This window comes from Micromonospora sp. NPDC051227 (genome assembly GCF_044455385.1).
In the GTDB taxonomy this organism is placed as follows: domain Bacteria; phylum Actinomycetota; class Actinomycetes; order Mycobacteriales; family Micromonosporaceae; genus Micromonospora.
Genome location: NZ_JBITET010000013.1, coordinates 115,344 through 173,014, shown reverse-complemented (window position 1 = coordinate 173,014; position 57,671 = coordinate 115,344). Strand labels below are relative to the sequence as shown.

Below are 57,671 nucleotides of genomic sequence, written 5' to 3'. Positions count from 1 at the left end.
ACGGGAAATACCTCCGCCCTGCTGACCCCGCCCACCCGTCCCCATCAAGGCGGGCGGATGGGCGGGTGGGCGCCGGGGTTAGGAGGTCAGGGCTTGGTCTACCAGGGCTTTGGCTTCTTCTTGGATCTTCTTGAGGTGGTCGGCGCCCTGGAAGGACTCGGCGTAGATCTTGTAGACGTCCTCGGTGCCGGACGGACGGGCGGCGAACCAGCCGGACTCGGTGCTGACCTTGAGGCCGCCGATCGCCGCGCCGTTACCGGGAGCGGTGGTCAGCGTCGCGGTGATCGGCTCACCGGCGAGCTCGGTCGCGGTGACCTGCTCCGGGGAGAGCTTGCCGAGCACTGCCTTCTGCTCCCGGGTGGCCGGGGCGTCGATCCGGGCGTACGCGGGCGCGCCGAAACGCTCGGCCAACTCCGCCCAGTGCTCGCTCGGGCTGCGGCCGGTGGTGGCCTGGATCTCGGCGGCGAGCAGGCAGAGCAGCAGGCCGTCCTTGTCGGTGGTCCAGGTCGAACCGTCGCGCCGCAGAAACGATGCCCCGGCGCTCTCCTCGCCACCGAAGCCGACCGCGCCGTCCAGCAGGCCGGGCACGAACCACTTGAAGCCGACCGGCACCTCCAGCAGCGGCCGACCCAGGTCGGCGGCGACCCGGTCGATCATCGACGAGGAGACCAGGGTCTTGCCCACCGCGGCGGCCGGCCCCCACTCGGTGCGGGTGCGGAAGAGGTGACGAATCGCCACCGCCAGGTAGTGGTTGGGGTTCATCAGCCCGGCGTCCGGGGTGACGATGCCGTGCCGGTCGGCGTCGGCGTCGTTGCCCGTGGAGATCTGGTAGTCGGCCCGCGCGGCGATCAGCGACGCCATCGCGTTCGGCGAGGAGCAGTCCATCCGGATCTTGCCGTCGCCGTCCAGGGTCATGAACCGCCAGGTCGGGTCGACAGTCGGGTTGACCACGGTCAGGTCCAGGCGGTGCCGCTCGGCGATCTCGCCCCAGTACGCCACGCTCGCCCCGCCCAGCGGGTCCGCGCCGATGCGGATCCCCGCGTCGCGGATGGCGTCGATGTCGATCGCGGCCGGCAGGTCGTCGACGTAGGTGGCGAGGAAGTCGTACTCCCCGGTGGTGTCGGCGGCCCGAGCCCGCGCGTAGGTGATCCGGCGGACCTCCTTGAGCCCGGCGGCGAGGATGGCGTTGGCCCGGTCCTGGATCCACCGGGTCACGTCGGTGTCGGCCGGCCCGCCGTTGGTGGGGTTGTACTTGAAACCGCCGTCGTCGGGCGGGTTGTGCGACGGGGTGATCACGATGCCGTCGGCGAGCCCGCTGGTGCGCCCCCGGTTGTGGGTGAGGATCGCGTGCGACAGCGCCGGGGTCGGGGTGTAACCGTCGCGGCTGTCCACCAGCACGGTGACCCCGTTGGCGGCGAGCACCTCCAGGGCGTCCACCGCGGCCGGCGCGGAGAGCGCGTGGGTGTCCCGGGCGAGGAAGAGCGGCCCGTCCAGGCCCTGCTCGCGCCGGTAGTCGCAGAGCGCCTGGGTGACCGCGAGGATGTGGTCGGAGTTGAACGCGTTGCGCAGGCTGGAGCCGCGGTGGCCGGAGGTGCCGAAGGAGACCTGCTGGGCCGGGTCCGCGGGATCCGGATGCTCGGCGTAGTAGGCGGTCACCAGGCGCGGCACGTCGACCAGGTCGGCGGGCTCGGCGGGCTGGCCGGCACGGGGGTGGGTCACTGCGGGATCCTCCTCGGGGAGTGCCTGTCGGTCACGGCACGACCTTCTGGCCCTTGCCGATCACCACGATGCCGTTGTCGGAAACGGTGTAGCGCTGCCGGTCCTTCTCCAGGTCGACGCCGATCTCGACGCCCTCCGGGACGAACACGTTCTTGTCCAGGATGGCCCGCCGGACCACCGCGTGCCGGCCGATCTCCACACCCTCCATCAGCACCGAACCCTCGACGTGCGCCCAGGAGTGCACCCGCACCTTCGGCGAGACGATCGAGTTCTCCACCAGCGAGCCGGAGATCACCACACCCGGGGACACCATCGAGCCGACCGCCCGGCCGATCCGCTCACCCCACTGGTGCACGAACTTCGCCGGCGGCCACGGCGGCTGCTCTGTGTAGATCGGCCAGTCGAAGTTGTACATGTTGAAGACGGGATGGACATTGATCAGATCCATGTGCGCGTCGTAGAACGAGTCGAGCGTCCCCACGTCCCGCCAGTAGCCGCGATCACGGTCGGTGCTGCCCGGCACCTCGTTGTCGCGGAAGTCGTAGACGTTGGCCTCGCCGCGTTCGACGAGCATCGGGATGATGCTGCCGCCCATGTCGTGCTTGCTGGACTTGTCTTCGGCGTCGCGCTCGACCGCCTCGCAGAGCGCCCGGGTGGTGAAGACGTAGTTGCCCATCGAGGCGTAGATCTCATCCGGCGCGTCGGGCAGACCGACAGCGTCGGTGGGCTTCTCGCGGAACGCCCGGATCCGCTTGCCGTCCTCGCCGACCTCGATGACGCCGAACTGGTCGGCCATCGACAGCGGCTGGCGGATGCCGGCCACTGTCACCGCCGCGCCGGAGGCGATGTGGTCCTCCACCATCTGCCGCGGGTCCATCCGGTAGATGTGGTCGGCGCCGAAGACGATCACGTAGTCGGGCTGCTCGTCGTTGATCAGGTTGAAGCTCTGGTAGATGGCGTCGGCCGAGCCGGCGAACCACCACGGGCCACGACGCTGCTGCGCCGGCACCGGGGTGACGTAGTTGCCGAGCAGCGTGGACATCCGCCAGGTCTTGGTGATGTGCCGGTCGAGGGAGTGGGACTTGTACTGGGTCAGCACGACGATCTTGAGATAGCCGGCGTTGGCCAGGTTGGAGAGGACGAAGTCGACCATGCGGTACATCCCGCCGAACGGGACGGCCGGCTTGGCCCGATCCTGGGTGAGTGGCATCAGGCGCTTGCCCTCCCCACCCGCCAGGACGATCGCGAGCACCTTGGCAGCCATGCCCCGACGCTATCCACCCGCGTCCCACTTCACCACTCGTACGGGGAGTCTTCTGCACTAGGGTGCGGGGTCATGACGGAACCCACCCCGCCGCGCGTCGATCTGCTCACCCGCGAGTACCCACCGGAGGTCTACGGCGGCGCGGGCGTGCACGTCGAGTACCTGGCTCGGGAGTTGCGCAGCCTCGCCGACGTGCGGGTGCACTGCTTCGGCCTGCCGCGCACCGAGCCGGGCGTCACCGCGTACGCCGAACCGCCGGGCCTGACCGGCGCGAACGCCGCACTGCGCACGATGGGCGTGGACCTGGAGATGGCCGCCGGCGCGGCCGGCACCGACGTGGTGCACAGTCACACCTGGTACGCGAACCTGGCCGGTCACACCGCGAAGCTGCTGCACGGGGTGCCGCACGTGGTGACCGCGCACAGCCTGGAGCCGCTGCGGCCGTGGAAGGCCGAGCAGCTCGGCGGCGGTTACGCGCTCTCCTCCTGGATCGAGCGCACCGCGATGGAGGCCGCCGACGCGGTGATCGCGGTCAGCGGCGGAATGCGCAACGACGTGCTCACCGCGTACCCGCAGATCGACCCCGACCGGGTCCGGGTGGTCTACAACGGCATCGACACCATCCAGTACGCCCCGGATCAGGGCACCGACGTGCTCGACCGGCTCGGCGTCGACCCGTCCCGCCCCAGCGTGGTCTATGTGGGAAGGATCACCCGGCAGAAGGGGCTCCCGTACCTGCTGCGGGCCGCCCGGGAGCTGCCGGCGGACACCCAGCTCGTCCTGCTCGCCGGCGCGCCGGACACCGCGGAGATCGCCGCCGAGGTGGAGGAGTTGGTCGCCGAGCTGCGGGCCAACCGCTCCGGCGTGGTCTGGGTGGCCGAGATGCTGCCCAAGCCGGAGGTGATCCAGGTGCTCACCCACGCGACGGTCTTCGCCTGCCCGTCGGTGTACGAGCCGATGGGCATCGTCAACCTGGAGGCGATGGCCTGCGAGACGGCGGTGGTGGCGACCGCCACCGGTGGCATCCCCGAGGTCGTGGCCGACGGCGAGACCGGTCTGCTGGTGCCCATCGAGCAGGCCACCGACGGGTCTGGGCGACCGCTGGCCCCGGAGAAGTTCGTCGCCGACCTGGCGGCCGCGATCAACACGCTGCTCGCCGACGCGGCGCGCACCGAACGGTTCGGCCTGGCCGGCCGGCGGCGCGCGGTGGAGCATTTCTCCTGGGACGCCATCGCCCGGCAGACCCTGGACGTGTACCGCTCGGTCGGCGCGGCCTGAGGAGCACGGACGAGATGCGGTACGACGAACTCGAAGCGGCGATCCTTGGGTTGGTCGTCGCGGCCGGTGCGGACGAGCTGCGCGTCTTCGGCATTGAGACAGTCACCCGGCTGGTCCGCAGCGAACTGCTCGACAGCGCCGCGGACGACGAGCTGACCGAGGACGCCTGGGCGGCGCTTACCAGCGCCCGCGAGAACGTCCGGACGGCCGGCGCGGCCGAGCTACGCGCTCAGCTCACCCGGATCGACGCGGGCATCCTCGCGGACGACGACCTGAATCAGGGGCTGCTGATCGTCATCACCGCTCTCGAACACTGGACCACCTACCTGGAGGAGGACCGGCGCGGGGAGCTGTACGAGCTGGCCATCCGCTCGGTCGAGGAGGTCGACTTCCAGGTCTCGGCCGACCTGGACGACGTCCTCGCCAGCCCGGAGATGGCCGCCGAGTACGCGCGGATCAGGCACCTGCTCACCACAGGTCTCAGATCGCCGTCCCCGGCGGCGACTTGAGCAACGACGTCGCCTCGGCAGAGTGGCCACCACGCCCGTTGCGCAGCGCGCTGGCGGCGATGCGGATCAGGTCGATGTTGACCCCGGCGGCACCGCTCGGATCGTGCACCTTCAGTTTCACGTCGAGGCTCACCGCTGTCTCACCCCAGCCCTGCGCCTCAAGGTTGAGGTGAGCCACCTTCTGCGACGCGAGATGCGGCAGGTAACCGAGCGGGGCCACCTGGACCTTGTCATCCGCCGACAGGGCGTTGAGCTTGGACTGCTTCTTGGTGTTGGGGTTCTCGACCAGGTTGCGGAAGTCCTCGGTGCCGCCCAGATTGACCTGGTAGGAGCTGACCAGCGTGAGGCCCCGATCGGCGAGCAACCGCAGCAGCGCGTTGTGCAACACCGAGGTGCCGAACTGGCTGGCCAGGTCGTCGCCGAGCAGCGGCAGGCCGGCTGCCTCGAAGCTGCCCAGCAGCTGTGGATCACGGGCGACCGGGTCGGCGGTGGTGTTGATGAAGGCGACACCCGCCTTGTGCGCTGCCGCGGCGTACGCCCGGGCGGTCTCCGGCCGGCCACTCGGTGCCGAGTAGAGCAGGACCTCCGCCCCTGCCAACGCGGCTGCCACCCGCTGCACTTCGCTCGCGTCGATGAGGCCCTTCGTGACCGGCACACCCGCTCTGGGCAGGTCGCAGTTCAGCCGAGGGAAGTTGTTGGGCGCCAGGAAAATCGCCTCGGTCAGGTCCCGACCAATCTTCTCCTCGGAGGTGGCGAAGGCCGCCACGACGTCGATATCCCCCACCCCGAGCCCGTCGATCATCGGCCGGCGGATCCCAACCAGGCTGCCGCTCTGGCGGTAGAGAGCAAGCCCCTGCACCAATGCCGACGTGTTGTTACCGACCCCGACAACCGCGACTCTCGCCCGTTCGATCATGGCGGGAGGCTACGGCACCTCGCCGCGTTCGCCGGTGCGGCGACCCGCTCGGGCCGTACCAGCAACGGCAAATCGGCCGAGGGTCGATCGGCTGAATGCGCAGAAACGCGACGGAGCGGCCGACCCCGGAAAGTGTCGTACACCTGTTCTAGTCTTTGCTCGTGATCGATGCGTTGGAGCAGGCGGAGGCCGCAGTGGCGGCCTGCTTCGACACGTCCGCCTGGGCTGTCAGCGAGCACGATCTCGTGGCAGCCTTGGATGCCACGCACCGCCTGGAGCAGCGCCTGGCAGCGGTCAAGCTGGGTCTCGTGCGCGAGCTGGACGGTCGAGGCACCGCGACGGCGCAGGGCGCCTCCTCGACGGCGGTGTGGCTGCGGGACCGGCTGCGTCTCGGGGTCGGTGCCTCCCGGCGGCTGGTCGAGCTGGCCGCCACCCTCGACGCGGCCCCAGTGGGGGTGCGGGACGCATTGACCGGTGGAGCGGTCGACGTGGAGCAGGTCCGGGTCATCGCCGAGACTGTCGAGACCGTCCACGCCAGCGCCGGCGCGGAGGCCGCCGACAAGGCCGTCGGCGTTCTCGTCGACTGGGCGACGCAGTTTGACGCCACCCTGTTGCGCAAGCTCGGCACCCGGATCCTCGACCACGTCGCCCCGGAGGTCGCCGACGCCGCCGCCGAGGCGGCGCTGCGGGCGCAGGAGTCGCGGGCCGCCCGGGACCGGCACATCACCATCAGCGAGCAGACCGACGGCCGGCTACGCCTCACCGGCATCCTCGACACCGAGGCCGCCGCCGCGTTGCGCAACGCCATCGACCCGCTCACCGCACCCACCGGCCCCGACGACACCCGCACCCCGGGCCAGCGCCGTCACGACGCCCTGGCCGACGTGTGCCGGCTCGCCCTGCGTACCGGTGAGCTACCCGAGAACGGCGGCGACCTGGCCCAGGTCGTCGTCACCACCAGCTACGACGGGTTGGCGCGGCAGTTGGGCACCGGCGCTCTCGACATCGGCCCGCACCTCACCCCCGAGGCCGTGCGCCGCTTGGCCTGCGACGTGGGCATCCTGCCCGCCGTGCTCGGCGGCGCCGGCCAGGTGCTCGACGTCGGCCGGCAACGCCGACTCATCAGCGGTCCGCTGCGCCGCGCCCTGGTGCTGCGCGACCGGGGCTGCGCCTTCCCCGGCTGCGACCGCCCACCGCGCTGGTGCGACGGCCACCACATCCGGCACTGGGCCGATGGCGGCGACACCAGCCTCGACAACGCCGTCCTACTCTGCGGCCACCACCACCGACACGTTCACCACGGCGGCTGGGCCGTCCGGCTCGGCGGCGACGGTTACCCCGAGTTCGTGCCACCCGCCTGGCTCGACCCCGAACAACTCCCCCGCCGCAACCACTACCACCGCCGCATCTAGCCAACGCCGCAGTTGCCCGGTCAGGTGACGTGCAGGGTGGCGGCGAGCTGGGCCAGGCCGACCGGCGCGTCGGCGGACCGCCACACGACCGCGACCAGCTTCCGGACCGTCGGCCGTTCGTGCACCTCACTGCGGGCGGTGCGTTGCGCGTCGAGGACCGCCCGGCCCGCGCGGCGCATGTCACCGGCCAGGGCGTACGCGCGGGCCACATCAAGCAGGTACGCGGCCCGGTGCTCGGGCGGCAGCCACCGCCACTCGCCGCCGGCCACCAGCCGCTCATGCCGGGCCGTCGCCGTGGTGACATCGCCGAGGGTCGCGTCGGCAACCACCTGGGCTACCTCAACCGCTGCCCGACCCGGGCCGCCGTCCCGGGCGATCGTCACGGCCTGCTCGAGGGACTGGCGGGTGAGGCGTTCGTCTCCCCCGCCTGCGGCGGCGAGGGCGGCCTGGATGAGCAGCGTCCCGCGCAGCGCCACGTTGGCCGAGGAGCTACCGTGCGCGCCGATGCGGTCGGCGGCGACGAGCGCGGCGTCCAGGGCGGACCGCCGTCGACCACGGGACCGCAGGGCCTGACTCAGTGACACGGTGGCGATGCCGGCCACCTGCGGATCCTGGGTCGCCAGGGCGACGGTCATTCCACGGTCGGCGGCCAACCAGGCCAACTCCCCCTGGTCGACCTTGACCAGTATCAGCGCGATGAGTGCGTACACCGACACCAGCAGCGCGTCCGTCGCGCCGGGGCGGGCGGCGTTCGCTTCGCGGGCGGCGTCGAGTAGGCCGGGCAGCAGGGCCAGCAACGCCCGGTACCGGGCGTGCCGGTAGCTCTGCTCGGCATGCTCCAGCCGGGCCCGCAACTCCTCGACCAGTGGCGGGCGGTCCGCGCCCGGTAGGTGGTACCGGGCCAGCGCCGTCCGGACCCCGTCCACCCCGGCGGCAACCGGGGTCGGCCGCACCGGCCGGGCGGCCAGCAGGACCTCCACGTCGATGCGCAGCGTCTCGGCGACCTCCCGCAGGTTGGACACCCGCTCCAGCCGGCGTACCCCTCGCTCGACCTTGTCCACCCAACTCTTCGACTTGCCGAGCCGGTCGGCGAACTGCTGCTGCGTCATGTTCCGCCGTACCCGCCACTGTGCGACCCGGCGACCCACCGGCAACTCGTTCACCGCCGGCCCGTCGCCCTCACCGCAGAACCCCAACCACAAACAGCACGAGTACGACCACAGCGATCACGAGTCCGTAGGCGTACTGCCGCCGGGTGAGCGGCGCCCGCTCCGGCCGGGGCGGACCGGGCACCCGATCCCCGTCCGGCTGAGGAGGGCGCGCGCCGGCAATGGGGTACGCGGGCGGCAGCGGCCCATCCGGCAGCCGAGAGGTGGCCCCGCCATGCCGAGACAACCTGTATACGAGCAGGTCATCGATGACGTGATCCGCTCGATCCAGTCCGGCACGCTCCAGCCCGGCGACAAGTTGCCGTCCATCGCCGAACTCGGCGAGCAATACAAAGCCAGCGCCACGCCCATCAGACTGGCCCTGCGGATCTTGGATGAGCGGGGCTGGATCGAGGTGCACCAGGGCAAGGGGGCGTTCGTGGCACCGAACCCGCCCGCCTGACTCCCCGGGCCACCACTCGCGGGTATTGGCTCGACGCCGGCATGGCCGGCTGCCACCATGCTGAGCCATGGCGGACGACGGGGCGAGCACGCCACTTCTCGCGACGTGGGCGGACGTCGATCCGGCGCGGCACCCGTTCGACCCAGTCGAGATGTCGGTGGCGGTCCGGGCGTTGGTTCCTCCCCCACTACCCCGGCCGGCCTTTCGCGACGGCGGATGGGTCGGAGAATCAGAGGCCTTCGCCTGGGTCGACTCCGTCAGCGTGCTCCTGTCCGACCGGTACGGCCAGTGGGCCTACCGCTGGCACTGGGGGCCCGTGGAGAGGGAGCAGCTGGGCTTCGTGACCGACCGCATCCCGACGCCGGCTGAAGCGCCGGCCTTCGTCGCCGACTCACTGCTGGCCTGGCGACGCTGGTTGGAGAGCCTGGCTGAGCGTTTCGACCACATTCTGCCGTCGCTCGACGCTGCGCAGACCGGTGGTGCTGCGGACGTCGTCGCCGCCTGGGAGGCCGCCGTCGCACAGCTGATGACGTTTGTCGCCGCCCCCGTAGTCGACGACGACGGCTGGCAGGAATATTGCAAGATCACCCTGCGATGGTTCCTCACGGCCACCGGCATCCCGCCGGACCGGGCGCAGGCGATGGTCGACGGTGCGCTTGAGCGGTTCGGCTGGTGGCCGCCGCTGACCGCGATGGAGATCAGCGAGGTCGCCGAACGGGTCGCCCGAGACGTGCTCAACCCTGGCGGGATCGCGACGGTCGCCCGAGTCGACAGCTGGCCCGACACCTGGCCACACGGTTGGCCGTCCTGGCGGGCGACGAACACCGGCAAGGGTGCAGGGTCATCCCCCCACCGTGGGCACTCCGCCTGATGTCACCGACCGGCATCACGAAGATCCGCACAACTTCGGGGAAGTTGCCGCGTCGAGGGCGTCGTGAGGCAGCAACTTCCCCGAAAGTGCGCGGATCTCGCCACGCGTCCCCCGGGGCGGGGCGGACCGGCAGGCTTGGCCGCGCGCGAACGGATCTCGCGCAGTAGGTTGGCGGGGTGACTGGACGGTTCCCGATCGAAGACGTCTCCCCCGTCGTCTCGTGCGGGCGATACCCGGCCAAGGCGGTGGTCGACGAACCGGTTCCGGTGTCGGCGCGCGCCTACCGGGAGGGGCACGACGCGCTGGGCTGCAACGTGGTGTGGGCTGGGCCGGACGGCGCGAGCCGGCCGTTCACCCGGATGCGCCCCGGCGAGCCCGGCCAGGACCGCTGGCACGCCACCATCGCACCGGACGCCGTCGGCTCGTGGACCTTCTCCGTCGAGGCGTTCCAGGACCCGTACCTGACCTGGCAGAACGCGGTGACCAAGAAGATCGCCGCCGGGCAGGGGCCGGAGGACCTGGCCAACGACCTGGCCGAGGGCGCGCGGGTGCTCGCCGCCGCCCGGGGTCTCGTGCCGACCGCCGACCGGCCCCGGGTCGCCGACGCGCTCACCGCGCTGGTCGACACCGACCTGCCGCTGGCGCAGCGGGTCGACCCGGCGCTGGGCCTGGCCGACCTGCTCTGGGAGCACCCGGTCCGGGAGCTGGTCACCGTCGGTGACACGTACTCGATCTGGGTCGACCGCAAGCGGGCGCTCTACTCGGCCTGGTACGAGTTCTTTCCCCGCTCCGAAGGGGCGGTAGGCGGGCGGTCCGGCACCTTCGCTACCGCCACCGAGCGGCTGCCGGGGGTGGCCGCGATGGGCTTCGACGTGCTCTACCTGCCGCCGATCCACCCGATCGGCCGGGTCAACCGCAAGGGCCCGAACAACGCGCTCACCGCCGGGCCGACCGACGTGGGCTCGCCGTGGGCGATCGGCGCCGCCGAGGGCGGCCACGACACGATCCACCCCGATCTGGGTACGCCGGCGGACTTCCGGGCCTTCATCCAGGCGGCGGCGGCACAGGGCCTGGAAGTGGCGATGGATCTGGCGTTGCAGTGCGCGCCGGACCACCCGTGGGTCACCGAGCACCCGGAGTGGTTCACCACCCGGGCCGACGGCAGCATCGCGTACGCGGAGAACCCGCCGAAGAAGTACCAGGACATCTACCCGGTCAACTTCGACAACGACCCGGAGGGCATCCGGGCCGAGGTGCTGCGGGTGGTGCTGCACTGGGTCGGTGAGGGCATCCGGATCTTCCGGGTGGACAACCCGCACACCAAGCCGTTCGACTTCTGGCACTGGCTGATCGCCGAGGTGAAGGCGGTCGATGAGGACGTGCTGTTCCTGGCCGAGGCGTTCACCCGGCCGGCCATCATGCACGGCCTCGGCAAGATCGGCTTCACGCAGTCGTATACCTATTTCACCTGGCGCACGACGGCGGCCGAGATGCGGGAGTACTGCGAGGAGCTGATCGAGGCGGCCGACTACATGCGGCCGAACTTCTGGCCGAACACCCCTGACATCCTGCACGAGTCGTTGCAGCACGGCGGCCCGCCGATGTTCAAGATCCGGGCGGTGCTGGCCGCGCTGCTCTCCCCCTCCTGGGGCCTATACGCCGGTTTCGAGCTGTTCGAGCACGTGGCCCGGCCGGGCGCCGAGGAGTACCTGGACAACGAGAAGTACCAGTTGCGCCCCCGCGACTGGGCCGGCGCCGAGGCGCAGGGCCGCTCGCTGGCGCCGTTCCTGGCCACCCTCAACCGGGTACGCCACGACAACCCGGCCCTGCACCAGCTCCGTAACCTGCGCTTCCACGAGATCGACAACCCTGCGCTGCTCTGCTGGTCCAAGCACGACCCGGAGACCGGCAACACGGTCATCGTGATCTGCTCGTTCGACCCGCGCGAGGTGCAGTGGGGCAACACCACCCTCGACATGCCGGCGCTCGGCTTCGACTGGCACGAACGGTTCACCGTGTACGACGAGCTGACCGGCACCAGTTACGACTGGGGTCAGCGCAACGCGGTACGGCTCGACCCGTACCTGCAACCCGCGCACGTGTTGACAGTGCGTCGCCCTACCCCGCCGACCGTGCCGCAGCCGGCGGGCGCCGAGCCGGCCGACCTCACCGTCGCCGAGGTGCCGGACGACCTTTCCGGCGGCACCGCGCCGACGACCCCGGCCACGACCCCGGCCACGAAGACCCCGGCCACGAAGACCCCGGCCACGAAGACTCCGGCCACGACCCCGGCCACGGTGGCGTCCCGGCTGTCCGCCGCCCGTTCGTCCCGTTCCGCGCCGACCGCTCCCGCCCCGAAGGACGCCCGATGGACCAGCTGATCTCCGGCGCGACGCACGACCCGCACGCGCTGCTCGGCGCGCACCCCGCCGACTCCTCGACGACGATCCGCACGATGCGCCGGGGTGCCGGCGACGTCACGCTGCTCGTCGGCGACGAGCGGCACCCGATGAAGCGGGTGCACGACGTGGGCGTCTTCGAGGCGCAGGTCGACGGCACCGTGCTCGACTACCGGGTGGAGGTCGACGGCACCGCCCACGACGACCCGTACCGCTACCCGCCGACCCTCGGTGAGCTGGATCTGCACCTGATCCGCGAGGGCCGGCACGAACGGCTCTGGGAGGCGCTCGGCGCCCGGGTCTTCGACGAGGGTGTGGCGTTCAGCGTCTGGGCGCCCAACGCCCGTGGGGTGCGGGTGGTCGGCGACTTCACCGGCTGGGGCCCCGACGACGGCTGGCCGATGCGGTCGCTCGGCTCCAGCGGGGTGTGGGAGCTGTTCGTCCCCAACGCCCGGGCCGGGGCCCGCTACAAGTACCGGGTGCTGGGCGCCGACGGGCAGTGGCGGGACAAGGCCGACCCCCTCGCGGCGTACGCCGAGGTGCCGCCGGCCACCGCCTCGGTGGTGCACCACTCGACGTACCGGTGGAACGACGCGGACTGGCTGGCCCGGCGGGCCGAACGGCAGCCGCACCAGGAGCCGATGAGCGTCTACGAGGTGCACCTCGGCTCGTGGCGGCCCGGCCTGGGCTACCGCGAGCTGGCGGAACAACTCACCGCGTACGTCACCGAGCTGGGCTTCACGCACGTGGAGTTCCTGCCGGTGATGGAGCACCCGTTCGGCGGCTCCTGGGGCTACCAGGTGACCGGCTACTACGCGCCGACCTCCCGGTTCGGCGACCCGGACGAGTTCCGCCACCTCGTCGACCGGCTGCACGCCGCCGGCATCGGCGTGCTCCTGGACTGGGTGCCCGCGCACTTCCCGAAGGACGAGTGGGCGCTGGCCCGATTCGACGGCACCCCGCTCTACGAGCACCCCGACCCGCGGCGCGGCGAGCACCCCGACTGGGGCACGTACGTCTTCGACTTCGGCCGCAACGAGGTCCGCAACTTCCTGGTCGCCAACGCCCTCTACTGGTGCGACCAGTTCCACGTCGACGGGCTGCGGGTCGACGCGGTCGCCTCGATGCTCTACCTGGACTACTCCCGCAACCACGGCGAGTGGGCCCCGAACAAGTACGGCGGCCGGGAGAACCTGGAGGCCATCGCGCTCATGCAGGAGGTGAACGCGACCGTCTACAAGCACCACGCCGGCGTCGTCATGATCGCCGAGGAGTCGACCGCCTGGCCGGGGGTCACCCGTCCCACCGCCGACGGCGGGCTGGGCTTCGGCTTCAAGTGGAACATGGGCTGGATGCACGACACCCTGCTCTACACCTCGAAGGACCCGATCTACCGCCAGCACCACCACCACCAGCTCACCTTCTCCCTGGCGTACGCCTGGAGCGAGAACTACGTGCTGCCGATCAGCCACGACGAGGTGGTGCACGGCAAGGGCTCACTGGCCGGCAAGATGCCCGGCGACACCTGGCAGCGGCTGGCGAACGTCCGGGCGCTGCTGGCGTACATGTGGGCGCACCCCGGCAAGCAACTGCTCTTCATGGGCTCCGAACTGGCCGACGACCGGGAGTGGAGCGAGGAGCGTGGCCTCGACTGGTACCTGCTGCACGACCCGGCCCGCGCCGGTGTGCAACGGCTCGTCGGTGACCTCAACCGGGTCTACCAGGACACCCCGGCGCTCTGGGCACAGGACACCGAGCCGGCCGGGTTCCGCTGGATCGCCGGCGACGACGTCGCCCACAACACCGTGTCGTTCGTCCGGATCGCCCCGGACGGCTCGACGCTGGTGTGCGTGGCGAACTTCTCCGCCCAGCCGCTGCACGACTACCGGATCGGCCTGCCGGCCGGCGGCACCTGGCAGGAGGTGCTCAACACCGACGCTCACCACTACGGCGGGTCGGGGGTGGGCAACCTGGGTGCGGTACGGGCCGAGGACGTGCCGTGGCACGGGATGGTCGCCTCTGCAGCCCTCCAGATCCCCCCGCTGGGTGTCGTCTGGCTCCGTCAGGGCTGACCCATGCCGCCACCGACACCGGTGATCCGAATGGCCTCCCTGATCCGTCGGACTGCCTCGTCCCGATAGGGAACGGCGTCGCGCACCTGCCAGATGAAGCCCAAGCCCGTAGGGAGGACGGCGCAGAAGGAGACGGTGTCGCCGTACCTGGAACTGATCGTCAAGCGCGCCCCGGATGCAGGGTCTGCCGTCGTCACGTCGGACAGGCTCATCGACTTGGCGCGGACCCAGGCTTCTCCAGGGTTGCGGATTTTCCAGATCCGCGCAGGCGCGAAGAGCAGGCGCCCGGTGGTGAGGATGAGGAGGGCCCCGTAGGCGCTCAACGGCGTCGCACCGATGGGGAGATATCCACGCTGGGTGAACAGGATTCGTTCGTCCGGCGCCAACCGTGGCTGTACGTACCTCAATATCCCCCGCTTCCCGCTCCATCTGTCGGATGGAACCGTAGCGCAGCGCGGCACCCTCGGCCGCCCGGCGGCCAGACCAGCCCGCATGATGTGCGGCATGGACATCCGAGCAACTTCCCGGATGTTGCTGCCTCCGACGTGCGGGAGACACCAACAACCCTGATGTCGCGCGGATCTTGGCGACGAGCAAGCCTCGGCGGAGGCCAGCCGGCCGGGCGGTCAGACCAGGCCGGCGTCGCGCAGCAGCTGCCACAGGCCGGCGCCGTCCGGGGCAGACAGCCACTTCTGCCCCACCGGTCCCGCCGACGACGCGCCGGCTGGGGCGGGCAGGGTGCCGGCCAGCACCGACTGGGTCGGGGAGAGCCGGCGGATCGCGACCCCGGCGACGTTCTCCGGGTGGGCGGCGGCGAACTCCCGGTAGATCTCCTGGTCGTGCTGCCCGTCGTCGCCCACCAACAGCCACTTCACGTCGGGAAACTCCTTGGCCATCCGGGCCAGGGTGACCCGCTTGTGCTCCCGCCCGCTGCGGAACCACCGGTCGGCTGTCGGCCCCCAGTCGGTCAACAGCAGCGGCCCGGCCGGGTAGAGGTGCCGGGACAGGAACCGGGTCAGCGTCGGTGCCACGTTCCAGGCGCCCGTGGAGAGATAGAAGACCGGGGCGCCGGGGTGCGCGGTGACCAGCCGCTCGTAGAGCACGGCCATGCCGGGCACGGCGTTGCGGGCGTGCTCGTCGAGCACGAACGTGTTCCATGCGGCGAGCAGCGGCCGGGGCAGCGCGGTCACCATCACCGTGTCGTCGATGTCGGAGATGATGCCGAACTTGACCTCCGGGTCGAGGATGCGCACCGGGGCGTCGACCGGTTCGGCGTCCGGGACACTGAGCCGGACCGCACCCCACCCCGGCGGCAGGTCCGCCTCGACCAGCATGTCAACGAAGCCGCTGCGGTCAGCCTGCGTCTCGTGCCGCACCCCGCCGGCCTCGATGGTCACGGTGACGTGCTTGGCGGGCAGCGTGGTGAAGCTGCGCCAGCCGCGGACCTTGTCCAGCCGACCCCGCTGGCGGGTGTCCGGACGGCCCAGCAGCACGCGACACATCACCCGCACCCAGCCCGGCGCGCCGTAGCCGGTGTACGCGACGATGTTGACCCGCCAGCCGGTGCGCCGCAGCCGACGCTCGACGAGCTGGTGCACGGCGTCCTCGATCCGCGCAGCCCGGTGCAGGTTCGGAACGGCCAGTTGGCCGGCGGGAGTGGGTGGCACGCGCCAACCCTGCCACACGTCGACAGCCACGGCCACGCGAGCCGACCCCGGCCGCGCCGATCCGGCCCAGCCACCGTCGAGCGATCCAGCCCCGGCTACGTGGATCCGCCTCGGCGGCCCGGCCGAACGTGAAACACTCCGGTCGGGACGACGACGGGGGCGTTGGTCGTGTCGCATCCAGAGCAGCACCGCGGGCGATGGCGTCCGCGACTCGACCGGCCGGCGCTCGTCGCGCTGCTGTTCGGGCTCGTCGGTGTCGTCTACCGGCTGATTCTGACGCTCTTCACGGTGCCGGTGTCGAACAGCGACGAGGCGACCTTCGGCCTCGCCGCGCTGCACATCGGGCAGGGCCGGGAACGCCCGGTCTTCCTCTACGGCCAGCACTACATGGGGATGTTGGAGTCGTACCTGGCCGCTCCCCTGGTGGCGGTGTTCGGGCCGAGCTGGCCGGTGCTGCGGCTGCCGATGCTCGCGCTCTACGCGGTCTTCCTCTACCTGATCCACCGGTTGACCCGCCGGCTCGGCACCCCGTGGTTCGCCGCCTTCGTGGTGGGCCTGCTCGCGCTCGGGCCGGAGCGAGTGGTGCGCGACCAGCTCACCGTCGTCGGTGGGCGGCCCGAGGTGAAACCGGCGGTGCTGCTGATGCTGCTGGTCACCGTGGGGTTGGCGGCCGGCACGGTCCACCGCCGACGGCTCGCGATCGGCCTGTTCGGGCTGCTCGTCGGGCTGTCCGTCTGGTCGGACTGGCTGATCCTGCCGTACCTCGCGGTGGCGGGGCTGGCCCTGGTCTGGGCGGTACGGCGGGAACTGCTCGGCTGGTCCGGCCTGCTGCTGGTGGCGGGGGTGGTCGTCGGCGTGGCCCCGATGATCGTGGACAACCTGCGGGCCGGGCCCGGTGAGGACTCGCTGTCGGTGTTCCGGGAGGTCAGCACCAAGACCGGGCCGCAGCCGCCGTGGTCCGACCGGGTCCGGGGTGGTCTGCTGGAGGGGGTGCCACTGGCGCACGGGCTCTGCCCGGTGGACGGCTGCGGACGCTGGCAACAGTGGTTCGGCGTGCTGTACCCGGTGCTGCTGCTGGCCGGCGCGGCACTCGCGGTGCTCGCGTACCGTCGCGCCGCCGGGGCGCCACGTGGGGAGCGGGTCGGACGCGGGACCGGAGGGCTGCGTGGGGAGCGGGTCGGGCCCGTCGTACAGCTCGCGCTGGTCGCCGGCGCGGCGCTGACAGTGCTGTCGTACGTGCGCAGCCCGCTCGCCGCTACCAGCCCGCTGGACAACGCCCGGTACCTGTCGGTGCTGCAACTGTCGCTGCCGGCGGTGCTCTGGCCGCTCTGGGTGGCGGCGCTGACCGCCTGGCGGGGCACCAGCAGCGTGCTGGGGCGGTTCACCGGCGCGCTGTCCGCCGCCGTGCTGGCCGCGCTGACCGTGAGCACGCTGGTGGTCACCGTGCTGTTCGCGGCCACCGGCACCGCGGCGTCGCGGACCGAGGAGCGCCAGGCCCGGGAGTTGGCCGCCGCGCTGCGCGCCGACGGACCCCACGAGGTGTACGGGGACTACTGGACCTGCAACCGGTTGATCTTCAACACGGATGAGTCGGTGGTCTGCGGGGTGCTCGACGGGAACCTGTCGCCGGGGCAGAACCGCTACCGGCCGTACTGGCGGCAGGTGGGGCGGGCCGAGCGGCCGGGCTACGTGGTGGAGGTCGACTCACCGATGGACCGGCGGTTGCGCCGGTTGCTCGCCGACCGGGCCGACGCCGCGCCGGTGCGGGAGGTCGGCGGCTATCGCGTGTACCACCCCGACACCCCGGTGCGGCCCTGGCGGTAGGGGCTGGTCGTACGCTGGCCGGGCCGGCGCGTGGGGCGCCGCCGTTTCGCCCGTCGAGGAGACCCATGCTCATCCTGTTGCCGCCTTCGGAGGGGAAGGCCGACGTCGGCACCGGGCGGCGCTGGGCCCCGGACCGGCTCTCGCTGCCCGAGCTGAACCCGGCCCGCGAGCGGGTGCTGGACGCCCTGGTGGCGCTGAGCGCCGGGCCGGACGAGGAGGCCGCGCGGGCGGCGCTCGGCCTCAGCGAGGGCCAGCGGGGCGAGCTGCGGCGCAACGTCCGACTGCGGGAGGCGGCCACCGCGCCGGCCGAGCGGCTCTACACCGGGGTGCTCTACGAGGCGTTGGACCTGGCCTCGTTGCCGGCCACGGCGCAACGGGCGGCCCGCCGGTCGATCCTGATCAGCTCCGGGCTGTGGGGCGTGGTCCGACTGGCCGACCGGATCCCGCCGTACCGCTGCCCGATCGGTGCCCGCCTGCCCGACGTCGGGGCGCTGTCGACGTACTGGCGCAGGGAGCTGACGCCGGCGGTGGACGGCGCCGCCGGGCGCGGCCCGGTGCTGGACCTGCGCTCCGGCGCGTACGCCGCCACCTGGACCCCGCGCGGTGAGCTGGCCGAGCGCACTGTCACCGTGCGGGTTCTGCACGAGCGGGAGGTCGACGGCGTGCCGGTCCGCTCGGTGGTCAGCCACTTCAACAAGGCCACCAAGGGGCGGCTGGTCCGGGACCTCCTCGTCGCCGGCGCCCGGCCGCGTACCGCCGCGGAGCTGGTGGGCACCCTGCGGGAGTTGAAGCACACGGTGCTGGAGCAGGGGACCGCCGCGGGCCGGGTGCGGCAGGTGGATCTGGTCGTCACCGACCTGTAGCGGCCCTCAGCCGCAAGATTTGCTCAAGGCTGGGCCGGAGGAGTTCCGTAACGGCGTGCCAGGGGTCACGGTAGGGCAACCCAGACTCCGACAAGGGAGCCTCCGTTGACCCACGAACCCGCCCTGCTCGACCGGCCCCACAGCCCGACCACCCCATCCCCGCTGGGCTGGCTGACACTGGGCGACGCGTTCGAGGCTGCCTGCCTGCTGCGTTGCACACCGCCACCGACCGCCGCCCGACCGAGCGCGGTACGGGCCGAGCACACCGCCGGGGTGGAGTTCAACCGGGAGGACGCCGCCCAGCGAATGCGGCAACTGCTCAACCGGCTGGAAATCCCGGTCACCCACGAGGTGGCCGTCGGCGGTCTGCGGCGACGCTACGAGCTGCACCGGCTGTGGGTGCCCCGTGAGCACCAGGGCACGTACACCCGGATGTTGGACGCGGGCTGGTGGCAGGGGCGACGCGAGCTGCTCGGCGGGCCGCTGCCCGGCGCCTCACCGGCCCGCCGACGGTTGGTGACCCGCCTGGCGGAGGCGGCCTGGCGCTCGGCGTTGCTGGCCGCCGGGCGACACGTCCGCCGGCACATCCTCGGTGTCCGGCTCACCGACCGGGAGCTGGCCGCGGTGCTGATCCGGGGCGCGGCCGTGCTCGACGTGCCGGCCCGGCTCCGTCCCGGCACCGGTTGCTTCCTGGTCAGCGTGGCCGACGGCCCGGACCGGCAACGGATCCTGCGCAGTGCCGCGTTGGAGCCGGCGCGCGGCCCGATGACGGAACCCGCGACGGCGACGGCACGTGGGGTTGCGCGCACCCGCCCGACGGCGCACAGTGCACCGCGTGAGTCGTACCTCGTCGCGCCGAGCCGGCCTGGCCACCCTGTCGACGGTGCTGCTGATCGCGAACCTGGCCGTCGCCAGCTGCCGGGACGCCCCGACCGAGCCGACGTCGATCCGGATCGCCACCGGTAGCCCCACCGCCGTCTACTACGCGTTCGGGCAGTCCCTGGCGGCCATCCTCAACCGGGAACTCCCCGACGTACGGGCCAGCGTGGTGATCACCGCCGCCTCGGCGGAGAACGTCCAGCTCGTCGGCTCCGGCGGGGCCGAGCTGGGCTTCACCCAGGCCGACGTGCTGCCCACCAGCACGGCGGGAAGCCCCACGGTCGACGCCGTCGCCCGGGTGTACGACGACCAACTGCACCTGGTCACCACGAGCGGCGGCCCGGTCCGTACGGTCGCCGACCTGCGCGGCCGGCGAGTCTCCGTCGGCGCCGCCGGCTCGGGCACCGAGATCACCGCGACCCGGCTGCTGGAGGTGGCCCGCCTCGGTGGTGACGAGGTGCGCCGGGAACGGCTCGGACTGGACGACTCGGTGGCGGCCCTGCGCTCCAGGCGGATCGACGCGTTCTTCTTCTCCGGTGGTTTGCCGGTCCGGGGCATCGAGGAGTTGGCCGAGGCCAGCGCCATCCGGATCGTGGACCTCAGCGAGTGGACCGAGCCGCTGCGCTCACGCTACGGGCAGGTCTACGTCTCCCGGGACATCCCCCGCTCGGTGTACGGGGTGGACGCGGTGACCACCGTCGCCGACCCGAACTATCTGATCGTCCGGGCCGACCTGCCGGAGCCGTTGGTCCGTGAGGTGACCCGGCTGCTGATGGACCGCCGAGCCGAGCTGGCCGCCGCCCATCCGGCGGCGGGACGGATGAGCCCCCGCTCGGCGATCGTCACCGCGCCGCTGTCGCTGCACCCCGGCGCCGCGTCCTGGTACCGCGCCACCAAACCGTGACGGCCGGGTCTCACCGCGCCGGGGAGGGTCGCAGGTCGGCGGCCGGTTCCTCCTCCGCCGGCTCCACCGGTAGGGTCGGCGTCGGGAACCACAGGGCGGCGATCAGCCCCCGCGACTCCCCCGGGCGCATGGTCAGCCGCCCGTCCGAGGCGTCCACCAGCACGGCGGCGATGGTCAGACCGAGCCCCGCGCCGTCCACGTTCTGTGCGTCCGGGGCCCGCCAGAACCGCTCGGTCGCCTGGCCGAGCTGACTCTCGGTCATGCCGGGGCCGGAGTCGCGAACCTCCAGCGCCACCCCGCCGTCGCGGCGGGCCACCGTCACCGTCACCGCCCCGCCCGCCCCGCTGAACTTCACCGCGTTGTCGATGAGCGCATCCAGGGCCTGGTCGACGGCGGTCGGCACGGTCTGGGCGTAGGCCGGGGCGTCGGTCGTGGCCAGCCGCAACGCGACCGACCGGTGCCGGGCCAGCGGCGCCCACGCGGCCACCCGGGAGGCGGCCACCGCGGCGGCGTCCACTGTGACGCGCTCGTTCTCCTCCCGCTCGGCCCGGGCGAGGGTGAGCAGCGCGTCGAGCACCAGCGCGAGCCGGTCGGTCTCTTCCAGGGCCAGCCGGTGCTCGGACCGACCGTCGGGGTCGGTGAGGCTGGGCCCCAACTCCTCCACCCGCAGCCGCAGCGCGGTGAGCGGGTTGCGCAGTTGGTGACTGGCGTGCGCGACGAAGGCACGCTGCCGGTCCATCACGTCGGAGACCACGTCGGCCATGTGGTTGAAGCTGGCCGCGAGGCGGCGCAGCTCCGGCGGTCCCAGCCGGTGCTGCACCCGGGCACCCCGGTCACCCTCGGCGATCTCGTGGGTGACCGCGTCCAGTTCGGTGACCGGGCGCAGCACCCAACCGGCCAGCCCGAACGCGGTGAGCACGCAGGCCAGCACGGCGAGCAGACCGGCCAGGGCGAGCAGCAGCCACCACGCGACGACGGCTCGGCGGATCGGGCCGGCCGGGGTCACGATCACCACCGCTCCGAGCACCTCACCTCCGTCGTTGATCGGTACCGCCACCACCACCGGGTCGGTCGTCCACGGCCAGACCGACTCGGGGGCGCTGGTCTGCTGCCCGGACAGCGCGACGTCCAACACCGTCGCGGTCCCCGGGCTGGCCTGCCACCTCGGCGACGAGACCGGGATGTTCCGGTCCCGGTCGACGATCGCGGCGCTGATCGCGTACAGGTCGTCGTAGCTGGTCAGCTCCGACTCGATCGGGCCGGGCCCGCCGTCGCGCAACGCCGGGCCGGCCAGCGAGGCGAACCGGGTGGCGTCGGCGAGCCGGTCGGCGCGGACCCGTTCGGTCTCGCGGCTGGCCATGGTGGCGGCCAGTGGGGTCTCCAACGCGATGAGGACGAGGACCATCAGCAGCAGATAGCTGATCACCAGGCGACGGCGCACGTCAGCTCCTCACGCGTCGCGCAGCCGGTAGCCGACGCCGCGTACGGTCTCCACCAGGCGGGCGTCGCCGAGCTTGCCGCGCAGCGACCCGACGTGCACCTCGACGGTGTGCCGGTCGGCCCAGGTGGTGCCCCAGGCGTCGAGCAGGATCCGATCGCGGGGCACCGCCACCCCGGGCTGGCGGGCCAGCGAGAGCAGCACGTCGAACTCTTTGCGGGTCAACGTGACGGCACGGCCGTCGACGGTCACCGTCCGCGCGGCCACGTCGATGCGGACCGGCCCGGCCTCGATGAGGTGCCGCTCGGGCGCGGCGTTCGCGGCCCGGCGCAGCACCGCCTCGATCCGGGCCTGCAACTCCACCATCGAGAACGGCTTGACCACGTAGTCGTCCGCGCCCAGGCGCAGACCAAGCACCCGGTCACGTTCCTCGCCCCGGGCGGTCACCGCGATGATGCCGAGCTGACTGCTGCGCCGACGCAGCTCCCGGCACAGGTCCGTGCCGTCCCCGTCGGGCAGGGTCAGGTCGAGCAGCACCAGGTCACAGGGTGCGGCGGAGAGCGCGGCGGCGACGGTGGCGGCGTGCTCGACCTCGTACCCCCGGCGGGTGAGGGCGGAGGACAGCGCAGCGGCGACCCGGCGGTCGTCCTCCACCAGCAGGATCCGCACCCGTGCCCCCGTCCCTCGCAGCGCTGTTCTGCGAATGGTGGCAGAAGTGCGCGCGGACCGGGAGGCCGCCCACCCGCGCTGGGCGGGCTACCGGCCGCTTCGGGCGTGTGTCGAAGTCCTCGGTCGAGCCGAGGCGGAGTCCAGGCGGCGGTCCGGCAAGGCGGAGGTTGGCCGGGATACCGGTGTTGTATGCGGGCCAACCTCCAACGCGGCCGGCCGTCGTCTGGGCCCGCCGCAGGCCGGCCAGGGGCTTCGACACACGCCCTAAAGGCCGAAGGTGTCGTCGGCGGTGGCGTCCCGGACGCCGTCGGTGAACCCGCGGAAGCCCGGGTCCTCGTGGCTGGCCGGCACGCTGGTGACGTTGACCCCGCTGGCCTGGGTGACCGCGTCGACCAGGGCCGGATAGTCGATTTCGGCATCCTGGAAGGCGTCATCGTCCGCCTCGGCCAGGTTGATCACGTGCTGCACGTCGTCGGACGACGTGTCCGGGTCATCGGCCCACTCGCCGCCGGCCTGGTAGCACTCGTCGTACAGCGCGCGCTGGCTGTCGGTCCAGTCATCGTCGTAGCTCTGCATCGCCCATCCCTCCGCGGCCCTTGACCTGAGCATGCCCGGCGGGAGGCGACGGGCGCGGCCGTACCGGCGAAAACCGGGCGGGCGCGCCGACCACGGCCCCGTACGCTGCTGTGGTGATCTACAAACTGCTGTCGAGCGCCGAATGGGACGACGCCCTCGCCGCCGGTGCCTTCACCGGCTCGGCGGTGGACCGGCAGGACGGGTTCATCCATCTCTCCGGCGCCGACCAGGTGGTCGAGACGGCGCGGCGGTACTTCACCGGCGCGACCGGGTTGACAGTGCTCAGCGTCGAGGAGGAGCGACTGGGCGACGCGCTGCGGTGGGAGCCGTCGCGCGGCGGGCAGCTCTTCCCGCACGTGTACGGCCCGCTGCCGGTCGCGGCGGTGGTGGCGGCGCGGGCGTTGCCGGCGGACCTGCCGGTCGCCGACGCGGTGGCCGCCCTGCTGGGCTGACCCGGTGGCCGCTCTGCTGGGCTGACCCGGTGGCCGCTCTGCTGGCTGACACGGACGCGCCCGGCCCGACGGTGTCGGGCCGGGCGCGATGCCGTAGTGACGGGGCTCAGTGGCAGAGCCGGTCGATCTCCTGCTGGAACCGGTCCATCGGGTTCGACTCGGCCGGGCCGAGCAGGTAGGTCTTCAGCTCCCGGCGGGCCTCGGTCATCGGGTCGTCACCGGCCCGGGTGACCGACACGATCTTCTCCAGCTCGCCGCAGTCCTTGGAGAGCAGGTACGCGGCCCGCGCCGTCGGGTACTCGCGGCGGAAATCGTCCTCCGACAGGCCGGCCGGGTTGGCCACCACGTACGGCCGCTGGCTCTGCACGAAGTCGGACACCACACTGGACACGTCGCTGATCAGCAGGTCGGTCTGGTTGAAGCAGTCGAACAATCCCGGTGTGCGGCCGGTGACCACCAGGTGCTCGGTGCCGTCCAGCGAGGACGCGTCCGGGTTGCCGCCGGCGGCGCGGATCGCCGTGACGATCCGCTCGTGCACTGCCTTCGCCACCTTGGACCGCGACCCGGTGAGCGGGTGCGGCTTGTAGATCAGACGGACCCGGGGATTCGCGGCGAGCAGCCCCTTGACGATCCGCTCACCCATCAGCACCAGCGAGGTGTGGTACGGGTCGTCGTCGAGCCAACCCTCCCAGGTGGGCGCGTAGAGCACTGTGAACGGCCGGTCCACCGACTCGGCGCCGAAGGTGTGCACCCCGGCGAGCTGCGGCCGGCCGATCTCGACGATGTCCGAGTCGAGCACCCCCACGCCGGCCCGCGCGTAGCGCTCCCGGCCGGCCAGGCCGGCGACCCAGACCTCGTCGTACACCTTGCTGTAGGGGTTGACGCTGGCCTGCTTGTCGCTGTCGCCGTGCCCGACGAAGACGTGCTTCGTGCCCGGCTCGCGGAGCATGTGGATGTTCGCGCCGACGTTCGCGGAGTAGAGCGCCGCGCGGATGCCGCCGAGGTCGAGGTTCATGAAGTCGACGCCAGCCGGTACGCAGATCACCGGCAGCCGGGTGTCGGCCAGTTCCAGGAACGCCTCCCGGCTGCGCATCAGCACCACCGCGCGCTGCTGGAGCGCCTCGGTCGGGGCGAGCCACATGTTCGCCTGGTAGACGTCCTTGGCCGGGCCGGCGAAGTAGAGCGCCACCTCCGGCCGGTGGTCGTCCAGCCAGCGCTGGACCGCCGGTAGCAGCGGACCCTGCCCGGAGCCCCGGCCCCGCAGCCAGGTCAACGCGATGATGGCGCCCACCAGACCGGTCACCACGACCGCCACCGCGCCGGCCACGAAGAACGGCGTCGGATCGTGCTGCACCGCGGCGGCCACGCCGGCCGGCACCAGCAGCAGGTTGAGCAGGGGCATCCGGTCACCGGCGACCGCCGCCGCCCAGGCGGGCGGCTGGGGGGCGCTGGACAGTGGACCCAGGTCGATGTTGCGCACCATCGCGGAGAGCGGGTTACGCCGCTCGATCATGGTGGAGAGCGCACCGGCGAAGACCGACACGACCCACACCGCGGCCGGCAGCACCAGCAGCAGGGTCAGCTCGCCACCGCTGAGCCGCACCTCGGCGGCGACCAGCAACACGGCGGCGAGGTCCCGGGTCAGCTGCCGGTACGACCAGTGCAGGCCCACCTTCTCCAACAGCAGCTGCGACGGCGGTGACCAGCGAGCGACGGCGTACTCGCCGATGATGGCGGCCAACCCGGCGACGGCGAAAAGGCCGATCCAACCGAATACGCCACCGACGAGCATGACCAGGTAGGCCAGTACCAGTAGCGCACTCTGGGCGGCCACCCCGAGGCGTCCTGTCAACGTGCCGAACAAACGAGTTCGCTCCCTACGAGATTTCGTTGCGGGCGGTGCCCGTGATGGACCGACGTCACTCCCCCGTCGCGCAGCGGCTCAGTAGCGGCCGGCTGCGTGTGACTGCGACCTTAACGCGAGGGGACAGCTCGGTGTCGCTCGGGTATCCGGCACCATTTCGGGCAAAGTTCCGCACCGGGGCGCGCCCGACCCCACCGCGGGGTCGGGCGGTCGGTGCGGGTGAAGCGCTCAGCCGACCCGCCGGAAGCAGGTCATCGCGCCGGGCGCCTTGCGCTTGGCGAACTCCTGGTAGCCCAGCTGGGGCGCGGTGTCGCGGGCGTACCGGTTGCCGTTGTAGACGCAGATGGTGCCCACGTCGAGGCGGTCCAGTGCCGGCGTCAACTCGGCCGGCGTCGGGCTGGCGGCGCCGTCCGCGAAGCCGGCGAGCAGCAGTCGGTCCTTGGCGAACTGGGAGCTGAGGTCGTACTCGACGAGGTAGAAGTCGCGGGGCAGGACAACCCGGACCTTGCTGGTGACGATCGGCGTGGTGCGCATGATCGTCTTCGGGGCGAGCAGCAGGCCCTGCGGACGGTCCAGGTCCTTGATCCAGAACGCGATCGCCTGACGCTGCTGCGGAAGCTTCCAGGTGGGGCGGTCGTGCACCTCGACCCAACTCTTCGGCGACCACATCGGGGTGGCGAACAGCGCGAACGAGGCGACCAGCAGCACCGCGATCCCCCCGGACGCCGCCCGGCGCAGCGCCCGGGTCGGTGCCGGCACGCGCACGGTGCAGAGCAGACCGATCAGCGTCGGCAGAGCGAGCAACCACGGCACACGCCAGAGCACCACCGAGATGCCGCTCAACGCGCTCAGCAGCTCCAGCACGCCGGGCACGAACAACACGCTCAGCGCGAGGGCGGCGCCGGCGGCGAGCAGCGCGGGCGTACGCCGACGGGCCAGCAACGCGCCGCACCACAGCGCCAGACCGCTGATCACCCCGACCACGCCGAACAGCAGCGTCCGCCGGTAGGTGTACGCCGCGTCGAAGAAGGCGTCGTCCGCGCCGGTCGCGCTCATCCCGCCGAGCACCAGGCGGGAGACCACCAGCGAGCCGATCGGGTACGCGAGGGCGGCGACCGCCGCGACCACGGCCGCCTTCCACCGGCCGACCAGCAGCATGGCGAACCCGGCGGCGCCGACCAGCATCGGCAGGATGATCGCCGCGGTGTTGGTGAGCCCGATCGCGGTGATCGAGAGCGCCACGATGAGCAGCAGGCTGCGCCGCGACCGATTGTCGAACCACTCGGTCAGGTAGAGCCACATCAGCGGGATGACCGCCGAGACGAACATGCCCTTGCCCTCGTGCAGCCGGGGAAGGTGGAACGTGCCCAGTGCGGCGTCCCCGCCCGCGACGAGGTAGAGGTAGGCGATCGCCACGGTGAAGGCGAGCACCGGACGGCGCGGGGCCCACCGGTGCGTCAGCCGCCACAGCGCCAGCGCTGCGAGCACTGCCATGATCGGCAGCAGCACGTACCAGAGGGCCGAGCTGGCGTGGATGCCGATGACGTTGGCGAACGCGCCGTCGAACACCTCGATGGACGGGATGGGCGGCTGCGAGCCCATCGACGGCAGCACGTTCTCGGAGAACAGGAAGTCGTTGAGCGGGATCAGGTCACGCTCGGCGATCCACACCGACTTGCCGACGTAGTAGACGTCGTCCGGGGTGTTGCGGGCCATGAAGAACGACGAGATGCCGACCAGGACCGAGACGACCAGCGCGTACGCCGACTGCGCCGGGGTGGGCGCCGGGGCGGCCGGCGTGGGCGTCGGGCCGCTCAGCCAGGCCTGGCGCACCAGCAGCAGCCCGCCGACGGCCGCGAGCAGGCCGGACACGGCCGGGATCCACCAGGAGACGTTGACGCTGGTGTTGGCCAGACCGGCGGAGAGGGCGGCCACGGCGGCGACCAGCACACCGATCAGCAGGCGACGGTCGGCGGCGGGCCGCGCGCTGACGGGCTCCTCCGGTGCCGCCGACGCGCTGTCGGCCGGGGTGCTGTCGACCGGGGCGCGGCGGCGGGCACGCAGCACGGCCACGACCGCGAGCACCACACAGGCCAACAGCCAGATCCGGAACGTGACCGACGGACGCAGGTCACCCAGGAAGGCCAGGTGGTAGAGCACTGTGAAGAGCGCGAATGCGATCACCGCGCCATCGGTGAGCATCGCCGGGGCGACGGCCACCACCGCGCGTACCCGGGACAGCCCGGTGCGGGCGTCGGCGGGCCGGGATGCCTGCCCGGGCCGCGGCGTCGGATCCGGTTCGGCGGGCGCTACGGCGATGCTGTCGACGTTGGCCACGGGCGTCCTTACTCGTCGGGCGAATGAGGGGCATCGGCACGGTGACGGCCGGGTGTCAAGGGGGCAGCGTAGCGGAATCGGGCAGGGGGGCCGCTGCTGCCGGCGACCGAGTGTCGGGGGGCTGCTCAACCCGCCATCGGTGCCGCCCGCGGGCGGGGCAGCACGCTGTCGGCGCCGAGCCCGGCCGCCACGGATTCGACCAGATTGTCGAGGTAGCCGTCGGTGAGTGGGAGACGGGCGATGGCGAGCCGCCAGTAGAGCGGCCCCACGATGAGGTCCACGGCGGCGTCCAGCTCCGTGTCGGCGGGCAGCTCGCCACGCTGCACGGCCCGGGTGACCAGGTGACCGCCGATCTCCTGCTGGCGGGCGTGCAGCACCTGACGCAGGGTCGTGTCGATGCTGGGGTTGCGGGCGGCCTCGGCCAGGAGATCCGGAATGATCTGCGACGCCAGTGGGTGGCGCAGCGCGTGCGCCACCGCCTGGAACAGCAGCGCGAGGTCACCGCGCAGCGTGCCGGTGTCCAGTGCGGGGAGCTTGCCGTGTGCCGCGGCGGCGACGACCTCCAGCACCAGGTCGAGCTTCGAGCTCCACCGTCGGTAGATCGCCGTCTTGCTGACGCCGGCCCGCCGGGCCACCGCCTCGATGGAGAGCCGGCCGTAGCCGACCGCGGCGAGCTCCTGCATCAGCGCCCGGCGGATCGCCGTGGTGATCTCGTCGCGCAACACCGCCGCGCCGGCTGGCGCCCGCCTCTTTTCGGTGGTCATCGAGGGCTCTTATCGCAGGTCACGCCGGACAGCGTAGCGCAACGACGGTACGGTTGCGTCCCGACGTGTTTCGGACTACTGTCCTCGCAGCGACGAGGCGGCGCCCCGCGCATATTTCCCACTAGGATTCGATCGTCGCGAGCAACCCCCGTCTGCACGAAAGATCGGAGCGCCATTTCCATGGCCACCACCGCGCTGGTCGACCCCGACACGGGCCTGACCCAGGCGCAGCTGGCCGCTCGGCACGGGCTACGGGTCGCCGGTGAGCGCCCCAGCCTCGTCGAGTACAGCCGCCGACTATGGGCCTACCGGCACTTCATCGCCGCGTACGCCAACGCCAAGCTCGTCGCCTCGTACAGCAACGCCAAGCTGGGTCAGCTCTGGCAGGTGCTCACCCCGCTGACCAACGCGGCTGTCTACTACCTGATCTTCGGGGTGGTGTTGGCGCAGGAAGACAAGATCCCGAACTTCATCGCCTACCTGACCACCGGGCTGTTCATCTTCAACTTCACCCAGAGCGCGGTCCTGGCCGGCACCCAGTCGATCAGCAGCAACCTGGGGCTGATCCGGGCGCTGCACTTCCCCCGGGCCAGCCTGCCGCTGTCCACCACGATCACCCAGTTCCAGCAACTGCTGGCCTCGATGGTGGTGTTGATCGGCATCGTGCTGGCCACCGGCGAGCCGCTCACCTGGAAGTGGTTCCTGCTGGTGCCGGCGCTGCTGCTGCAGGCGGTGTTCAACGCCGGCGTGGTGCTGATGGTGGCCCGGCTGGGCTCCAAGGCGAGCGACCTGAAGCAGGTCATGCCGTTCATCATGCGGACCTGGATGTACGGCTCCGGCGTCCTCTACAGCGTCAGCCTCTTCGAGCGGCTGCCCGGCTGGGCGACGACACTGGTGCAGTACAACCCGCTGCTGGTCTACATCGAGCTGGCCCGGTACACGCTGCTCGAGGAGGCACCGCTGCTCAACGAGTCGCTGACCCAGCTCTGGCTGGTCGGCGTCGGGTGGGCGCTGGTGGCCGGCATCGGCGGTTTCCTCTACTTCTGGCGCGGCGAACAGGAGTACGGCCGTGGTTGAGCACTTCGACGCCCCCATCGAGGCGAGCGCGACGATGACCCGGACGCAGGAGCGCATCCCGACCGTGGTCGTGGACGACGCGCACATCATCTACCGGGTGCACCAGGGCGCCGCCGGTGGCACCACGCCGGTGGCCGCGCTGCGCCGGCTGGTCAAGCGCACCCACGCGCCGAACGTCCGGGAGGTGCACGCGGTCAAGGGCGTCTCGTTCACCGCGTACCGGGGTGAGGCGATCGGGTTGATCGGTAGCAACGGCTCCGGCAAGTCCACCATCCTGCGGGCCATCGCCGGCCTGCTGCCGGTCAACCGGGGCGCCATCCACACCCAGGGGCAGCCGTCGCTGCTGGGCGTCAACGCCGCCCTGCTCAACGACCTCTCCGGGGAGCGCAACGTCGTCCTCGGCTGCCTGGCCATGGGCATGCACCCGGACGACGTGGCCAAGCAGGCCGCGGGGATCATCGACTTCTCCGGGATCAACGAGCGGGGTGACTTCGCCAGCCTGCCGATGCGGACGTACTCGTCGGGCATGGCGGCCCGGCTGCGGTTCTCCATCGCCGCCGCCAAGAAGCACGACGTGCTGCTCATCGACGAGGCGCTCGCCACCGGCGACAAGGGCTTCCGCAAGCGCAGCGAACAGCGGGTGCGGGAGCTGCGGGAGGGCGCGGGAACGGTGTTCCTGGTCAGCCACCAGCTCTCCTCCGTCCGGGACACCTGCGAACGGACGATCTGGCTGGAATCGGGTCTCATCCGGATGGACGGCCCCACCGACGAGGTCATCCGGGCATACGAGGCGTACGCGAACAGCAAGTAGAGTTCCGGCGAACGTCCGGCATCGACATGGCACCTGAGGACCGCGTCGCCCGCGTTGGGGCGACGCGGTCCGCGCGTTAAGGTTCATTCCGTCGCCGCTCGGGCGGAACCTTCCGTTAACGCATCCCTGAGAGTGAGGATCCGGCAATGACGCAGGACCAGACCCCTGGCCCGGACGCCGAAGCGGAGACCCCAACGCCGTGGCGGCCCTCGCGGACAGTGGCGGTGGTTCTGGCCGGCGGCACCGGGACCCGGCTGGGGCTCGGCATCCCGAAGCAGCTGCTGAAGATCGCCGGTAAGCCGATCATCGAGCACACCCTGGCGGTCTTCGAGGCGGCACCGGAGATCGACGAGATCATCGTGCTGATGGCCACCGGCCACGTCGAGGACGCCCGGCAGATCGTCGAGAAGGCCGGCCTGCGCAAGGTCACCAAGGTGATCGAGGGCGGTGACACCCGCAACGCCACCACCCGGATCGCCCTGGACGCGGTCGGCCCGGAAGACTGCAACATCCTCTTCCACGACGCGGTACGCCCGCTGCTCAGCGGCCGGATCGTGCGCGAGTGCGTCAACGCGCTCTGGAGTTACGACGCCGTGGACGTGGCCATCCCCTCCGCGGACACGATCATCCAGGTCGACGACAACGACTGCATCACCGACATCCCGGTGCGCTCCCGACTGCGCCGTGGTCAGACCCCGCAGGCGTTCCGCTCCCCCACGATCCGGGCGGCGTACCAGATCGCCGAGGACGACCCGGACTTCGCCGCCACCGACGACTGTGGCGTGGTGCTGCGCTACCTTCCCGGCACCCCGATCAAGGTGATCGACGGTTCGGACGAGAACATCAAGGTCACCCACCCGGTCGACGTGCACCTGGCGGACAAGCTCTTCCAGCTCGCCGCCGCGCAGGCGCCCCGACTGACCGACCACCGCAGCTACAGCGAGGAGCTGACCGGCCGGACCATCGTGGTGTTCGGCGGCAGCTACGGCATCGGCCACGAGTTGACCGAGCTGGCCCGGCGCTACGGCGCCCAGGTCTTCCCGTTCAGCCGTTCCAGCACGGGCACCCACGTGGAGCGGGCCGAGGACGTCAAGGCCGCGCTGACGACCGCCTTCGAGGCCACCGGCCGGATCGACCACGTGGTGGTCACCGCCGGCATCCTGGAGAAGGGCGCCCTCGCCGAGATGGACGAGGAGACCATGGACCGGCTGCTCCAGGTCAACTTCGTCGGCCCGGTGACCATCGCCCGCCAGGCCCTCCCGTACCTGCAGCAGACCAAGGGCCAGTTGCTGCTCTACACCTCCAGCTCCTACACCCGGGGCCGGGCCCGCTACGCGCTCTACTCGGCCACCAAGGCCGCCCTGGTCAACCTCACCCAGGCGCTCGCCGACGAGTGGGCCGACGTGGGCGTCCGCGTCAACTGCATCAACCCGGAGCGCACCGCCACCCCGATGCGGACGCGGGCCTTCGGCGAGGAGCCGGAGCACACCCTGCTCGCCGCGGAAGCCGTCGCCCAGTCGTCGCTGGACGTGCTGATCTCCGACCTGACCGGTCAGGTGATCGACGTACGCCGGGCACCCGGTGACGGACCCACGCCGAGCGTGCCGGCGCAGTCCGGATCGGGTCGGGTCGAGGCACCGGCCGGCGCGACGTCCACGAACTGACGCCGACGGCTGCGGAACCACGAACGGAGCGACATGCGCGGCGACCTGGTCCGAAAGCTGGCCGCCCGGTGCCTGACCACCGGGTTGGCCGTGCTGGCCTTCGTCGTGCTGGCGCTGACCGGCGCCACCGGCTGGGGGCTGGCGTTGGCCGTCGCCGCGCTGGCCGCCTCGGCCGCCGAGCAGCGGATCCGGCCCAGCGCTGACCTGGTGGCGGAGACCGCGTTGATCGCCGCGGCGATCCTGGTCGGTTACTCCCGGCGGCTGGACGACGGGCTCAACCTCGCGCTGGTCGCCACCGGGCTGGTCCTGCTGGGGCTGGTGCTGCTGGTGGGGCCGCTGCGCACCGCCGGCGGTCTGGAGATCCGGGCGGCCAACCTGCCGGTACGCGCCTGGACGCCGCTGATCGCCGACCGGCTCGGCACGGGCCTGCTCGGGCTGCTCGCCGCCCTGGCGCTCGCCGCCGTGCTCGCCCTGCCGGCTGGTGTGGCGCTGGCCGCCAGCCTGCTGGTCGGTGCGGGTGCCGGTGCGGTCGCGCTGGACCTCGCCCGGCGGCGGTTGCGGCCGCGGGCCGGTGGCGGGTCGGTGGCCGCCGCGCTGCGTCGGCACCAGCCGGAGTTCCTGCTCTACTTCTCCGCGCCTCCCGGCTCGGAATACCAGGTCACCATGTGGCTTCCGTACCTGGAACGGATCGGCCGGCCGTTCCTGGTCGTGCTGCGTGAGCCGGAGTTCCTGGCGCCGATCGCGGCAGCCACCGACGCACCGGTGGTCTACTGCCCCACCCTGCGGGCGATGGACGAGGCGTTGGTGCCGAGCCTGCGGGCGGCGTTCTACGTCAACCACGGTGCGAAGAACAGCCACTGCATCCGCTTCACCCAGCTCACCCACATCCAGCTGCACCACGGCGACAGCGACAAGGCGCCGAGCGCCAACCCGGTGTCGGGGATCTTCGATCGGATCTACGTGGCCGGGCAGGCGGCGATCGACCGGTACGCCCGCGCCGGAGTGCGGATCCCGGCGGACAAGTTCGTGGTGGTGGGTCGCCCACAGGTCGAGTCGATCGAGGTGCGCCCGGAGCCCGCGCGGGGGTTGGCGCACCCGACGGTGCTCTACACGCCGACCTGGACCGGGCACCACGCCGACGCCGACTACTGCTCGCTGCCGGTGGCCGAAAGCCTGCTGCGCCGACTGTTGGAGCGCGGCGCGACGGTGATCCTGCGGGCCCACCCGTACACCGCGCAGAACCCGGCATCGGCCCGCCAACTGGGCCGCCTGACCGAGTTGCTCGTCGCCGACCGGGCCCGCACAGGCCGCCAGCACGTGGTCGGCGCGGCGGCTCGGGAGCTGAGCCTGACCGAGTGCGTCAACTCGGCCGACGCGCTGGTCTCCGACGTGTCCGGCGTGATCTCGGACTTCCTCTACTCCGGCAAGCCGTACGCGGTCACCGACATGGGCGACGAGGGCGACCGATTCGTGGAGCGGTTCCCGCTGGCCGGTTCGGGTTACGTGCTGCGCCGGGACGTGTCCAACGTGGACGAGGTGCTGACCGCACTGCTGGACACCGACCCGCTGGCCGAGGCCCGCTGGGCCACCCGCCGCCGCTACCTGGGTGACTTCCCGGCCGAGTCGTACGCCGAGGCGTTCCTGACCGCCGCCCGCCGCGAGCTGGCACCGGCTGAGACACTGACCGCGTCCACACCGGCGTAGGGCCTGTGCGGGCCCTGACCGCTCAGCGGTACGGGTCGAGCAGCGCCAGCACCGCCGCCGGGTCCTCGACGTGCGCGTTGTGCCCGAGGCCGGGCAGCGTGGCGACCGGTACGCCGTACTCCTTGAGCTGTTCGTCGGTGACCATCGGATCGTTCTCCCCGCGCGCCAGCACCACCGGCACGTCGGTCGCCGCCAGCAGCGCGGCCAGGTCGGGCTCGCCGACGGCGAAGGCGGTCGGGTCCATGGCGAGGCGCCATCGGCCGTCGACCTGGCGCAGCCCGGCGTCCACCACCGGGTGGTCCGGCGGGACCAGGCCGGCCAGCCCGGAGACCCGCAGGTAGCGGCGAGCCGCCTCGGTGCGGCTGGCGAACCAGCTCACCGGGCGGGCGGCGACCTCGGCGGCGCGGGTCAGCTCAGCGGGTGACCAGAGCGCCTTGATGCCCAGCCCGACGACCGCGTCCACCGACGTTCCGGCGTCGCGGGCGGCCAGCGCCAGGCCGACCACCCCACCCAGCGAGTGCCCGAGCACGACCAGCCGGTCGTCGGGGGCGAGGGCCTGCGCGATCTGCTGGGCGAAGCCCGCGAAGGAGTACGACGGCAGCGGCGATGCCCAGCCGTGGCCGGCGAGGTCCGGTGCCAGCCACCGCCCGGGCCAGTGCTGCTCAAGGTACGGGGCCCAGGGCAACCACACGTCCCCGGTCGCTCCCATGCCGTGCAGCAGCAGCAGGACCGGCCTGCGGCCGGTATGACCACCCGTTTTCTCCACCACGGCCGCAGTCTCCCACGGTTCACGGTCGGGTACGAGAGCCGTCGATTACCGACCGCGCGGACAGACGCCGCGGGCGCCGGCCCCTTGTGGGGGACGGCGCCCGCGGCGGTCAGCGTGCCCGGGTCAGGCGGAGTAGCCCCGGCTGGTGATCCAGTTGGCCAGGTCGATCGTGGTGATCCAGTACGACGGGTCGGCCGGGTTCGCCGAGTCGGCGATCCGTACGGTGCGGCCGTTGTCCTTGTAGCCCACGACGGCGATGTAGTGCCCGCCGCCGTAGGAGTGCCAGCCGCCGTCGGTGTCGGTGGCGTCCCCGACGACGTTGGCCACCACGCCCCGGCCGTCGGTGATGGCCTTCACCACGTCGGCCTGAAGGCGGTCCATCTGGGCCGGGCTGGGCGCGCCGGGGAACATCCGGGTCCGGTACGGGGAGCCCTTCACCTCGGCGTTGAGCACCCGGGTGGTGTCCTCGGCCGAGTTGGTGCCCATCTCGGTGGTGCCCAGCTCGGCGCCGAGCTCCTCCTGGGTGCGGTCGATGCCGGCGGCGCTGAGCGCGTTCCGGGTGGCCGCCGGGCCGCAGTTGTAGTAGGTGTTCTGCGCCTCGTAGTCGTAGTCGAGCACCTTGGTCACGGGCGGCTTCGGCCGCTCCGGCTTCCGGGTCAGGTCAGGATTGCTGCTGGCCTTGGCGGCGGGCGACGTGGCGCTGGTAGCCGGGGCGGCCGTGGTCGGCGCGGCGCTGGCCGAGGGGGACTCGTCCCGAGCCTCGCCGCGGGAGGCGGCGACGTCGCTGCGCATCTCGGCGACAGTGGTCGCGGTGCGCTGGCCGGCCGGGGCGTCGTCGGCAGTGGTGAGCAGGGCGCCGGTGCTGGTGGCGATCGCGAGGGCCGCCGCGGAGGCGGCGACGATCTGGTACGGGCGCTCGGTGGTGAGGCGGCGGAGCTGACGCTGCAGGGTGTGCTTCACGGGGTCCTCCACGGATCGGGGGGAGAGCGGCACACCGGGGCCGGACCGGTATCCGGGCAGGCGCCAGCGCGCGGACCGTGGTCCGCGGATGGTGAACCGCTCAGGGGAAGGCCCGGCACGGCCGGGCGGGGAAGGCGATGACCCGGGGGGGTCAGCTCACCGTCACTGGACGAATGAGCGGGTGCACCGCCGCGCCGTGGAGGCGAGGGAACAACCGAGGGGTGGAAAGGTGCTGCACGAGGATGGGACTCCTTCCGACACCGCCTACCGGGTTAGCTGACGGATTCGGGCGGGAAGACGCCCTACCGCGGGCCGTGGCTCGCGGATTCACCCCGGACTTACTGGTGGGTCCCCGGTTCGTTGGTCACGATTAAGCGGGTCGATGCGGCGTCGCGTCTTGCGATCGGTTACCGCACCGGACGGGACGACACTACTGGTGTCTCAAGGCCCTGCCAAGCCAGGTTCACCTGCGTAAACCCCAATCGGCGCGACAATTTCTGCGCGTATTGCCGATGATGTGACTCGATGGGACAAGCGGTTACGGAGACGCCTGCGGGCGACAACCGGACAGGCCGTAAAGAACGCGGCCACAATCGTGGGAACAATCCCGCCGATCGCGCCGGACGTCCGATTTCCCGATTGGGTGACCGGCCTCACATCACGGATTGGGCTCAACCCACCCGGGCCGGGCGCCAGCGGGCCACGACGGCGGGACGCAACGCCCCGGCCACCGTGCGGCGCGCGGGGACCACTGTCGGGCGTAGCCGGGCCGCCGCCGCGTACGCCTCCTCGGCGAGGGCACGAGCCGAATCCGCGGCCAACTCCGCGTCGCGCCAGGCGGCCCGCTCACGGTCGGCGGCCACCTGGTATTCGGCCAGCCGCGCATCCCGGACCACCCGGCTGATCAGCACCTCCTGCTCGATCGGGTGTCGCCGGGGATCCCAGCCGCGCCGGTGCCCGAACACGTCGCCGAGCTGCGCCATTGTCAGGTCGCCCCGCCAGTACGCCGCCATCGCCGCCCGGTGCAGATAGCGTTCCCGGGCGGCGTACTCGGCCGGGGTGTGCGGGGTCTGCGGGGTGGGCAGCGCCCCGGCGCCCGCGAAGCGCCGCGCGGCGGTGTCCGCCTCGTCGTACCCGATCCAGGCCTGCTCCAGCTGCTCCTGAGCGGTCAGCCAGGTGGCGCGTCGCCGCTTGGCGGTGGTGGCCGCGCCGGCCGCGGCGACGGCCACCTCCTCGGCGTAGCGGCGCAGGTCGACGGCCTCGGCGGCGGCCAGCTCCCGAGCAGTGGGCCCGGCCGGGAGCGGGTCGTCCGTGAGCCGGTCCCGTTCGGGGCGGGCGGCCAGCACGGTGAGCAGGCCCAGGGTCAGCAGGAACAGCGTCGACCAGATGGCGGCGGCCCGCGGCATCTCGGTCACGAACTGGTAGAAGACGACGGTCTCCATGGTCGGCACCTCGGGGAGAGAGCAGTGCGATGGGGAGCCGCGCCGACCAGTGGGCCACGGCGGGCCACGGGCCGGCGGGTCAGGGAGCTGGTGGGTCGACAGGGCGCGGTGTCGGGACGGTCGTCCCGGTGGCTCAGCGCCCGGGTGGAGCCCGGGAAGCCCGACCACCCGCTGCGTCGACGAGGGACAGTCGGTCAGATTCCGCCGCGCGGACCGGCAGCACGCCGGCCGCGATGGTGCCCTGATCGCCGGGGAGCGCCACCAGCGTGTCGACCGACCATGTCGGGACCGACTCCTCGGCGGCCTCCGGCGGTATCGCCGGGGCCGGGCGGGCCGCACTGTGTGCCTCGGAGTGCCGGTAGGAGGCCGCCAGCGACCCGACGGCGACCGAGGACGGCACCGCGCTCGACGTCGGCACCGGGCCGGGTGTTGGCGTGGCGGCCGTGGCCGGGCCTGCGCCGAGCGCCAGGGCCGCAACGACGGCGAGGCTGGTCAGCACCCGAGTCGCCCAGCGCGCCACCCACCACAGCGGACAGGTGAACGCGACCGGGAGCACGTCCCCACGCTACCGTCGCGCCGCCCCGGGCGCACCGACCACGGGCGTGTCGCATCACGCCGCGCCGACCCCGCTGACCAGGGTGGACGCTGTCAGCGCAGGTCGACGTACGTTGATCGACCGGCGGCCTGACCGACCTCGTCGGCAGGTCCGTCGACCTCGCCGCGGGCGCTGCTCGCGGGGTACCGTGCGTCGTCGTCGCCGGCCGCCCGTTGTCGGGGGACGGGCGCCGGACGGGCCGCACGGCGCGGCGCGAGCCGGCGCATCATCGGGGTTTCGACGAAGCGGTGCAGCAGCCCGGCGAGGATCAGGTTCGCCGCCAGGAAGCCGAGCACCACGGCCGGGCCACGCCAGCCCGCGAAGCCGATCCCCCAGGTCCCGCTCCAGCGCAGCACACTCGTCATCACCAGGACGTGCACCAGGTAGAAGGCGAACGAGACCTCACCGAGCCAGACCAGCGGCCGGGACCGCCACGGCGAGCGCCGACCCCGCACGTCCGCGTCCGCGGCCGCGGTGATCACCAACAGGTACGCGACAGCGAGCAGCGTGGTCCACAGCTCGGCGCGGATCCACTGCGCGGCCGCCACCCAGGTGACCAGGAAGATGACGCTGGCCACGGTCAGACGGGGACCGCGCCAGAGCCCCCGGCGCATCAATTCGGCCGCCACCGCGCCCAGCCAGAACTCCAGCGACCGCACCGGCGGGAAGATCTGGGTGAACCACCAGCGGCTCACCTCCGGCACCAACTCCTGCGCCGGCCAGAGCGCGAGGATCAGCAGCGGCAGCGCGACGATCAGCGCCCAGAGCAGCTTCGGTCGGGCCCGGCGCAGCAGCGGCAACGCCAGCGGCAGACACAGGTAGAAGAAGACCTCGCAGGACAGCGACCAGCTGACGGTGTTGATGCTGTAGAACCAACCCGGCCGGGGGTCCCACGCCTGCAACAGCAGCAGGTTCTCCAACGCCGCCGCCGGCAGGACCGGGTCGGCGAACCACCAGGCGACCACCAGCGTCGCCGCAAACAGCACCAGGTGGTTCGGATAGATCTTGGCGATCCGTCGCCGCCAGAACGTACGCCGGGAGTCCCCCTCGCGGGCCGACCAGACCAGCACGAAACCGCTGAGGATGAAGAAGAACTGCACCCCGGAGAGACCGAGGGTGAACAGCGCGTCGATGACGGCCTTGTAGTCCGGCTCGGCGATGATCCGCATGGTGCCGGCGTGAAAGCCGAAGACCAGCAGCGCGGCGATCCATCGCAGCCCGGTCAGCGAGGGCAGCCGGGGCGGGGCCGGTGCGGGCCGGGCGGCCGACGTCGCGGCGACGCTCGTCATGCCGGGATCCCGGCGCTCGGCAGGGTCACCAGCACGGTCGTAGCCTCCTCGTCGCGGCGTCGGACGGCGCGACGGCGACGCCCACGACGACCCGGCAGGGCCGCACCGAGGCACCCTACCGGGTCACTCCCGGGTGAACCGGACGCATCCCACCCGCCCCACGCCCCCGCGTTCCCCGGGCCGGAAACCGGCCACCGGCCCGGCGTTAACCTTCCGCTGGGCGGGAGTTCAGAGAGTCCACCATCGGCGGCAACGTCAGGTTCCGGGGCCGGCCACCCGGGTCGTCGAAGGTGGCGGACGTGGTCAATGAGCCGACGCACGCACCGCTGCTGAGCATCGTCGTGCCCGTGTACGGCGTCGAGGCGTACCTGTACCAGTGCCTCGAGTCGATCCGGGCCGACATCCCGGCCGGCGAGTCGGACGCGGTCGAGCTGATCGCCGTCGACGACGCCTCCCCGGACGGCTGCGGCGACATGCTCCGCTCGTACGCGGTCAGCCGCGACGGCGTGCGCGTCGTGCACCTGAGCAGCAACGTGGGTCTGGGGTTGGCCCGCAACGCCGGGCTCGACGTGGCCACCGGCTGGTACGTCTGGTTCGTCGACAGCGACGACTGGTTGCCACCGGGGACGATCGCGGCGGTGCTGGACCGGCTGCGTCAGCACCAGCCCGACGTGCTGATGCTCGACCACCTGCGGATGCACGAGGACGGCAGGCGGGAGGTCGACGCGAGCAGCCCGCTGCTGCGCGGGATCACCGGCGTCACCCGGTTGGCGGACCAGCCGCAGCTGCTGCGGGTGCAGCACACCGCCTGGAACAAGGTGGTCCGCCGGGACTTCATGGACGAGTTGGAGCTGCGGTTCTTCCCCGGCTGGTACGAGGACATCCCGTTCAGCCACCCCCTCCTGATCGGGGCCGAGAAGATCTCCGTGCTGGACCGGGTCTGCTACCTGTACCGCCAGGGCCGCCAGGGCGCCATCACCTCCACCCGCAGCGGCCGGCACTTCGACGCCTTCGCCCAGTACGAGCGGCTGATGGACTGGGTCGCCCGAAAGCACCCGGACGAGCGGTTGCAGGCCGAGCTGTTCGAGCTGATGATCAGCCACTACCTGGTGGTGGTGGGCAACGACGGCCGGCTGCACCCACACCTGCGGCGCGACTTCTTCCACCGGGCCGCCGCGCACTACCGTCGCTACCTGCCCACCGGCGGCTACCCGCTGCCCCCGGGCGTGACCGGGCTCAAGCACCGCCTCATCGGGCGGGGTGACTGGGTGGCGTACTCGGCGCTGCGCCAGGCCCACCGGGTCGCTGGCCGCCTGCGTCGACCCGGCCCGGCGGTCGGCGCCGACGGCGGTTCACTCGCCGCCGACGAGGACCCGGGGCGAGGGGCGAGCGCCGAGCCGACGCGCGACGGTGGGCTCGCGCCGGAGCGGCGCGACGCGCTGGCCGTCGGCCGGCTGCCGTGATCGACCCCACCGCGCAGCACGCCGGGAGCCGGGGCGGCTCCCGGCGCCCTGATTTCCCAGGTCGTCCGCCCGCCGGGTGGACGACGACAGCACCACCGCACCCCGGTGCGGACGTACCTGAGCAGAGGTCGGAATGACGGCGACAATCAAGATCGGACCGCACGCGGTCGGTGCCGGGGAGCGACCGTTCGTGGTCGCCGAGATGTCCGGCAACCACAACGGCGATCTGAACCGGGCGCTGGCCATCGTCGACGCGGTGGCCGCGAGTGGGGCGCACGCGCTCAAGCTCCAGACGTACCGGCCGGACACCATCACCATCGACGTCGACACCCCGGCGTTTCGGATCTCCAGCGGGCACGAGCTGTGGGGCGGGGAGAACCTGTACCGCCTCTACGAACGCGCGCACACCCCGTACGAGTGGCACGCCCCGATCTTCGAGCGGGCCCGCGAGCGGGGCCTGACCGTCTTCTCGTCGCCGTTCGACGCGACCGCCGTGGAGCTGTTGGAGTCGCTGGACGCGCCCGCGTACAAGATCGCCTCGTCGGAGCTGGTCGACCTGCCGCTGATCCGACTGGTGGCCAGCACCGGCAAGCCGATGGTCATCTCCACCGGAATGGCGACGGTCGCCGAGATCGACGCCGCCGTACGCACCGCCCGGGCCGGCGGCGCGGCGGGCATCGTCCTGCTGGCCTGCACCGCGTCCTACCCGGCGCCGCCGGCCGACAGCAACCTGCGCCGGTTGCCGGTGCTGGCCGGCGCGTTCGACGTGCCGGTCGGGCTCTCCGACCACACCCCCGGCATCGGGGTGGCCGTCGCCTCGGTGGCGCTCGGCGCCTGCTTCATCGAGAAGCACGTGACGCTGGACCGGGCCGACGGCGGCGTGGACTCGGACTTTTCCCTGAACCCGGCGGAACTCACGGCCCTGGTCGCCGAGTCCGGCCGCGCGTACGAGGCGCTGGGTGGAACCGCGATCGGACCGACCCCTGCGGAGCGGGAGGGGCTACGATTCCGCCGGTCGCTCTTCGTGGTCGAGGACGTCCGGGCCGGCGATCCGGTGACCGCGCACAACGTCCGCTCGATCCGGCCGGCCGGCGGACTGGCCCCCGTGGAGATCGACCGGGTGCTGGGCCGCACCTTCACCACGGATGTCCTACGCGGCACCCCCCTGAGCTGGGACCAGATCTAACCCGCCCCGCCCCGCGATCTTGCACCTACTGTCCCGACGAAAGGCGTGTAAGCCGCGATTCGGCGTCAGAAAGTGCAAGATCGCGGGGCGGGAGGGTCGGGGCGAAGCCGACGGTGACCACCAGGTCGGCCAGCCTGAGGGTCCGCCAGATCGCCGATCCGTCGGCCGGCGTACCCAGACCGTGACGCCGCCACCAGGCCGCCACCGATACATCGGCCAACTTGCACCAGCATTCGGCCCGGGTCCAGCGGGCCCAGAAGTCCGCCGTGCCGAACCGGCGGGCCAGCGCCGGGGGCACCGGGGCGTCGGCGCGCTCCGCGTCGACGGCCACCCGCCAGCCGGGCGCCGATGGGCCGTACCAGCCGACGCACCGTCCATCGTCGAGGTGACTGCGGGTCACCGCGTCGGCCATCGCGGCCGGCGACCCGATGCGCAGATGCTGCTCGGCGGCGACGAGCAGCCCCGGCACCGGACGCGGCACGGCCGTCCCGCCGTGCCGTGCTGGTCGCACCGGCGGGGGAACCGGCCGCAGGTCAGCTGGCGGCGGCACCGTCCACCACGATGACCTGGCCGTTGATGTTCGTGTGCTCCCGCAGCAGCATCCGCACGACAGGGGTGACCTCCACCGGCTCGGTCAGGTGACCGGTCGGGGTGCGGCGCACGATCTGGTCGAGCTGGGTCGGACCGAGCACGGCGGACATCTCCGAGGCGAAGAACCCGGGCGCGACCGAGTTGACCAGCATCCGGCCGCCCAGTTCGCGGGCGAGCGAGCGGGTGGCGGCGTCCATGCCGCCCTTGGTGGCCGAGTACGCGACGAGGCCGGGGAAACCGCGCTGCCCGCAGATCGAGGTGATGTTGACGATCCGCCCGCGCAGCCCTTTGGCGAGCATCCTGCGGATCACCAGCCGGGTCAGTTGAAGCGGGGCCGTCAGGTTGGTCTCGATGATCCGGGCGATGTCGTCGGTGGCGGTGTGCGCGTGCAGGGAGTCCTGCCCCATGGCGGCGTTGTTGACGATGCCGTCGATCGGGCCGAGGCGCTGCTCCACCTCACGGATGAAGCTCTGCGCGGCGCGCAGGTCGGTGACGTCCACCGAGCCGACGTGCACCCGGTCGGGGTGCACGGCGGCGAGCTTCTCCAGCTCCGGGGTGATGGTGCGGGCGAACGCGGCCACGCGTACGCCCGCGTCGAGCAGGTCGGTGACGATGGCCAGGCCCAGTCCACGGGAACCGCCGGAGACGAGGACCACGGAGCTGGGCGGGACGAGCTGGGTGTCGGCTGGCTCAGACATCGCTCTTCAGGGTCTCCTTGACGGGAATGTCGGTCAGGACGCGAATGCGGCGCGGCACCGCGTGCTCGGGGAGCCGGTCGGCGCACCAGCGGACCAGCGCGGCCTCGTCCGGCACACCGGTGTCAACGGAGGCCGGGCCGGCCGGGGCGAGGACCACCTCGGCGACCACCATCCGCCCGAGCACCGGGGCGCGGCGGCCGGTCACCCGGGCCCAGGCCACCGCCGGATGCCCGGCCAGCACGCCGCGGACCACGCCGGCGGAGACCTTGCTGCCACCGACGTTGATCTCGTCGGAGTCCAGTCGGCCGGTGATCAGCACTCGGCCGTCGAGCACCTGCACCCGGTCGCCGGTGCGGATCGGGCCGGCGAGACCGGCCCCGTGGTACGGAGAGGTGACCACCAGCTCGTCGTCGCGGACGGAGAGCGTCGGCCGGCCCGGGGTCTCCCGGTCCAGCCAGTCGACCGGAAACCCGGCCCGCCCGTCGTGCACCACAATGGACGCCCCCACCTCGGAGGACGCGTAGATCCAGGAGATCCGGGCCGTCGGGAAGACTTCCCGCAGCTGGTCCAGGATCGCCTGGTCCACCGGTTCCCCGCCGAGGGTGATCTGGCGCAGCGGCACCCGGGCCAGCGCCTCGGCGTCGCGGTAGAGGGTGCGCCGCCAGAAGGTCGGGGTGCCGGAGGCCGCGTCCACCCCGTGGGTGGCCGCGACCGTGGGCCAGTCGTCCAACTCGTCGGGCTCGACCACCACCAGGTGCTGGCCGGGCTGGGTCAGCGACAGGGTGACGACCTGCCACCAGGCGTACGTGCCGGGGGCGTACGGGCAGAGCCAGGTGCGGTCGGGTTGGTCGGCCCGCACTGTGGTCAGCGTGTCGAGGGTGTGCCCGACCCGCTTCGGACGTCCGGTGGAGCCCGAGGTCAGCAGCCAGAGCCGGCCCGGCTCGGCGGATCGCGGCCGGGCCGCTGCGCTCGGGTGCACGCCGTCGTCGTCGAGGACGCCGACGGTGAACCCGGCGGCCAGCAGCTCGGTGCGCATCACCGCGTCGACCCGACTCGCGGTGGTGAGCAGCAGCTCGGTGCCGTGCACGGCGTGCTGCCGCGCCGCGGTGAGCGCGTGCACGGCCGAGCGGGCGAGCACCGCCGCCGGGTCGGGCACTGTGGGCGTCGGTAGCGAACGCCACGTCAGCGCGGTGCCACCGACGACGAGCCGGTTGTCGACACCGGCCGGCTCCGGGCTGGCGGGGGTGAGGTGGCGCGACGTCGCGACGGTCACTGTTGTTGAAGCTCGACGAGGAAGTCGAGGACGTCCCCGACGGTGGCGATGCGACGCAGCCCGGGGGCGTCGAAGTTGAGCTCCTCCCCCGTCTCGTCCTCCACCCGCAGGGCCAGCTCGGAGAAGTCGAGCGACCGGAAGCCGATCTCCCGCAACTGCGCCGCGTCGTCCGCAGGCAGCTCCTTGTCCTGATTCTTCAGCACCTGAGCCATGAGGTCGCGGATCTGCGCGCGACTCAATTCGTTCATGCGCCGCAGTCTACAACCCAAGGAATTCATATCTGATTCCCCGGTAGGCCCGGGTAAGGTGCCGGAACCCGACGTGAACGGCTAGGAAAGCGAGACGCACGTGCTGCGCGAAGCGACGACGGACGACGTTCATCTGATGTTGTCCTGGCGTAATCAGGAAACCAATCGACAGGTCAGCAAGACCAGTCACGAGATCACCGCCGAGGAGCACGCCCGGTGGTGGTCGGCGGTCCGCGACGACCCGTCCCGGCGAGTGCTGGTGTACGTCCGCGACGACCGGGCCTGCGGTGTGGTCACCTTCTTCGACCTGCGGTTGGACGGCCCCCGAACCGGCGCGTGGGGCTTCTATCTCGACGCCGACGGGCTGGACGGGCGGGGCGAGACACTGCCGGCCTGGCTGGGTGTCATGCGGGAGGCCGTCGAGTACGCCTTCGACGGGCTGCACCTGGACCGACTCGACGGCGAGGTGCTCGGCCACAATACCGTCGTACGACAGATGAATCGGCGTTTCCGATTCGTCGAGGGCACCCCGCGACAGGAGCTGTCCGACGGTCGGGAAATCACCGTCATCCCGATTTCCCTGGCCCGGGCAGACCGTCGCCAGCGCTGATTGTCGGACACTTTCCCGTAATGGACGGGAACCATTAACCGACCGTGCTTCCGGTGGACATCCGCCGTTCACGGATGGCGTCGTCCACCGGGGCGGGGTGGGTCAGGCCCGCCGCCAGGCCGCCCAGTGCTGTTCCGGGTTCCCGCCGAGTCGGACGAAGCCGTACGCCGTGCCGTCCCAGTCGTCGACCTGCCCCGGTGCCCAGCGGGCGAACACGACCTGCGCCGCGGCCGGCGGCTGCCTGTCGCCGAACCACCGGACGTCGGTCCAGGTCACCTGGTGGCTGAGGTTGAACCGGAGGACGTAGTGCACGCCGGTCGAGGCCCACACCCGCTCGCCGGGGCGTACGCCGACGTCGGCCACCCGGGGCGTCGGGGCGGTGCTCTCCGCGGCAGGTCGCACGATCCGTTGGTCGATCACCTGCATCGTGACGAGGTTGACCGCCACGAGGGCGCCGAGGATCGGCAGCCGCAGGCGGGGCACCCGGGCCGCGGCGACGAGCAGCACACAGCCGGCGATGCCGACCAGCGACCCGACCACCGGTCGCAGCTCCCGCCAGCCCCCGGTCAACGCCACCAGGTCCGGCGCGCTGAACCCGCCGTAGCGCAGCTGGTGGCCCTGGCTGGCCACGTACGCGAGTCGGGCCGCGATCAGCGCACCGCCACCGACCAGCAGCGCCACCGCGACCGCTGCCCGGCGCAGCACCACCCGCCAGCCGGCGGTGAACAGCACCCCAAGCCCAACCAGCAGCCACAACGGCGCCAGCATCTGCACGTACCGGCCGTAGATCGCGTCCAGCGGCTTGCCGGTGATGCCGGACAGGATCACCGACGCGCCGCCGGCCACCCCGACGGTCACCACCAGCGCCACGCCCATCGTCCAGCGGGCCGCGTCGCCGTGCCGTGGACGCCACAGCTCGCGCACCGCGCCGGCCCAGGCCACCCCGGCCATTCCGAACGTGATCACCACGAGGTACCAGAGCTGGGTGGTGACCGCGGCGCTCACCCGGGCCACGCCCTGGGCGGAGGCGATCGCCTCGAACGTGCTGCCGCCAGGGGTGCTGCCGAGCAGGTAGACCTTGCCGCCGAGGTAGCGGATGGCGGCCTCGTTGACCAGCGCCATGGCGAGCACCGGCAGCAGCGCCGCGAGCACCACGGGCGGGCTGATCCGGCGGCGGACGAACAGCAGCAGCACCAGCCCGGCGTGCACGGCCACGATCACCAGGCCGCGGGAGTGCAGCAGGTGGAACCCGCCGACGAGCAGGCCCACGGTGGCGGCCGCGAGCGGGCCGGGCCGGGTGATCCAGCGGTGCACGGCGAGCAGCCAGGCGACCACGAGCGGCGCCATCACCGCGTCGATCATGGCGACGCCCGCGTAGAAGGCGGTGGCCGGCAGGGTCGCCGCCGCGACCGCGCCGAGCAGCGCGTACGAGCGGCGCAGCCGGAACAGGCGGCGACCGAACAGGTACGCCAGCGGCAGCAGCGTCGAGTTCACCATCGCGTTGATCAGCTGGACCATCCGGTAGCTGTCGGTGAAGTCCCGGTCCCCGAGGAACGCCGGCGAGATCAGCATCGGGTAGCCGACCCGGCGCAGCAGGTCGTTCTCGCTGCTGAAGCCCCCCGGGCCGCCGGCCAACGCGCGGGCGGTGTTCAGGTAGCTGTCCTCGTCGGTGTGGGCGATCGGCAGCACGATGTGCCGGGACCACCACATGCGCCAGGCCACGCTGAGCACCCAACCGACGACCAGCAGCAGTGGCACCAGCCAACGTCGGGCGGGCTGGCCGCTCGGCGTCTCGGCCACCACCACCGGCCGTTCGATCACGTCGCTACCGGGTGCCATGAACGCCTCCAGATTTGCCGGCCGGACCGGGCCCGCGCTGATCCGACGGGCCCACCGGCCGACGTCGGTGACGCCCGGGGTGGCCCGCTCGCACCGAGCCGGTGTGGATGTCGGGTGAACGTGGGACCCGGCTGCGTGCCGGCCCCCGGGTCGTTCGCGCGGTCACTGTAACGGCCCGATCCGGCCAGGTCAGCCCACATCCGGGGCGGTCGGAAGTGTTCGCCTACCCGGTGTTCGGCATTCACGGGAGCAGAGGTTGTGGTTCACCCGCGAGCGCCGAGGAGTTAACCCGCCATGGCTAGCGTGTCACCCCGGTCGGCCGGCCCAGGGCCGCTCGTTCATCCACGAACACGGGAGCACCACATTGAGTGAGTTGAATGGATCGTCCATTCTGATCACCGGGGGAACTGGTTCCTTCGGCAGGACGTTCCTCCGGCACATCCTCAACGAGGCCGACCCCGCCCGCGTGGTGGTGTTCTCCCGCGACGAGCTCAAGCAGTACGAACTGCGCCAACAACTTGGCGACGACCCGCGGCTGCGCTGGTTCATCGGCGACATCCGGGACCGGCACCGCCTCACCCGGGCCATGCACGGCGTCGACCACGTGGTGCACGCCGCCGCGCTGAAGCAGGTGGACACCGCGGAGTACAACCCCTCGGAGTACATCGCCACCAACATCACCGGCTCGCAGCACGTCGTCGACGCGGCGATCGAGGCCGGCGTCAGGAAGGTCATCGCGCTCTCCACCGACAAGGCGTCCAGCCCGATCAACCTGTACGGCGCGACGAAGCTGGTCGGCGACAAGCTGTTCGTCTCGGCCAACCACTACGCCGCCCAGCACCCCACCCGGTTCGCGGTGGTGCGCTACGGCAACGTGGTGGGCAGCCGCGGCTCGGTGGTCCCGCTGTTTCGCCGGCTGGCCGCCGAGGGCAAGAGCCTGCCGATCACCGACAAGCGGATGACCCGCTTCTGGATCACCCTGAATCAGGCAGTGCAGTTCGTCATGGACTCGTTCGACCAGATGCAGGGTGGCGAGCTGTTCGTGCCGCGTATCCCGAGCATGCGCATCCTCGACCTGGTCGAGGCCGTGGCCCCGGACGCCACCACGCACGAGATCGGGATCCGGCCGGGCGAGAAGCTGCACGAGGAGATGATCGCGCCCGACGACAGCCGGCGGACGCTTCGCGCCGACGGTCGGTTCATCGTCCAGCCGACCATCGCCACCTGGGGCTACCAGGCGCCGGTCGACTGCGACCCGGTCCCGGACGGCTTCGCCTACCAGTCGGACACCAACGACGAGTGGCTCACCGTCGAGCAACTGCGCGACATGCTCGGCATCAACTGATGACGGGGATGCTCCCGTACGGCCGGCAGTCGATCAGCGAGGACGACATCACAGCCGTCGCCGACGTGCTGCGCGGCGACTGGCTCACCACCGGTCCGCAGGTCGACGCCTTCGAGGCCGACCTCGCCCGGTGGACCGGCGGAGTCGGTGTCGCCGCCGTCTCCAACGGCACCGCGGCGCTGCACGTGGCGTACGCGGCGGCCGGGGTGGGGCCGGGCGACGAGGTGGTCGTCCCGCCGATGACGTTCGTGGCGACAGCCAGCAGCGCGGTCGCCCTCGGCGCGAAGATCGTGTTCGCCGATGTCGACGACGAGACGTTCTGCCTCGACCCGGCGGCGGCCGCCGCCGCTGTCACCTCGCGGACGACTGTCGTCGCCGCTGTCGACTACGCCGGCCACCCCGCCGACTACGACGCGCTGCGCAGGTCGGTCGAGGGCAGCAACGCACTGCTGCTCGCCGACGCGGCGCACTCGATCGGCGGGACGTACCACGGTCGGCCGGTCGGTTCGCTCGCCGACCTGACCACGTTCTCGTTCTTCCCCACGAAGAACCTGACCACCGCCGAGGGCGGCGCCGTCGCGGCGCTGGACCCGGAGATCCTGAAGCGGGCCCGCCGGTTCCGCAGCGTCGGCGTGGTCCGCGAACGCGACGACCTGCGTTTCCCGGATGAGGGCGGCTGGCACCAGGAGGTGCACGAGTTCGGGCTGAACTACCGGCTGCCGGACGTGCTCTGCGCCCTGGGCCGCAGCCAACTGCGTCGGCTCGGCGAGTTCACCGCCCGCCGCAGCGCCCTGGTCGCCCGCTACGACGAGGCGCTGGCCGACCTCGACGGCGTGCTGCTGCCGGGCCGCAAGTCGTGGGCCGACCCGGCCTGGCACCTCTACCCGATCCGGGTGCTCGACGGGCGTCGCCGCGAGGTGTACGACCGGATGCGCGCCGCCGGCATCGGCGTCCAGGTCAACTACATCCCGGTGCACTGGCACCCGGCCTTCGCCGACCTGGGTTACCGGCGCGGGTCCTGCCCGGTGGCCGAGTCGTTCTACTCCCAGCAGCTGTCGCTGCCGCTGTACCCGGGGCTCAGCGACGCCGACCAGGACCGCGTCATCGACGCGCTGACCGCCGCGGTGCGGGTCGGCTCGGTGCGTTCCGCCGCCTGATGGGAACCTGATGCACCACGCCAACCACTTCTACGGCCACGCGCACGTGCTGGCCCGGTACGCCGGCCTCGGCGACCGGCACCCACCCCGGATCAACGGGTACGTGCAGCACGGCTGGAACATCGGTGACGGCCTGGCTCCCGGCCACCCGTACGCCGAACGCACCCCCAGCCTGCTCTGGTCGGAGCAGACCCGCCGCCGGGCCTGGTCCGTGGGGCGACGCAACGTGGTCGTCATCGGCGCGCCGTTCAGCTACCTGTTGGCCATGCGACCCGAGGAACCACCGGCCGAGGAGCGGGAGGGCACCATCTGGTACCCGTTCCACGGCTGGGAGGGTCAACACGTCAAGGGCGACCACCGCAAACTGATCGCCCTCATCCAGGACACCGAGCGTGGCCCGGTCACGGTCTGCCTCTACTGGCACGAGTACCGGATGCGCAACGTGCGCCGGCTCTACGAGCGCGCCGGGTTCCGGGTGATCTGCCACGGCTACCGGGGGCACTGGTGGAAGGACACCGATCCGGAGTTCCTCGACCGACAGCTCACCGAGCTGCGCCGTCACCGCCGGGTAGCGTCCAACCGGCTGACCAGCGCGATCTTCTACGGCATCGCGGCGGGGTGCGAGCCGGCGGTCTACGGCGACCCGATGATCCTTTCCAACGAGGACCCCACCTTCGGCGGCACCGCTCGGATCCGACGGCAGTGGCCGCAGCTGCACGGCACCACTGTGGACCTGCCCACCGCTGTCGAGATCGCCCGCGCCGAGCTGGGCACCGACCACCGCTGCACACCGGCCGAGTTACGCGAGCTGCTCGGTTGGGCGAACCTCCAGGAGGAAGAGGAAGACCGTGACGACTGAGACGGCACCCGCCGACCGGATCACCCTGCCGGGCGGCGAGATGCTGGCCTGGTCGGACCTGCCGCAGGAACGGCTGGCCAACGGGGGCCCGCTCGCCGCGCTGGCCGCCCGGTTGGTGCCGCCCGGCGCCCGGGTCCTGGTAGCCGGTCCACACGACCCGGCGCTGCTCGACCAGCTCACCCACGCCGAGGTCACCTGCCTGCTGCGCAGCCACCCGGACGCGGTGGCGCTGGCGCACCGGGCCGCCCGCGTGGTGGTGGGTGGCCCGGCGGGGCTGCCCGGCGACGACACGTACGACGTGGTGATCGCCGCTGCCGGGCTGGACCCGGTGGAGTCGGTGGAGGGCACCCGGCTCGGCTGGGACGCTGTGCTGGTGCGACTCGTCGCCGCGCTGCGACCGGGTGGCGCATTGCTGCTGCGCCTGGACAACCCGCTGGGCCTGCACCGACTGGTCGACACCACCCCCTGGTACGCCCGCCGCGACGACTCCGCCTGGGTGATCGGCGGGGTGCTGGACCGCGCCCACCCGGCCAACCGGGACCAACTGCGCGAGCGGCTCGGCGCCGTGGGGCTGCGGCCGGCCGCGTGCTGGGCCGCGTACCCCGACGTCAGCACCCCGACGGCGCTGCTGGACGCCGACCACCTCGACCGGGGCGCCGGCTCCGGCCTGTTCGACGCGGTGCTGCACGGCGCCTGCGCCGGGGGTTTCACCAACGCCACAGTGCTACAGGACCCGGCCCGGCTCGCCGTGGACGCGCTGCACGCCGGACGCGCCGCCGACCTCGCACCGGGCTGGCTGACGCTCGCCCACCGGCCTGCCAGCCAAACGGACCCGACCACGCCGACCGTCGACCGGGACCTGCCGGTGGCTCTCGTGCAGACCGGTCGCCCCGGGATCGGCGTGCTGGAGGTGCTGGGCGGCCCCTCCGGTTGGCGCTGGGGGCCCATCCCGACCACCGAGGCGACGACGCCGGCCGTCGCGCCGTTCGCCAGCCGCGAGGCCGCGTACCGGGACGCGGACGCGCTGTCCGGACCGGTGCCGTCCGGCCGGCTGCTGCGTACCCTGCTGCTCGACGCGGCCCTGCGTCGCGACCTGGCCACCCTGCGCGCGCTGCTGCGCGGGTACGCGGGCTGGCTCGCCGACCAGGCCGACACCGACAGCCGGATCGCCGGCGCGGCGGCGCTGGCCGGCACCGACAACGTGGTGGTCGACGGCGAGCGGTACGCGGTGCTCGACCCCAGCTGGCGGGCCACCGCCGCGCTGCACGGCGACGTGGTCCTCGCCCGCGGGCTGTGGCGCTTCGCCGCGGGCCTGCTCACCGGCGGGTACGCCCACCCGTGGTCGTCCACTCTCGACGTCGCGGGCCTGACAGTGGTGCTCGGCGGACTCGCCGGTCACGACCTCGACCGCGCGACCATCAGCGAGGCGGTCGAGGCCGAGGCGGCCATCGCCGCCGCGCTGCACGGGCTGGACGCCGACGGCACTGTCAACCTCGCCACCGAGCTGCGCGCCGTCGCGCCGACCGACCCGCCGGTGGGCGGGCACAGCTACCAGCAGCTACGCGAGGCGTGGCTGCGCCAGCGCGAGGAACTCACCCGGTTGACCGCGCTGACCGCGTGGACCGAGGAGCTGCTCACCTCGCGGGAACGGGCGCTGCGCCGGGCCGAGACGACGATCGGCCTGCTCAGCGGGTCGCTCAGCTACCGGGTGGGCCGGCTCGCCATCACCCCGGCCCGCCTGGCCAAACGGGGTGCCCGCGCCGCCAAACGTCGGGCCACCGCGGTGCTGGCCCCCAAACAGGAGGAGCAACAGTGACCGGCGCACCGGTGCCCGGGGTCTCCACGGACGACGCGGGGCCACGGATCGTCGGCATCGTGCAGGCGCGGATGGGTTCGTCCCGGCTGCCCGGCAAGGTGCTCCGCCCGCTCGCCGGACGCTCCGTGCTGGGCCGGGTCGTACGCGCCGCCCGGGACAGCGGCGTCCTGGCCGACCTGGTGGTCGCCACCAGCACCGACGCGGTCGACGACGCGGTGGCGGCCGAGTGCGCACGGCTCGACGTGTCGTGCCACCGCGGGCCGGTCGACGACGTGCTGGACCGGTTCCTGGGCGCCCTCGCGGCGCACCCGGGGGACGCCGTCATGCGGTTCACCGCCGACTGCCCCCTGCTCGACCCGGAGCTCATCACAGTGGTCGCCTCGGTGTACCGGGCGGTCCCCGGGCTGGACTACGCCAGCACGTCGATCGCCCGGACCCTGCCCCGAGGGCTGGACGTCGAGATCATCCGAGCGGGGACGCTGCGCACCCTGGGCCGGCTCGCCACCGACCACCACCGGGTGCACGTCACCTCGTACGCGTACACCCATCCCGAGCTGTTCCGGGTGCTCGGGGTGACGCTCACCCCGGACCGCTCCGCGCTGCGGCTGACCCTCGACACCGAGCAGGACTGGGCGCTGGTCAGCGCGATCGTCGACCACTTCGGTGACGTCAGCGTGCCGCTGGCCAAGCTCACCGACTGGCTCGACGGTCAACCCCGGCTGCGCGCGCTCAACGCCGACGTACGACAGAAGCACCTGGAGGAATCCTGAGCACCCTGAGGGTCGGGTTGCGCTGCGACGCGGGGCCACGGCGCGGCGTCGGCCACCTCGTCCGCTGCCTGGCGCTCGCCGAGGAGTTCCTCGCCCGGGGCGCCGACGTCACAGTGTTCGGCACCGTCGAACGGCTCGACTGGGCAACCGCGGAGCTGGCCGCGCGGGGCATCCCGCTGCTCCCCGGCCCGGACTCGGCGGCCGAACTGGTCGAGGTGGCCCGCCGACACGACCTGGACGTGCTGGTCCTCGACTCCTACGAACTGGACCCGGCCGGGGCCGGCGCCCTGCGCGCCGCCGGCGTCCACACCCTCGCCATCATCGACGGCGACAGCCGAGGCCAGGTCGCGGACCTCTACCTCGATCAGAACTTCGGGGCGGAGCTGCCAGGGCTGGGTTCCGGGGCGGAGCTGCCCGGCCGGCTGCTCGCCGGGAGCCGGTACGCCCTGCTGCGCGACACCGTGATCAGCGCCCGGCCGCCGGTCGTCCCGCCCGCCACGGCGGTCAGCCGCCCCCGGGTGCTGGCCTTCTTCGGTGGCACCGACGCGGTCGGCGCGGCACCGGTCCTGACCCGGGCGCTGGTGGCCACCGGTCACCCGATGGACCTCACTGTCATCGTCGGGCGACCCGAGATCGAGGCGGAGGTCGACGATGTCGCCCCCGGCCGGGGGCAGACCATCCGACCGGTACCGCCCACCACCTCGCTGCCGGCACTGATCACCGAAGCGGACCTGGTGGTCAGCGCCGCCGGCACGTCCACCTGGGAACTCTGCTGCCTCGGCGCACCCAGCGCACTGGTCTGCGTGGTCGACAACCAACGTGAGTCGTACACCCGGGTGGTGCGGCACGGCCTGGCCGCCGGCCTCGGCGAGCTGCCGGAGCTGACCGCCGGTGGCGTCGCCGGACGAGCTGCCCGCGCGACGGCGGCACGGACCCTGCACGGGTTGCTCAGCTCGCCGCAGCGGCGCGCGACGCTCGCCGCGCGCGCCTGGTCCACCGTCGATGGGCAGGGCCGGGCGCGGGTGGTGGACGCGGTGTTCGACGCCGTACGCGCCGCCGCCGTCCCCGGCTGACCGCAGCGGGCCGGCACCGTTCGCCGCTAGCACGGGTGTACGAAAGTGCTGCTAGGGTGGCCGCATGACGCAGGCCGCCTACCAGCCGTCGATGCTCGACCTGGCCGACGCCGGGCCAACGCTGGGGCCGCTGCCCGGCCAGATCCGCCGGCACCAGCTCAGCCGGGGTGCCTGGGTCGACCACCTTCCGGGCTGGGTGCGCGGCTCCGACACTGTCCTCGACACCCTGCTCACCGAGGTGCCCTGGCGTGCCGAACGGCGCACCATGTATGACGCCGAGGTCGACGTGCCCCGCCTGCTCTGCTGGTACGACGGCGCGAGGCCACTCCCCCACCCCGTGCTCACCGCCGCGCGGGCCGCACTCACCGGGCACTACGCGCCCGAGTTGGGCGAGCCCTTCGTCACCGCCGGCATGTGCCTCTACCGGTCCGGGCGCGACAGCGTCGCCTGGCACGGTGACACCATCGGCCGCTCGGCGCACAGCGACACGATCGTCGCGATCGTGTCGTTCGGAGCACCCCGACCGCTGCTGCTGCGCCCACGCGGCGGCGGCGAGAGCCTGCGCTTTCCGGTGGGCCACGGCGACCTGATCGTGATGGGCGGCTCCTGCCAACGCACCTGGGAACACGCCATCCCCAAGACCACCCGGCCCGTGGGCCCCCGGGTGAGCGTCCAGTTCCGCCCCCACAACGTCGCCTGACTGTGGCCCCGCACTAGGACGACGACAGACGTTCGAGGCGGCGGCGGACCTCCTCGGCTGCGGGGTCGCCCACGTCCTCGTAGATCCGCGCGGCCAGTCGCCAAGCGGCAGCGGCAGCGTTGCGGTCACCCATCCCTTCCCGGGTGTCCCCGAGCCGGATGAGGGTCTCCGCCTCGTGATACCGGTCCGCGGAGTCGCGAAAGAGTTTGACCGCCTGCTCGTAGCAGTTGGCCGCGCGGTCGCGTTCACCGAGGCGGTCGTAGGCGAAGCCGAGGCTGTCCAGCGTCGCGGCCTGACCGTTGCGGTCGTCGGTCCGTCGTTGCTGGTCGAGGGCCTCGGTGCAGCTGGCGATGGCCTGGACATAGTCGCCGGTGCTGGCGAGCAGCCAACCGATCGCGTTGAGCGTCCGGGCTTCGCCCGCGTGATTGCCGACCAGCCGGTAGAGCCGCAGCGCCTCGCGACCGTGCGCGAGCGCCTCGTCGAGCCGGCCGTCCAGGTAGCAGAGTTCGCAGTAGTTGTGCAGCGTCTGGGCCTGGCCGATCGGGTCGCCGAGACGTTCGTGCAGCTCAAGCGCACGCTTGAGCCGGTACTCGGCAGTGGTGCGGTCGCCCAGTCGGGTCAGCGCGCGGGAGACCAGCCGGTTGGCGACGGCCTGACCGGCGAGATCGTCGATCTTTTCCGCAGCGCCCAGCGCGACCTCTTGGATGGCGAGTTGGTCCTGCCAGAGGCCGCGCGGCGCCACAAAGGTGGTCAGCGCCCACGCGATCTGCCAGGCATACGTCTCGAAGCCGTTCTCGGCGGCCTGTCGGACCACCCGGACCAGCACTCGATGCTCCGCCGTGAACCAGGCGAGCGCGCCGTCGTGATCGGTCACCGACCACCTGGCGGGTACGGGCAGCGGCGGCATCGGCTCGATCGGGGGCCACTGCGGCTGGAGTAGCCGGGCGGCCGGATAGGCGGCGTGCAGGTAGTGGTCGTACAGGCGCTGTCGGGCTGCGGCGTGTTCGTCGCCGCGCTCCGACGACTGTGCGAGCTCGGCCGCATAGGCGCGCAGAAGATCGTGGAAGGCGAACCGGCCGGGCGCGTGCTCCGCCAGCAGATGGAGCCGGGTCAGTTCCCGCAGGATCGGCGTAACGGCCGCAGCCGACACACCGGCGAGCGCCGAGGCCGCGGCGGTGGTCAGGTCCGGCCCCGGATGCAGCCCCAGCAGGGTGAACAGCCGGGCCGCGTCCACCCCCAGGGCCAGGAACGACCACGAGAAGACGCGCCGGACGTCGCCGTCGGCCAACGCGTCCAGCCTCGCCTCGGCCGAGTGCAGTTCGGCGGCGATCGCGCTGAGCGGGAACGTGGGATGGGTCGCTACACGCGCTGCCACTATCGACAGTGCCAGCGGAAGGCGGCCTGCGGCCTCGATGATGTCGGCCACCGCCACCGACTCGGAGGCGAGCCGGCTGACCCCGAGTCGCCCGGCGAGCAGACTCCTCGACTCCTCCGCCGTGAGCACGTCCAGTGTCAACGGCGTGGCACACTCGGCGGCGATCAGGCCGCCGAGCCAATCACGACTGGTGACCACGGCCATGCAGCGGCCCGCACCGGGCAGCAGGGCGCGCACCTGGGCGGAGTCGCGAGCGTTGTCGAGCACCAGGAGCATCCGGCGGGAGGCCAGCAGGCTGCGGTAGAGACCAGTCCGGGCCTCCATGTCAGAGGGTATCCGGGCGTGGGGCACGCCGAGCGCTTCGAGGAAGCCGGACAGGGCGTCGGGCGGGGACACCACGCCAGCTCCGTCGTAACCGCGAAGGTTCACGTAGAGCTGGCCGTCCGGGAAGCGGTCGGCAACCCGGTGCGCCCAGTGCATCGCCAGGGCCGTCTTGCCGACTCCGGCCATGCCGGACACCACAAAGATGGCCCCGCTCGTCGGCCCCTCAGCCCCGTCGTGCAGAAGCCCGTCGAGGCCCGCCAGCTCGACGGTGCGTCCGACGAACTCCGGCACCGCACGCGGCAGTTGCTCGGGGCGCTGGATGAGCGGCCCCACTGTCGTCTCCGGCGCCGGCCGATCCGGCCCCGTTGGCGGTTGCGCCGTCAGGCCCGGGCGGTGATGCAGGATATCGTCGTACAGCGTGACGAGCTCGGGCGCGGGATCGAGGCCAGTCTCCTCCGCCAGCGTCTGTCGGGCCTGCCGGAAAGCATCCAGTGCGCCAGCCACGTCCCCGATGCGGTACAGGCCCACCATCAGCTGGCCCCACGCCCGCTGCCGCAACGGATGCCGGTCGAGCAGGCCGCGCAACCGGTGCACGACGTCGGCCGACGCGCCGAGGGCCAGCACCGCCTCGGCGTAGTCCTCCTCGACGAGCAGCCGGCGCTCCTCCAACTGCGCCACCCGCCGAGCCAGCGTCGAGCGCAGCGGCAGGTCGGACAGCGGCGCACCACGCCACAGGCGCAAGGCGGCGGAGAGTTCGGCCTCGGCCCGGTCCAGATCGGAAACGGCGAGCGCGTCGCGGCCCCGCGCCGCCGCGGCGTCGAACAGGTCCACGTCACGTTCGCCTGGGCCCACCCGCAGCAGGTAGCCGCCGGCCGCTGCGGTTATCCCATCCCAGGTCGCCCCACCGCCCAGCGACCGCCGCAGCCCGCGCACATACGTGCGCAGATTCGCGGCGGCCGACGCCGGTTCCTCGTCGCCCCACAGCATCGCGGCCAACTCGTTGGTGCCGACGACCTCATTCGGGCGCAGCAGCAGGGTCGCCAGCAGGAGACGCTGTTTCACCGAGCCGAGTGGAACCGACCGGCCGTCGCGGTACACCCGGAACGGACCAAGGAGTTCGAAACGCAACCAGGCACCTCACATGTGGACGCTGCCGTGTGCCGCCACGCGTACCACACCCGGACAAGCGGGCGAGTACATGAGCTGTGCGTGAGTTGTGCGGAGGTTGTACCGGCCCCACCGTACCTTCTCCAAGGGGGGCCCGGGGGCGGTGAGGACGGTTCTACCGTCCTCACCGCGCCATCCAGGAACACCAATCGCAAGGCCTGACCGCACGACCGTTTGTCCACACTGGCGCGAGGCCAACTCGCCTCGTCGTGCCGGGCATGACACCGCCGGCTGGCGCGACGCCCCAGCACCGTTGCCCCTCATGATTCCCGACCAAAGGAGATACATGTCGTCGCTCCGCTCCACCCGCCGCATCCTCAAGGGAGTTGCCGTGCCCGCCATCGGCGCGGCATTGGCCATCGGCGTCAGCGTCACCATCGCCACGCCGGCCGCAGCCAGCGGCTCCTACACGGGCCGGGCGTTCGTCCATGGCACCGGCGCGGTGTCTGACGACTTCGATGACGAAGGCGTCACCAACGTCACCACCCACCGCAACTCGAACGTCGCCTGTCTCTGGCAGACCATTCTCTGGGCGAATGGCTACCTGCCCTCGTCCGGAGTCGACGGCGTCTTCGGCG

At 72.1% G+C, this 57,671-nt stretch carries 50 protein-coding genes, 1 pseudogene and 1 riboswitch (2 of these 52 cut by a window edge); of the genes and pseudogenes, 28 read left to right on the top strand and 23 right to left on the bottom strand.

Annotated elements, in window-relative coordinates; genetic code table 11:
* Positions 1-25, top strand: partial view of an NAD(+)/NADH kinase gene (locus tag ACIA47_RS26865; protein WP_238411002.1) — the end only. The gene continues 884 nt to the left of window position 1, outside the view; only the last 25 of its 909 coding nucleotides appear in the window; the start codon falls outside the window, past its left edge; the stop codon is at positions 23-25.
* A 53-nt stretch (positions 26-78) separates the two neighbouring features.
* Here the strand turns inward: ACIA47_RS26865 and pgm are convergent, their stop codons facing one another.
* Positions 79-1,719, bottom strand: a complete 1,641-nt coding sequence (gene pgm / locus ACIA47_RS26860) for a phosphoglucomutase (alpha-D-glucose-1,6-bisphosphate-dependent) (RefSeq protein ID WP_203121188.1) — start codon at positions 1,717-1,719, stop codon at positions 79-81.
* A 31-nt stretch (positions 1,720-1,750) separates the two neighbouring features.
* A complete protein-coding gene (gene glgC / locus ACIA47_RS26855; RefSeq protein WP_396711212.1) occupies positions 1,751-2,983 on the bottom strand; it encodes a glucose-1-phosphate adenylyltransferase in 1,233 nt (410 codons plus the stop codon).
* A gap of 72 nt (positions 2,984-3,055) precedes the next feature.
* Here glgC and glgA point away from each other — a divergent pair, with 72 nt between their 5' ends.
* Both glgA and ACIA47_RS26845 read left to right on the top strand, forming a co-directional pair.
* Positions 3,056-4,261: a glycogen synthase gene (gene glgA / locus ACIA47_RS26850; RefSeq protein ID WP_396711211.1), complete on the top strand. Its 1,206-nt coding sequence runs from the start codon at positions 3,056-3,058 to the stop codon at positions 4,259-4,261.
* Positions 4,262-4,275: 14 nt separating this feature from the next.
* Complete coding sequence (locus ACIA47_RS26845; protein WP_203121182.1) at positions 4,276-4,770, top strand: hypothetical protein; 495 nt, start codon at positions 4,276-4,278, stop codon at positions 4,768-4,770.
* Here ACIA47_RS26845 and ACIA47_RS26840 read toward each other — a convergent pair.
* Positions 4,742-5,686, bottom strand: a complete 945-nt coding sequence (locus tag ACIA47_RS26840) for an inositol-3-phosphate synthase (RefSeq protein ID WP_396711210.1) — start codon at positions 5,684-5,686, stop codon at positions 4,742-4,744. The genes ACIA47_RS26845 and ACIA47_RS26840 overlap by 29 nt on opposite strands.
* 161 nt (positions 5,687-5,847) lie before the next feature.
* Between ACIA47_RS26840 and ACIA47_RS26835 the strand changes: the two genes are divergently transcribed.
* A complete protein-coding gene (locus tag ACIA47_RS26835) occupies positions 5,848-7,098 on the top strand; it encodes a DUF222 domain-containing protein (protein ID WP_396711209.1) in 1,251 nt (416 codons plus the stop codon).
* Positions 7,099-7,118: 20 nt separating this feature from the next.
* Here the strand turns inward: ACIA47_RS26835 and ACIA47_RS26830 are convergent, their stop codons facing one another.
* A complete protein-coding gene (locus ACIA47_RS26830; RefSeq protein WP_396711208.1) occupies positions 7,119-8,261 on the bottom strand; it encodes a helix-turn-helix domain-containing protein in 1,143 nt (380 codons plus the stop codon).
* 220 nt (positions 8,262-8,481) lie between these two features.
* Here ACIA47_RS26830 and ACIA47_RS26825 point away from each other — a divergent pair, with 220 nt between their 5' ends.
* The 4 genes from ACIA47_RS26825 to glgB all read left to right on the top strand — a co-directional run bounded on the left by ACIA47_RS26825 (position 8,482) and on the right by glgB (position 14,051).
* Positions 8,482-8,709 (top strand): winged helix-turn-helix domain-containing protein, encoded by a 228-nt coding sequence (locus tag ACIA47_RS26825; protein ID WP_396711207.1) that lies wholly within the window; start codon positions 8,482-8,484, stop codon positions 8,707-8,709.
* A gap of 67 nt (positions 8,710-8,776) precedes the next feature.
* Positions 8,777-9,580: a hypothetical protein gene (locus ACIA47_RS26820; protein ID WP_396711206.1), complete on the top strand. Its 804-nt coding sequence runs from the start codon at positions 8,777-8,779 to the stop codon at positions 9,578-9,580.
* A gap of 176 nt (positions 9,581-9,756) precedes the next feature.
* The gene (locus ACIA47_RS26815) at positions 9,757-11,961 is read left to right on the top strand and encodes a maltotransferase domain-containing protein (RefSeq protein WP_396711205.1); all 2,205 of its coding nucleotides are present in this window, start codon (positions 9,757-9,759) and stop codon (positions 11,959-11,961) included.
* Positions 11,949-14,051: a 1,4-alpha-glucan branching protein GlgB gene (glgB, locus tag ACIA47_RS26810; RefSeq protein WP_396711204.1), complete on the top strand. Its 2,103-nt coding sequence runs from the start codon at positions 11,949-11,951 to the stop codon at positions 14,049-14,051. The genes ACIA47_RS26815 and glgB overlap by 13 nt, the downstream gene beginning before the upstream one ends.
* On the opposite strand, the gene ACIA47_RS26805 is transcribed toward glgB, so the two are convergent.
* Both ACIA47_RS26805 and ACIA47_RS26800 read right to left on the bottom strand, forming a co-directional pair.
* Positions 14,042-14,437, bottom strand: a complete 396-nt coding sequence (locus ACIA47_RS26805; RefSeq protein ID WP_396711203.1) for a hypothetical protein — start codon at positions 14,435-14,437, stop codon at positions 14,042-14,044. The two genes, glgB and ACIA47_RS26805, sit on opposite strands and share 10 nt — an antisense overlap.
* Before the next feature lie 240 nt (positions 14,438-14,677).
* Positions 14,678-15,718 carry an App1 family protein gene (locus tag ACIA47_RS26800; protein WP_396711202.1) on the bottom strand — a complete coding sequence of 347 codons (1,041 nt, stop codon included), beginning with the start codon at positions 15,716-15,718 and terminating at the stop codon, positions 14,678-14,680.
* A gap of 168 nt (positions 15,719-15,886) precedes the next feature.
* On the opposite strand from ACIA47_RS26800, the gene ACIA47_RS26795 reads away from it, so the two are divergent.
* The 4 genes and pseudogenes from ACIA47_RS26795 (at position 15,887) to ACIA47_RS26780 (ending at position 20,188) form a co-directional block, all read left to right on the top strand.
* Positions 15,887-17,542: an ArnT family glycosyltransferase gene (locus ACIA47_RS26795; protein ID WP_396711201.1), complete on the top strand. Its 1,656-nt coding sequence runs from the start codon at positions 15,887-15,889 to the stop codon at positions 17,540-17,542.
* Positions 17,543-17,607: 65 nt separating this feature from the next.
* Entirely contained in the window at positions 17,608-18,405 is a 798-nt protein-coding gene (yaaA, locus tag ACIA47_RS26790; RefSeq protein ID WP_396711200.1) for a peroxide stress protein YaaA, read from the top strand.
* 105 nt (positions 18,406-18,510) lie between these two features.
* A pseudogene (locus tag ACIA47_RS26785) lies at positions 18,511-19,161 on the top strand (hypothetical protein); the annotation flags it as partial.
* 127 nt (positions 19,162-19,288) lie between these two features.
* Positions 19,289-20,188, top strand: a complete 900-nt coding sequence (locus tag ACIA47_RS26780; protein WP_396711224.1) for a TAXI family TRAP transporter solute-binding subunit — start codon at positions 19,289-19,291, stop codon at positions 20,186-20,188.
* Positions 20,189-20,198: 10 nt separating this feature from the next.
* On the opposite strand, the gene ACIA47_RS26775 is transcribed toward ACIA47_RS26780, so the two are convergent.
* From ACIA47_RS26775 to ACIA47_RS26765, 3 genes are all read right to left on the bottom strand, one after another.
* A complete protein-coding gene (locus ACIA47_RS26775) occupies positions 20,199-21,629 on the bottom strand; it encodes a HAMP domain-containing sensor histidine kinase (protein ID WP_112601697.1) in 1,431 nt (476 codons plus the stop codon).
* A 9-nt stretch (positions 21,630-21,638) separates the two neighbouring features.
* Positions 21,639-22,295: a response regulator transcription factor gene (locus tag ACIA47_RS26770; protein ID WP_091401433.1), complete on the bottom strand. Its 657-nt coding sequence runs from the start codon at positions 22,293-22,295 to the stop codon at positions 21,639-21,641.
* 264 nt (positions 22,296-22,559) lie between these two features.
* Positions 22,560-22,871 carry a hypothetical protein gene (locus ACIA47_RS26765; RefSeq protein WP_328650033.1) on the bottom strand — a complete coding sequence of 104 codons (312 nt, stop codon included), beginning with the start codon at positions 22,869-22,871 and terminating at the stop codon, positions 22,560-22,562.
* 113 nt (positions 22,872-22,984) lie between these two features.
* Between ACIA47_RS26765 and ACIA47_RS26760 the strand changes: the two genes are divergently transcribed.
* The gene (locus ACIA47_RS26760; protein WP_396711199.1) at positions 22,985-23,323 is read left to right on the top strand and encodes a DUF952 domain-containing protein; all 339 of its coding nucleotides are present in this window, start codon (positions 22,985-22,987) and stop codon (positions 23,321-23,323) included.
* 106 nt (positions 23,324-23,429) lie between these two features.
* On the opposite strand, the gene ACIA47_RS26755 is transcribed toward ACIA47_RS26760, so the two are convergent.
* From ACIA47_RS26755 to ACIA47_RS26745, 3 genes are all read right to left on the bottom strand, one after another.
* Entirely contained in the window at positions 23,430-25,187 is a 1,758-nt protein-coding gene (locus ACIA47_RS26755; RefSeq protein ID WP_396711198.1) for a CDP-glycerol glycerophosphotransferase family protein, read from the bottom strand.
* A 228-nt stretch (positions 25,188-25,415) separates the two neighbouring features.
* Positions 25,416-27,524, bottom strand: coding sequence for a DUF6077 domain-containing protein (locus ACIA47_RS26750; protein ID WP_396711197.1), 2,109 nt, complete (start codon positions 27,522-27,524; stop codon positions 25,416-25,418).
* Positions 27,525-27,649: 125 nt separating this feature from the next.
* The gene (locus ACIA47_RS26745; protein WP_396711196.1) at positions 27,650-28,288 is read right to left on the bottom strand and encodes a TetR/AcrR family transcriptional regulator; all 639 of its coding nucleotides are present in this window, start codon (positions 28,286-28,288) and stop codon (positions 27,650-27,652) included.
* Positions 28,289-28,468: 180 nt separating this feature from the next.
* Here ACIA47_RS26745 and ACIA47_RS26740 point away from each other — a divergent pair, with 180 nt between their 5' ends.
* The 4 genes from ACIA47_RS26740 to ACIA47_RS26725 all read left to right on the top strand — a co-directional run bounded on the left by ACIA47_RS26740 (position 28,469) and on the right by ACIA47_RS26725 (position 33,544).
* Positions 28,469-29,365 (top strand): ABC transporter permease, encoded by an 897-nt coding sequence (locus ACIA47_RS26740; RefSeq protein ID WP_396711195.1) that lies wholly within the window; start codon positions 28,469-28,471, stop codon positions 29,363-29,365.
* Between the two features lie 34 nt (positions 29,366-29,399).
* Positions 29,400-30,176 carry an ABC transporter ATP-binding protein gene (locus ACIA47_RS26735; protein ID WP_354973680.1) on the top strand — a complete coding sequence of 259 codons (777 nt, stop codon included), beginning with the start codon at positions 29,400-29,402 and terminating at the stop codon, positions 30,174-30,176.
* A gap of 146 nt (positions 30,177-30,322) precedes the next feature.
* The gene (locus tag ACIA47_RS26730) at positions 30,323-31,840 is read left to right on the top strand and encodes a D-ribitol-5-phosphate cytidylyltransferase (RefSeq protein ID WP_396711194.1); all 1,518 of its coding nucleotides are present in this window, start codon (positions 30,323-30,325) and stop codon (positions 31,838-31,840) included.
* Between the two features lie 33 nt (positions 31,841-31,873).
* Complete coding sequence (locus ACIA47_RS26725) at positions 31,874-33,544, top strand: CDP-glycerol glycerophosphotransferase family protein (RefSeq protein WP_396711193.1); 1,671 nt, start codon at positions 31,874-31,876, stop codon at positions 33,542-33,544.
* A 22-nt stretch (positions 33,545-33,566) separates the two neighbouring features.
* Here ACIA47_RS26725 and ACIA47_RS26720 read toward each other — a convergent pair whose 3' ends face one another.
* The 5 genes from ACIA47_RS26720 to ACIA47_RS26700 all read right to left on the bottom strand — a co-directional run bounded on the left by ACIA47_RS26720 (position 33,567) and on the right by ACIA47_RS26700 (position 38,599).
* Positions 33,567-34,313 (bottom strand): alpha/beta fold hydrolase, encoded by a 747-nt coding sequence (locus ACIA47_RS26720; RefSeq protein WP_203125751.1) that lies wholly within the window; start codon positions 34,311-34,313, stop codon positions 33,567-33,569.
* A gap of 123 nt (positions 34,314-34,436) precedes the next feature.
* Entirely contained in the window at positions 34,437-35,285 is an 849-nt protein-coding gene (locus tag ACIA47_RS26715) for a C39 family peptidase (protein WP_396711192.1), read from the bottom strand.
* 234 nt (positions 35,286-35,519) lie between these two features.
* A riboswitch (cyclic di-AMP (ydaO/yuaA leader) is annotated at positions 35,520-35,660 on the bottom strand.
* A gap of 284 nt (positions 35,661-35,944) precedes the next feature.
* Complete coding sequence (locus ACIA47_RS26710; RefSeq protein ID WP_396711191.1) at positions 35,945-36,715, bottom strand: hypothetical protein; 771 nt, start codon at positions 36,713-36,715, stop codon at positions 35,945-35,947.
* A 133-nt stretch (positions 36,716-36,848) separates the two neighbouring features.
* Positions 36,849-37,271: a hypothetical protein gene (locus tag ACIA47_RS26705; RefSeq protein ID WP_396711190.1), complete on the bottom strand. Its 423-nt coding sequence runs from the start codon at positions 37,269-37,271 to the stop codon at positions 36,849-36,851.
* A 92-nt stretch (positions 37,272-37,363) separates the two neighbouring features.
* Positions 37,364-38,599, bottom strand: a complete 1,236-nt coding sequence (locus tag ACIA47_RS26700; RefSeq protein ID WP_396711189.1) for an acyltransferase family protein — start codon at positions 38,597-38,599, stop codon at positions 37,364-37,366.
* A gap of 299 nt (positions 38,600-38,898) precedes the next feature.
* Here ACIA47_RS26700 and ACIA47_RS26695 point away from each other — a divergent pair, with 299 nt between their 5' ends.
* Together ACIA47_RS26695 and pseI are read left to right on the top strand one after the other, a co-directional pair.
* Positions 38,899-40,062, top strand: coding sequence for a glycosyltransferase family 2 protein (locus ACIA47_RS26695; protein ID WP_396711188.1), 1,164 nt, complete (start codon positions 38,899-38,901; stop codon positions 40,060-40,062).
* A 133-nt stretch (positions 40,063-40,195) separates the two neighbouring features.
* Complete coding sequence (gene pseI / locus ACIA47_RS26690) at positions 40,196-41,248, top strand: pseudaminic acid synthase (RefSeq protein ID WP_396711187.1); 1,053 nt, start codon at positions 40,196-40,198, stop codon at positions 41,246-41,248.
* Between the two features lie 25 nt (positions 41,249-41,273).
* Here the strand turns inward: pseI and ACIA47_RS26685 are convergent, their stop codons facing one another.
* The 4 genes from ACIA47_RS26685 to ACIA47_RS26670 are packed head-to-tail and all read right to left on the bottom strand — an operon-like array spanning position 41,274 to position 44,058.
* Positions 41,274-41,729, bottom strand: coding sequence for a hypothetical protein (locus tag ACIA47_RS26685; RefSeq protein WP_396711186.1), 456 nt, complete (start codon positions 41,727-41,729; stop codon positions 41,274-41,276).
* Positions 41,730-41,781: 52 nt separating this feature from the next.
* Complete coding sequence (locus ACIA47_RS26680) at positions 41,782-42,537, bottom strand: SDR family NAD(P)-dependent oxidoreductase (protein WP_203120389.1); 756 nt, start codon at positions 42,535-42,537, stop codon at positions 41,782-41,784.
* Positions 42,530-43,810: an AMP-binding protein gene (locus ACIA47_RS26675; RefSeq protein WP_396711185.1), complete on the bottom strand. Its 1,281-nt coding sequence runs from the start codon at positions 43,808-43,810 to the stop codon at positions 42,530-42,532. The genes ACIA47_RS26680 and ACIA47_RS26675 overlap by 8 nt, the downstream gene beginning before the upstream one ends.
* Complete coding sequence (locus ACIA47_RS26670) at positions 43,807-44,058, bottom strand: acyl carrier protein (RefSeq protein ID WP_109818347.1); 252 nt, start codon at positions 44,056-44,058, stop codon at positions 43,807-43,809. The genes ACIA47_RS26675 and ACIA47_RS26670 overlap by 4 nt, the downstream gene beginning before the upstream one ends.
* 100 nt (positions 44,059-44,158) lie before the next feature.
* Between ACIA47_RS26670 and ACIA47_RS26665 the strand changes: the two genes are divergently transcribed.
* On the top strand, positions 44,159-44,668 hold the full coding sequence (locus tag ACIA47_RS26665; protein ID WP_396711184.1) for a GNAT family N-acetyltransferase: 510 nt from the start codon (positions 44,159-44,161) through the stop codon (positions 44,666-44,668).
* A 102-nt stretch (positions 44,669-44,770) separates the two neighbouring features.
* Here ACIA47_RS26665 and ACIA47_RS26660 read toward each other — a convergent pair whose 3' ends face one another.
* Positions 44,771-46,507: a hypothetical protein gene (locus tag ACIA47_RS26660; protein WP_396711183.1), complete on the bottom strand. Its 1,737-nt coding sequence runs from the start codon at positions 46,505-46,507 to the stop codon at positions 44,771-44,773.
* 364 nt (positions 46,508-46,871) lie between these two features.
* Between ACIA47_RS26660 and pseB the strand changes: the two genes are divergently transcribed.
* The 7 genes from pseB (at position 46,872) to ACIA47_RS26625 (ending at position 54,227) form a co-directional block, all read left to right on the top strand.
* On the top strand, positions 46,872-47,852 hold the full coding sequence (gene pseB, locus ACIA47_RS26655) for a UDP-N-acetylglucosamine 4,6-dehydratase (inverting) (protein ID WP_203120391.1): 981 nt from the start codon (positions 46,872-46,874) through the stop codon (positions 47,850-47,852).
* The gene (locus tag ACIA47_RS26650) at positions 47,852-49,009 is read left to right on the top strand and encodes a DegT/DnrJ/EryC1/StrS family aminotransferase (protein ID WP_396711182.1); all 1,158 of its coding nucleotides are present in this window, start codon (positions 47,852-47,854) and stop codon (positions 49,007-49,009) included. Before pseB ends, ACIA47_RS26650 begins: the two co-directional genes overlap by 1 nt.
* Before the next feature lie 10 nt (positions 49,010-49,019).
* Entirely contained in the window at positions 49,020-49,868 is an 849-nt protein-coding gene (locus tag ACIA47_RS26645; protein ID WP_203120393.1) for a hypothetical protein, read from the top strand.
* A complete protein-coding gene (locus tag ACIA47_RS26640) occupies positions 49,858-51,684 on the top strand; it encodes a class I SAM-dependent methyltransferase (RefSeq protein ID WP_396711181.1) in 1,827 nt (608 codons plus the stop codon). The genes ACIA47_RS26645 and ACIA47_RS26640 overlap by 11 nt, the downstream gene beginning before the upstream one ends.
* A complete protein-coding gene (locus ACIA47_RS26635; RefSeq protein WP_396711180.1) occupies positions 51,681-52,454 on the top strand; it encodes a cytidylyltransferase domain-containing protein in 774 nt (257 codons plus the stop codon). Before ACIA47_RS26640 ends, ACIA47_RS26635 begins: the two co-directional genes overlap by 4 nt.
* On the top strand, positions 52,451-53,527 hold the full coding sequence (locus ACIA47_RS26630; protein WP_396711222.1) for a PseG/SpsG family protein: 1,077 nt from the start codon (positions 52,451-52,453) through the stop codon (positions 53,525-53,527). The genes ACIA47_RS26635 and ACIA47_RS26630 overlap by 4 nt, the downstream gene beginning before the upstream one ends.
* 64 nt (positions 53,528-53,591) lie before the next feature.
* Positions 53,592-54,227 carry an alpha-ketoglutarate-dependent dioxygenase AlkB gene (locus ACIA47_RS26625; RefSeq protein WP_396711179.1) on the top strand — a complete coding sequence of 212 codons (636 nt, stop codon included), beginning with the start codon at positions 53,592-53,594 and terminating at the stop codon, positions 54,225-54,227.
* Positions 54,228-54,240: 13 nt separating this feature from the next.
* Here the strand turns inward: ACIA47_RS26625 and ACIA47_RS26620 are convergent, their stop codons facing one another.
* Positions 54,241-56,988, bottom strand: a complete 2,748-nt coding sequence (locus ACIA47_RS26620) for a BTAD domain-containing putative transcriptional regulator (protein ID WP_396711178.1) — start codon at positions 56,986-56,988, stop codon at positions 54,241-54,243.
* Positions 56,989-57,379: 391 nt separating this feature from the next.
* Here ACIA47_RS26620 and ACIA47_RS26615 point away from each other — a divergent pair, with 391 nt between their 5' ends.
* On the top strand, positions 57,380-57,671 hold the 5' portion of the coding sequence (locus ACIA47_RS26615; protein WP_396711177.1) for a peptidoglycan-binding protein. The gene runs 281 nt beyond the window's last position; only the first 292 of its 573 coding nucleotides appear in the window; it begins with the start codon at positions 57,380-57,382; the stop codon falls past the right edge of the window.

Excerpts from the sequence above, each read along its gene's own strand:
- ACIA47_RS26735 (WP_354973680.1), top strand. The coding sequence starts at position 29,400 with ATGACCCGGACGCAGGAGCGCATCCCGACCGTGGTCGTGGACGACGCG.
- ACIA47_RS26660 (WP_396711183.1), bottom strand. The coding sequence starts at position 46,507 with ATGGCACCCGGTAGCGACGTGATCGAACGGCCGGTGGTGGTGGCCGAG.
- glgB (WP_396711204.1), top strand. The coding sequence starts at position 11,949 with ATGGACCAGCTGATCTCCGGCGCGACGCACGACCCGCACGCGCTGCTC.
- ACIA47_RS26625 (WP_396711179.1), top strand. The coding sequence starts at position 53,592 with ATGACGCAGGCCGCCTACCAGCCGTCGATGCTCGACCTGGCCGACGCC.
- yaaA (WP_396711200.1), top strand. The coding sequence starts at position 17,608 with ATGCTCATCCTGTTGCCGCCTTCGGAGGGGAAGGCCGACGTCGGCACC.
- glgA (WP_396711211.1), top strand. The coding sequence starts at position 3,056 with ATGACGGAACCCACCCCGCCGCGCGTCGATCTGCTCACCCGCGAGTAC.
- ACIA47_RS26840 (WP_396711210.1), bottom strand. The coding sequence starts at position 5,686 with ATGATCGAACGGGCGAGAGTCGCGGTTGTCGGGGTCGGTAACAACACG.
- ACIA47_RS26730 (WP_396711194.1), top strand. The coding sequence starts at position 30,323 with ATGACGCAGGACCAGACCCCTGGCCCGGACGCCGAAGCGGAGACCCCA.
- ACIA47_RS26650 (WP_396711182.1), top strand. The coding sequence starts at position 47,852 with ATGACGGGGATGCTCCCGTACGGCCGGCAGTCGATCAGCGAGGACGAC.
- ACIA47_RS26745 (WP_396711196.1), bottom strand. The coding sequence starts at position 28,288 with ATGACCACCGAAAAGAGGCGGGCGCCAGCCGGCGCGGCGGTGTTGCGC.
- ACIA47_RS26725 (WP_396711193.1), top strand. The coding sequence starts at position 31,874 with ATGCGCGGCGACCTGGTCCGAAAGCTGGCCGCCCGGTGCCTGACCACC.
- pseI (WP_396711187.1), top strand. The coding sequence starts at position 40,196 with ATGACGGCGACAATCAAGATCGGACCGCACGCGGTCGGTGCCGGGGAG.
- ACIA47_RS26700 (WP_396711189.1), bottom strand. The coding sequence starts at position 38,599 with ATGACGAGCGTCGCCGCGACGTCGGCCGCCCGGCCCGCACCGGCCCCG.
- ACIA47_RS26825 (WP_396711207.1), top strand. The coding sequence starts at position 8,482 with ATGCCGAGACAACCTGTATACGAGCAGGTCATCGATGACGTGATCCGC.
- glgC (WP_396711212.1), bottom strand. The coding sequence starts at position 2,983 with ATGGCTGCCAAGGTGCTCGCGATCGTCCTGGCGGGTGGGGAGGGCAAG.
- ACIA47_RS26710 (WP_396711191.1), bottom strand. The coding sequence starts at position 36,715 with ATGGAGACCGTCGTCTTCTACCAGTTCGTGACCGAGATGCCGCGGGCC.
- ACIA47_RS26740 (WP_396711195.1), top strand. The coding sequence starts at position 28,469 with ATGGCCACCACCGCGCTGGTCGACCCCGACACGGGCCTGACCCAGGCG.
- ACIA47_RS26645 (WP_203120393.1), top strand. The coding sequence starts at position 49,020 with ATGCACCACGCCAACCACTTCTACGGCCACGCGCACGTGCTGGCCCGG.
- ACIA47_RS26820 (WP_396711206.1), top strand. The coding sequence starts at position 8,777 with ATGGCGGACGACGGGGCGAGCACGCCACTTCTCGCGACGTGGGCGGAC.
- ACIA47_RS26670 (WP_109818347.1), bottom strand. The coding sequence starts at position 44,058 with ATGAACGAATTGAGTCGCGCGCAGATCCGCGACCTCATGGCTCAGGTG.
- ACIA47_RS26765 (WP_328650033.1), bottom strand. The coding sequence starts at position 22,871 with ATGCAGAGCTACGACGATGACTGGACCGACAGCCAGCGCGCGCTGTAC.
- ACIA47_RS26680 (WP_203120389.1), bottom strand. The coding sequence starts at position 42,537 with ATGTCTGAGCCAGCCGACACCCAGCTCGTCCCGCCCAGCTCCGTGGTC.
- ACIA47_RS26845 (WP_203121182.1), top strand. The coding sequence starts at position 4,276 with ATGCGGTACGACGAACTCGAAGCGGCGATCCTTGGGTTGGTCGTCGCG.